The organism is Anoxybacteroides tepidamans (assembly GCF_014201465.1).
Taxonomy (GTDB): domain Bacteria; phylum Bacillota; class Bacilli; order Bacillales; family Anoxybacillaceae; genus Anoxybacteroides; species Anoxybacteroides tepidamans.
In genome coordinates this window covers 57426-115096 of sequence record NZ_JACHEP010000002.1, presented here as the reverse complement: position 1 = coordinate 115096, position 57671 = coordinate 57426, and the positions used below count along the sequence as shown (strand labels likewise).

Sequence of the window (57671 nt, the reverse complement as noted above, 5' to 3'; positions counted from 1 at the left end):
TTGGCAATATATTAAGAAAATCGGGGCAGATATGATCATTATCGATTTTCCAGAATAACGAAGTGAAGGGAGCTGATATCCGGTCAGCTCCCTTTCATATATTCACCTAATTTTTCTTTCTTACATAAGATATGAAAGGAACACGGCCAACATGAGTTTTTAATAAAGAAGGTGAGATGTATGATGCTGACGGGGATGCACGTTGCCATTATTGGTGGGGATGCGAGACAGCTAGAAGTCATTCGCAAATTAACAGAGCTTGATGCAAAGTTGTCCCTCATCGGCTTCGATCAATTAGCCCACAGTTTTACGGGTGCAACGAAAATGTATATTGATGAAATCGATCTTTCTGATTTAGATGCGATCGTTTTGCCAGTGCACGGCACAAATTTAGAAGGAAAAGTAAATGCTGTTTTTTCAAACGAACAAATTTTTATTACGGAAGAAATGCTCTTGAAAACACCGAAACGTTGCACGGTGTATTCCGGCATTAGCAATAGTTATTTAGACGAATTAATGAAGAAAGTGAACCGAAAATATGTACAGTTATTTGAACGTGACGATGTCGCGATTTATAACTCCATTCCAACCGCTGAGGGAACGATTATGATGGTCATTCAACATACCGATTTTACGATTCACGGTTCACGCGTTGCGGTGCTAGGGTTGGGCCGCGTTGGCATGACCGTTGCCCGCACGTTTGCAGCGCTAGGTGCCAAAGTGAAAGTGGGGGCGCGCCGCACCGAACATCTTGCACGAATTACGGAAATGGGGCTCGATCCGTTTCATCTTCAAGATCTTGAAAAAGAAGTAAAAAATATCGATGTATGCATTAATACGGTTCCAACGATGATCGTGACCGCCAGTGTGATTTCCAAAATGCCAGCCCACACGTTAATTATTGATTTGGCTTCAAAGCCAGGGGGAACAGACTTCCGTTATGCAGAAAAACGTGGAATTAAAGCGTTATTAGCACCGGGACTTCCTGGAGTTGTTGCCCCGAAAACAGCCGGACAAATTATTGCTAACGTTCTTTCACAATTGTTATTTGATGATTTAAAGAAACGAAAGGAGAAAGCGTAAATGAGCTTAAAAGGAAAGCGCATCGGTTTTGGATTGACGGGGTCGCATTGCACGTATGATGCGGTGATGCCGGAAATCGAAAAGCTCATAAAAGAAGGGGCGGAAGTATTGCCGATTATCACCTATTCGGTCAAAACAACGAGCACACGATTTGGAGAAGGAGAAGAGTGGGTACGAAAACTTGAAGAAATGACAGGGAATTCTGTTATCGATACGATTGTAAAAGCGGAACCGCTCGGACCGAAAATTCCCCTTGATTGCATGGTGATTGCTCCATTAACAGGAAATTCCATGAGTAAACTTGCAAATGCTATGACCGACTCACCCGTGCTCATGGCTGCGAAAGCGACGATGCGCAATCATCGTCCTGTCGTTGTCGGAATTTCAACGAACGACGCGCTAGGGTTAAACGGTGTGAATTTAATGCGGCTAATGGCGGCCAAAAACATTTATTTCATCCCGTTTGGCCAAGATGCACCGCATACAAAGCCAAACTCGATGGTGGCTAAAATGTCCCTTTTGCGCGATACGGTCATTGCTGCGCTTGAAGGAAAACAACTGCAACCCGTTATTATCGAAAAATTTCGTGATACAGATAACTAAAAAACAGAGAATCATATGGCTGAACACAAGCTTTTCTGCCACTTCTCTCGAATAAGAACGCCGGCAGGCAAATGCCATTTGCCCGCAAAGCGTTCATTGTTCGAGGAGGGCAAATACTCCCAGTCGGCAAGCTGAGCTTAGCCGACTCCGGCAGAAAAGATAGGAATAGAGCGATGTCAACTGGCTTTTAATGGTTAATCAACACGCCTGCTAAAAAAGAAATTTTATGCATGTAAATAAAAAATTTCTCTCCTTATAAAGGCGAATGTGTTAAAATAAAAACTATCGAAAATCGATACAGTTAGTGATCAATTGGAAGGAGAATGAATGATGGAACGAAAAGGATTGCATGTAGCAGTTGTCGGAGCTACCGGTGCAGTTGGTCAACAAATGATTCAAACGCTAGAAAATAGAAATTTTCCGGTTGAAACGTTAACGTTGTTATCGTCAGAACGTTCAGCAGGGAAAAAAGAGATGTTTAAAGGTGAAGAAATCAAAGTGCAAGTCGCAAAGCCAGAAAGCTTTGAAGGAGTGGACATTGCACTTTTTAGCGCGGGAGGCGCTGTATCGAAAGTGCTCGCTCCGGAAGCGGTCAAACGCGGAGCGATCGTCGTTGACAATACAAGCGCATTCCGTATGGATGAGAATGTGCCGCTTGTCGTTCCTGAAGTGAACGAAGACGATTTAAAATGGCATAACGGCATTATCGCCAATCCGAACTGCTCAACGATTCAAATGGTCGTGGCACTTGAGCCGATTCGTCAAGCGTTCGGTTTGAAAAAAGTGATCGTATCGACATATCAAGCTGTTTCCGGGGCAGGAGCACAAGCGATTGAAGAGCTAAAAGCACAAGCAAAAGCGATTTTGGAAGGGGAACCATTTACCCCGGAAATTTTGCCGGTGAAATCCGATCGCAAGCATTATCAAATTGCGTTTAATGCGATTCCACAAATTGATAAATTCCAAGACAATGGTTTTACGTTCGAAGAAATGAAAATGATCAATGAAACGAAAAAAATTATGCATATGCCTGAACTCGAAATTGCCGCAACGTGCGTGCGCATTCCAGTGATGACAGGGCATTCTGAATCGGTATATATCGAAGTTGAAAAAGAAGGCATCAGTGCAGAAGATATCAAAAATGTATTAAAAGATGCTCCTGGTGTCGTTTTACAAGACGATCCATCCGAACAACTTTATCCAATGCCTGCTGATTGCGTAGGCAAAAATGAAGTATTTGTCGGGCGCATCCGCAAAGATTTAGATCGCGATAATGCCTTCCATCTATGGATTGTATCGGACAATTTATTAAAAGGAGCGGCGTGGAATTCGGTGCAAATTGCCGAAAGTCTGTTAAAGCTTGGGCTTGTGAAATAAAGAGCGATTGAACACCGGGGTGTTAACATGAAGATCATTGTCCAAAAATTTGGCGGCACATCAGTTCGTGACGAATATGGACGCGATTTGGCACGCAAACATATTGCTAGAGCGCTCGATGAAGGGTATAAAGTCGTTGTCGTCGTCTCAGCGATGGGCCGAAAAGGGGAACCTTACGCGACCGATACGCTGCTGCAATTGATCGGCGGAAGCAGCACCTATGTCAATAAGCGCGAACAAGATTTATTGATGGCTTGCGGAGAAATGATTTCAAGCGTTGTCTTTACGAATTTGCTAAACAAACACGGAATGAAAGCAACGGCGTTTACAGGCGCACAAGCAGGGCTATGCACAAATGATGATCATACAAATGCGAAAATTGTCGAAATGCGTTGCGACCGTTTGTTGAAAACGTTAGAAGAATATGATGTCGTTGTTGTCGCTGGATTTCAAGGGGCAACAAAAGATGGCGACATCACGACGCTTGGCCGCGGCGGCAGCGATACGTCAGCTGCTGCTCTAGGTGCGGCTCTTAATGCGGAGTGTATCGATATTTTTACTGATGTTGAAGGAGTAATGACGGCTGACCCGCGCATTGTAGAGAGCGCTCGTCCGCTTGATGTCGTCACCTATACAGAAATTTGCAACATGGCATATCAAGGGGCGAAAGTGATTCATCCGCGAGCGGTCGAAATTGCGATGCAAGCAAAAGTTCCATTGCGCGTGCGCTCGACTTATTCTGATTCGCTTGGAACGCTTGTGACATCCAGCGTCAAACCGGATAAAGGAAGCGATGTTAAAGAACGTCTTGTCACCGGAATCGCTCATGTTTCGAACGTGACGCAAATTAAAGTGCAAGCGAAAGAAGGGCATTATGAGTTGCAGTCCGACGTGTTTAAAGCGATGGCTAATGAAGGAATTAGCGTCGATTTTATTAACATTTCACCGAACGGAGTGGTGTATACGGTTGCGGGTGAAATGACGGATCGAGCCATTGCGGCGCTAAAAGCTATCGGATATGAGCCGATCGTGACGCGAGGGTGCGCAAAAGTATCGACAGTCGGCGCCGGCATTGCTGGTGTCCCAGGCGTTACAGCGAAAATTGTGACTGCTCTTTCTGAACAAGGAATTCAAATTTTACAATCGGCTGATAGCCATACGACCATTTGGGTATTAGTAAAAGAAGAGGATTTAAAGAAAGCCGTCAACGCGCTGCATGACGCATTTCATCTCTCCGAAGAACTGCCGGTGAAATATGATTCTGATGAGGAGTGAAAGCATTGATTTCATTTGGTAAGATCGTAACCGCGATGGTCACGCCATTTGACAATAAGGGGAATATAGATTTTGACAAAACGACTCAACTTGTGAACTATTTGCTTGAGAATGGAACTGATTCTCTTGTTATCGCAGGGACGACGGGAGAATCCCCGACGTTAACGACAGAAGAAAAAATCGCGCTATTTCGCCACGTCGTTTCCGTTGTAAACGGTCGAGTTCCTGTCATCGCCGGAACAGGGAGCAACAATACACGCGCATCGATTGAGCTAACAAAAAAAGCAGAAGAAATTGGCGTCAATGCGATCATGATTGTCGCTCCATACTACAATAAACCAAACCAAGAAGGAATTTATCAGCATTTTAAAGCGATTGCTGAAAGTACAAAGCTTCCGGTGATGGTTTATAACATTCCCGGGCGTTCTGTCGTGAATATAGCTGTTGACACGCTTGTTCGTTTAGCGGAAATTCCGAATATCGTTGCTTTAAAGGATGCAAGCGGCAACCTCGATGCGATGACAGAAGTGATCGCCCGTACGGATGAGGAGTTTTTAGTGTATAGCGGCGATGATGGATTGACGCTTCCAGTTATGGCGATCGGTGGTGCGGGTGTTGTATCGGTTGCTTCCCATGTTATCGGAAATGAAATGCAACAAATGATCGCAGCGTTTGAGGCCGGGGATCGAACAAAAGCCGCAAAACTTCATCAAAAACTGCTTCCGATTATGAAAGGATTATTCGCTGCACCAAGCCCGGCGCCTGTCAAAACGGCGTTGCAAATAAAAGGATTAGATGTCGGTTCGGTTCGCTTGCCGCTCGTTCCGTTAACGGAAAATGAACGTACCCGGCTAATGAACTTGCTTCAAACGCTATAAATGTAAGAGAACGGTCAATTCACGAATATGTGAATTGGCCGTTTTCTTCCTCAACGGCACAGGACAAATTATCTTGTATTTAAAATCTTCCATCAGTTATAATAAAATCAAGTGACTTTGAGCGGGTTAGTTTGATATTAGGAGGACGTACCATTGAGGGTAAAACAAGCAGAGAAAATACGTGTATTTTCCCTCGGAGGAGTAGGGGAAATCGGAAAAAATATGTACATTATTGAGCTTGATGAAGATATTTTTGTGATTGATGCGGGTTTAATGTTTCCGGAAGATGAAATGCTTGGAATTGATAAGGTGATACCAGATATTTCTTATCTTGTCGAACGGCAAGAGCGCATCAAAGGGATTTTTTTAACGCATGGGCATGAGGAACATATTGGTGCGATCGTCTATGTATTAAAGAAAATCACCGTTCCTGTCTATGGAACAAAATTAACGCTCGGATTAGTGGAAGAAAAGCTAAAAGAGCATGAAGTGAGCACAACTGCCCCTTTTATCGAAATTCATTCCGATTGTGAAGTGACGTTTGAAAAAGCGACCGTGACGTTTTTTCGAACGATTCATAGCATTCCAGACTCCGTAGGGATTAGTTTTCATACTTCGCAAGGCGCGGTCGTTTATACCGGCGATTTTAAATTCGACCAAACGCCGTACGGCATGAATCGCGCTGATTTAGGGAAAATGGCGCAAATCGGTGAGCAAGGGGTTTTATGTTTATTATCAGACAGCACAAATGCTGAAAAACCAGGATACACAGGCTCGGATACGACCGTTGCGCAAGAAATTTCCGATGTCGTTTACAATGCAAAAGGAAGAGTTATCGTTGCCTGCTATGCGTCAAACATTACAAGAATTCAGCAAGTGTTGCATGCGGCGAATGCTCACGGTCGAAAAGTAGCGATCGTCGGAAAAAGCATGCATAAAGTGATGGATGTCGCTGTTCGGCTCGGTTATTTACATCTTCCAGAAAAAACGGTCATTTCCATTCATGATGTCGATCAATACAAAGACCACGAGTTGGTGATTTTGACGACAGGTGGCGATGGTGAGCCGATGGGAGCGCTTGCACGTATGGCGAAGCAAGTGCATAAACAAGTCAACATTAAAGAAGGAGACATGGTCATCGTTGCGGCTTCACCGATGCCGGGACACGAGTTGTTGTTTTTGAAAACGATCGACGCCTTGTACCGTGCAGGAGCGAATGTCGTTTACAAAAAAGTGCACGTGTCTGGCCACGGTTGCCAAGAAGAATTAAAATTAATGCTCAATTTAATGAAACCGAAATATTTTATCCCTGTTCACGGGGAATATCGCATGCAAAAAGCGCATGCGAATTTGGCGAAAGCGGTTGGCATTTCGGAAGAGCGAACGTTTTTAATCGACAAAGGAGACGTGATCGAATTTCGCAACGGACAAGCGCGCTTTGGCGGCAAAGTTCCATATGGCAATGTTTTAATTGATGGATTAGGAATCGGCGATGTCGGCAACATCGTCTTGCGCGACCGCCGTTTACTTTCTCAAGACGGCATTTTAATTGTTGTCGTGACATTAAGCAAAGAAGCGAAAAAAATTGTCGCTGGGCCTGAAATTATTTCACGTGGATTTGTTTATGTCAGGGAATCGGAAACATTGCTCGATGAAGCGACAAAAATGGTGACTAATATCGTGAATAAATGCATGCAAGATTATGTCATTGAATGGTCGTCATTAAAATTGAACATTCGTGAAGCATTGAACCAATATTTATTTGAAAAAACGAAACGAAAACCGATGATTTTACCAATTATTATGGAAATTTAATACAATCATGCTCAAAGTCGAACGGAAATGCCGATGGAAGAAGCAACATTCCATCGGCATTTTTATTGTGTATGTAGAACATACTAACGATATGCAGGCAAGAAAGGAGCATGAACATGGAGAAAAAGCAATACATACCGTTCGAATCAGAAGAACATCAAGAAGAAAAAGAAGAGCAAGTCACTTCTAACATTCAACAGCTCGGACAAACGAACGTTCCGCAAATGGCGCCAGATACGAATATTCATTGTTTAACGATCATCGGGCAAATTGAAGGACATATTCAGCTTCCTCCGCAAAATAAGGCGACGAAATATGAACACGTCATTCCGCAAATTGTGGCGATTGAACAAAATCCAAGCATTGAAGGGTTGCTTGTCATTTTAAATACGGTCGGAGGGGATGTAGAAGCGGGTTTAGCGATTGCCGAAATGCTGGCGTCTTTGTCGAAACCGACCGTTTCAATCGTTTTAGGAGGAGGGCATTCGATTGGGGTTCCGATTGCGGTTTCGTGCGATTATTCATTCATTACCGAAACCGCGACAATGACAATTCATCCAGTTCGATTAACAGGGCTTGTTATCGGTGTACCGCAAACGTTTGAGTATTTAGATAAAATGCAAGAACGAGTTATTCGTTTTGTGACGAAACACTCGAAAATTACGGAAGAAAAATTTAAAGAACTCATGTTTTCAAAAGGGAACTTAACGCGCGATATCGGTACAAACGTCGTCGGGCCTGACGCGGTAAAGTACGGATTAATCGATGAAGTCGGAGGTGTCGCTCAAGCGATGCGAAAATTGCGGGAGTTGATCGATTGGAAAAAAACAGGAGGAGATATGCTACAATGATTTTATATACCGTGATGCCAGAGCATCTGATTTTTCAAGCCGATAACCGTGAATATACGAAACAAAAAATCGTTTATTATGAGGGTATTCCATTTCTTGTGCAAAAAACAGAAACGAAAGAATGGGAAATCGTACGCAATTTAAGCACAAACCCAGCACACTTTTTAGAACAAAAATATGCACCAGGCGCGCGTTTTCCGTCATCGTTAGAAACATCTTAATGAATTCCTTGTCCGTGCGTGGTATAATGAAAACAAACGAAAAAAAGCAGCCAACGTTGGCTGCTTTTTTTCGACATTTCCATTTTTGTATCGGAGTGGAGAACTATGGCTAAACGCAAACGTCACCATCAAAAACAAAGAAAAAAACACGAATGGAAAACGACCTTTCGTTTCGAATTAATGGGTCTTGCGATGCTCGGTCTTTCCGTCATTGCAATGGCTCGTCTTGGTTTAGTTGGAAAAACGCTCGTCTTGTTTGCGCGCTTTTTTCTCGGAGAATGGTATATGCTTTTATTAATCGGTCTGCTTTGCTTAGCCATTTATCTGATTTGGAAACGAGCATGGCCCTCTTTTGTTCATCGTTGGCTGATTGGCATTTATACGATCGTTATTGCCCTTTTATTATTGAGCCATCTAACGTTATTCCAATTATTATCTCGTCAAGGAGAGTTTCGTGACCCGAGCATTATCCGCACAACGTGGGAGCTTTTTTGGATGGAAGTGAAAGGAGCATCTACTTATCCCGATTTAGGTGGCGGGATGATCGGTGCTGTTTTATTTGCCGCAAGCTATCAATTGTTTGATGAGCTTGGTACGAAATGGGTTTGCTTCTTTTTGTTTGTGATCGGGTTAATCCTCATCACCGGAAAATCGCTGAACGAAACAGCCGGAAAGGCGATCGCTTGGCTTGTTTCATTTATTCGCCAACAATGGCAAGAATTTGTTATGGACGTAAAAAGCTTTTTACATCAAAAACGGACGCCGCGCAGTACAAAACAGCAGATAAAACCGAACGAACATGAAGCGGCATTAGAACAAGTTCAGGAAGAAGAGGTATCGACACCGCCGATTATTTCTGATTTTAGTGCGGTTCGGGCTGCTGAGCAAACGACTGAACAGACGGTGCAAGCTGAGGAAGAAGAAGCAAACGAACCGATCACTTTTTCGGAAATGGAAAATACCGACTATCAATTGCCGCCAATTGAGTTGTTACGTCTACCAAAACCGACCAAGCAAGCAAAAGACCATGCTAATATTTATGCGAATGCGCGAAAACTTGAAAAAACGTTTCAAAGTTTTGGAGTAAAAGCAAAAGTGACGCAAGTTCATCTTGGGCCGGCTGTTACAAAGTATGAAGTGTATCCAGATGCAGGGGTAAAAGTGAGCAAAATTGTGAGTTTAAGTGATGATTTAGCATTGGCGCTTGCAGCGAAAGACATTCGCATTGAAGCGCCGATTCCAGGAAAATCAGCGATTGGCATTGAAGTGCCAAATGAAGAAATAGCAACTGTTTCGCTGCGGGAAGTATTAGAGGCGACGGAGCATTACAAACCAGAAGCGAAGCTTGTTATTGGATTAGGAAGGGATATATCGGGAGAAGCGGTTGTCGCAGAGCTCAATAAAATGCCGCACCTTTTAGTGGCAGGGGCAACAGGAAGCGGAAAAAGCGTCTGTATTAATGGCGTTATTACGAGTTTATTAATGCGGGCAAAGCCGCATGAAGTGAAAATGATGATGATTGACCCGAAAATGGTAGAATTAAGCGTATATAACGGCATACCCCATTTATTGGCTCCGGTTGTCACTGATCCGAAAAAAGCATCGCAAGCGTTGAAAAAAGTTGTCAGCGAAATGGAGCGGCGCTATGAATTGTTTTCGCATACTGGAACAAGGAATATTGAAGGTTATAACGAATATATTCAACGACATAACCAGCAATCGAACGTCAAACAACCGCTATTGCCTTATATTGTCGTCATTGTCGATGAGTTGGCTGATTTAATGATGGTCGCTTCTTCGGATGTAGAAGATTCAATTACTCGGCTTGCGCAAATGGCACGGGCGGCTGGCATCCACCTCATTATTGCAACACAACGCCCTTCCGTCGATGTGATCACGGGAGTCATTAAAGCGAACATCCCTTCCCGCATTGCATTTAGCGTTTCCTCTCAAACCGATTCGCGAACGATTTTAGATATGGGAGGCGCTGAAAAATTGCTTGGACGCGGTGATATGCTGTTTTTGCCAATGGGAGCGCCAAAGCCAATTCGCGTGCAAGGAGCGTTCGTATCCGATGAAGAAGTGGAAGCGATCGTACAATTTGTCATCTCCCAGCAAAAAGCACAATATCAGGAAGAAATGATTCCAAGCGATACAGTGGAGGAAGAGGCAGATTTTGATGACGAACTGTATGAGGAAGCTGTCCAGTTGGTTGTTGAGATGCAGAGCGCCTCTGTTTCGATGCTGCAGCGCCGCTTTCGTATCGGTTATAATCGTGCTGCTCGCCTCATTGATGAGATGGAAGCGCGCGGAGTCGTTGGACCTTATGAAGGAAGCAAACCGCGTGCCGTACTCGTTCCGAAAGAAAATGCAAAAACCTCATAAAAGTTGTGAACGATGATTTCAAGCAGATCAAAGAAAATCTGCTTGAAATCAGAATATCACATTGAAATCGCTTACATTCATTCTTTTTTACTTTTTTCGACAAATTTTTTATTCCCTATTTATTTATGAATCAAAAAGTGTTATAGTAATGTCGGCTAGGTTAAATTGTCTAACGTCAGAGGTCTGATATCTGTAAACTATCAAATTGGAGGCTTTTTCGGATGTCTATTAAGTCAGACAATCGTCACCTATACTTACAAGTGATCGATCGAATTAAACATGATATTGAAACAGGCGTTTACAAGGAGAAACAAAAGCTCCCATCCGAATTTGAACTGTCGAAGCAACTAGGAGTAAGCCGAGCGACGTTACGCGAAGCTCTTCGCGTGCTAGAAGAAGAAAATGTTATCATTCGCCGGCATGGTGTCGGTACGTTTGTGAACGCCAAACCGCTGTTTACTTCCGGCATCGAGCAGTTAAGCAGCGTAACGGATATGATTAAGCAAGCCGGACGAAAACCCGGGACGATCTTTCTTTCTTCTTCTGTTCAAGGACCAACCGAAGAGGATATACGCCGGTTTCAATGTTCACCTGATGAAGACATTCTTTTTGTGGAACGGGTACGGACAGCTGACGGTGAGCCGGTTGTGTATTGCGTAGATAAAATCCCTTGTAAATATTTGCCTAAAGGTATTTCTTACGAACATGAATCGTTATTTGAGAATTTGCACAATCAAACGAATCACGATATTGCATACGCCATAGCTCATATTGAACCGCTCGGCTACCATGAGAAAGTGTCACCAACGCTACAGTGCGATCCGGAAACAGCGTTGCTCGTTTTAAAGCAAATGCACTTTGATAAAAATGATGAACCGATTTTATATTCCATTAACTATTTCAAATCAGATAAATTTAGCTTTCATGTGTTGCGGAAACGCGTCCATTTTTAAAGGGGGGTGACATTTTGGTACATAGAAAAGCGGCGTGTATTCAATAATAAAAAAGTATATTTATTCACTATTTTTTGCTAGGGGGTAGAAGCGATGAAGAAAAAACGCGTTGGTCTAGCTCTTTCGCTTGTGTTAGCTGCTGGCACGTTGCTTGGTGGCTGCGGACAGGCGCAAAAAGCAGGAGAAAAGAAAGACAATTTTACAGTAGCAATGGTTACAGACGTCGGCGGTATTGACGACAAGTCGTTCAACCAGTCAGCATGGGAAGGATTGCAAAAATTCGGCGAAGATAACGGCATGAAAAAAGGCAAAGACGGCTATGACTATTTGCAATCGCAAAGCGATGCGGATTATGCAACGAACTTAAACAAACTAGTAAGAAGCAACTTTGATTTAATTTACGGAATTGGATTTTTAATGACAGATGCGATTACCAAAATTGCGGAACAAAAACCGAAGCAAAAATTTGCCATTGTTGACAGCGTTGTTAACAAACCAAACGTAGCAAGCATTACGTTCAAAGAACATGAAGGTTCGTTCCTTGTTGGGGTTGTGGCAGGACTTACAACAAAAACAAACAAAATCGGTTTCGTCGGCGGTATGGAAATTCCGTTAATTGAGAAGTTTGAAAGCGGATTCCGTGCAGGGGTTAAAGCCGTTAATCCAAAAGCAACGGTAGAAGTTCAATATGCAGGTGCGTTTGACCAAGCGGATAAAGGAAAAGCGATTGCATCAAGCATGTATGCTTCTGGTATTGATATTGTTTACCATGCGGCGGGTGCGACTGGTAACGGTGTGTTTTCTGAAGCAAAAGACTTAAAAACGAAAGATCCAAACCGTGAAATTTGGGTCATCGGTGTTGATAAAGACCAAGCTCCAGAAGGTGTTGTAAAAATTGGCGGCAAAACATACAACGTCACATTAACATCAATGGTGAAACGTGTAGACGTTGCGGTATATGACGTTGCGAAGAAAACAAAAGAAGGCGAGTTCCCAGGCGGAAAAGTGCTTGAGTACGGTCTTCCTGAAAACGGTGTAGGAATTGCACCAACTCAAGACAACATCAAACCAGAAGTATTACAAGCAGTTGATGAATGGAAACAAAAAATCATTAAAGGCGAAGTAAAAGTACCAACAACACGCGATGAATACAAACAATTTGAAGCTAGCTTGAAATAAGCTAGGAACTGAATCAAAAGGCTAGTTTGCGCTAGCCTTTTGATTCGCCAAAAATCATTAAATGAAAAGTTACAAGATTATTTGTAACTTTTCATTTAATGATTTTAACATGCTCATTTAAGAGGAGTGAATCTGTTTGGAATATGTAATTGAAATGCTCAATATCCGAAAAGTATTCGGCAATTTCGTTGCTAACGACAACATCACTCTCCAAGTCAAAAAAGGGGAAATTCATGCCCTTCTTGGAGAAAACGGCGCTGGGAAATCGACGCTTATGAACGTGTTGTTCGGGCTTTATCAGCCGGACGGTGGGGAAATTCGCGTCAAAGGGCAGCCTGTGAAAATCTCGAACCCAAACGTCGCGAACGATCTCGGCATCGGCATGGTACATCAACATTTTATGTTAGTAGATACATTTACGGTTACGGAAAACATTATTTTAGGAAGTGAACCGACTAAAGGGGGGAAAATTGATATTAAGCGCGCGGAGCAAGAAGTGCGTGAACTATCAGAACGTTACGGGTTAGCAGTCGATCCAACGGCGAAAATTGCGAATATTTCCGTGGGAATGCAACAACGTGTAGAAATTTTAAAGACGCTCTATCGCGGTGCAGAGATTTTGATTTTTGACGAACCGACAGCTGTTCTCACGCCGCAGGAAATTCAAGAGTTGATTCAAATTATGAGAGCGCTCGTTCGCGAAGGAAAATCGATCATTTTAATTACGCATAAGCTAAAAGAAATTATGGAAGTGTGCGACCGCGTAACGGTCATTCGCCGCGGAAAGGGGATTGGAACGCTGAATGTGGCAGATACGAACCCAAATGAACTTGCAGCGCTTATGGTGGGGCGCGAAGTTCATTTCAAGACGGATAAAAGACCGGCACAGCCTGGAAAAGAAGTGCTAGAAATTAAAGATTTAGTCGTCAAAGACGCGCGTGGAGTCACGGTTGTTGATCATTTGAATTTGACGGTTCGTGCGGGAGAAATCGTTGGGATTGCCGGAGTCGATGGAAACGGACAGACAGAGTTGGTGGAGGCGATTACTGGGCTCATTAAAGCCGAGTCTGGTTCTATTAAATTAAACGGACAAGACATTTTTAACCTTCCGCCGCGCAAAATTACGGAAGCAGGAATGGGGCATATTCCACAAGACCGCCATAAACATGGATTAGTGCTTGATTTTCCAATCGGAGAAAACATGGTGTTACAAACGTATTATAAAGAACCATACTCGAAAAAGGGCATCTTGAATTTTAAAGCGATTTATGAAAAAGCACGTCAATTAATTGCCGAGTTTGATGTACGTACACCGGATGAATACACGCAAGCTCGTGCTCTTTCCGGCGGTAATCAGCAAAAAGCAATTATCGGCCGTGAAGTCGATCGTAATCCAGATTTACTGATCGCTGCACAGCCAACGCGCGGTCTTGACGTTGGAGCAATTGAGTTTATTCATAAGCGCCTCATCGAGCAGCGCGATCAAGGAAAAGCGGTCCTTCTTGTTTCGTTCGAATTGGATGAAGTCATGAATGTAAGTGACCGAATTGCTGTCATTTATGAAGGGAAAATTGTTGCGATTGTGGATCCGAAAGAAACAACGGAACAAGAACTCGGTTTATTAATGGCAGGAAGTAAACGGAAGGAAGCAGGTGTTTCTTCATGAATTCAACTCGTTTCACAAACTTTTTCGTTCCTGTGTTTGCGGTTTTGCTTGGCGTTATTGCCGGCTCGATTGTAATGATTGTCAGCGGATATAACCCAATTGCAGGATATTCTGCGCTTTTATACGGAGCGTTTGGTGATAGCTATTATATCGGGGAAACGATCCGCCAAACGACCCCTTATATTCTTGCTGGATTAGCGGTTGCGTTTGCGTTTCGTACCGGTCTTTTCAACATCGGGGTCGAAGGACAATTAATTGTTGGCTGGCTTGCTTCGGTATGGGTCGGCGTTTCGTTTGATCTGCCAAAAGTGATTCATTTGCCACTTGCGGTTTTAGCGGCAGCGGCAGCAGGTGCGTTATGGGCGTTTATTCCGGGCTTTTTAAAAGCGCGTTTTAAAGTGCATGAAGTCATCATTACCATTATGATGAACTATATCGCTTTACATGTAACGAACGCCATCATTCGTTCTGTGCTATCAGATAAAGGGTTTAAATCAGCAAAAATTCATGAATCAGCATCATTACAATCTGAGTTTCTACAGTCTATTACGGACTATTCAACGTTACATTATGGAATTATTATTGCGCTTATCGGTGCTGTCGTGATGTGGTTTTTACTTGAAAAAACGACAAAAGGATATGAACTGCGTGCGGTTGGTTTTAACCAACATGCTTCCCGTTATGCCGGAATGAACGTGCCGCGCAACATCATTTTAGCGATGGTCATTTCCGGCGCGTTTGCTGGAGTTGCTGGGGCGATGGAAGGTCTCGGCACGTTCGGGAACATTTCTGTCAAAGCAGGATTTACAGGTGTCGGTTTTGATGGCATCGCCGTTGCTTTAATCGGAAGCAACAACGCATTCGGTATCATTTTATCAGCGCTTCTGTTCGGAGCTTTAAAAGTGGGAGCACTTGAAATGCCGTCAAGTGCAGACGTGCCAACCGAGCTCGTCGATATTGTCATCGCATTAATTATTTTCTTTGTCGCATCTAGCTATTTAATTCGTTTACTATTATCTCGTTTCAAAAAGGAGGGAAAATAAGTGGGCGTTTATGAAATTTTACAAATCATTGTTCCTTCGGCGATTTTCTTTGCTGCTCCACTTATTTTCACGGCGCTTGGCGGTGTATTTAGCGAGCGTTCCGGTGTTGTCAACATCGGATTAGAAGGGTTAATGGTCATCGGAGCGTTTACGAGTGTTGTGTTCAACTTAACGTTTGCGGACCGTTTCGGCGAGTTTACTCCTTGGCTAGCTCTTGTCATGGCAATGATTGTTGGGGCGGTTTTTTCGCTTTTTCATGCTGTTGCATCGATTACGTTCCGTGCAGACCAAGTCGTCAGCGGCGTAGCGATTAACTTTTTAGCGATCGGTTTATCGCTCTTTTTAGTGAAAAAAATGTACGGAAAAGGGCAAACGGATCAAATTCAAGTTGGTTTTGATAAAATCGATATTTTTGGACTTAGTCATATTCCGGTGCTCGGTCCGTTATTTTTCTCAAATGGCTACATTCCCTCTTACATTGCGATCGCACTCGCGTTTGTTGTCTGGTATATTTTGTTTAAAACACCGTTCGGCCTTCGCTTGCGTGCGGTCGGGGAACATCCAATGGCGGCGGATACGATGGGGATTAACGTCACAAAAATGCGCTATATTGCGGTTATGATTAGCGGTGCGTTAGGCGGCATCGGCGGCGGAGTATATGCGACGATCATTTCCCGCGACTTTAGCCATGCGACGATTTCCGGACATGGTTTTATGGCGCTTGCGGCGATGATTTTCGGCAAATGGCATCCGCTTGGGGCGATGGGAGCCGCACTATTTTTTGGTCTCGCTCAAAGTTTAAGTATTGTTGGTCAAACGATTCCATTTTTAAAAAATGTGCCGACCGTTTATTTATTAATTGCTCCGTACGTTTTAACGATTCTTGCACTTGCGGGGTTCATTGGACGTGCCGATGCACCAAAAGCGTTAGGAACGCCGTATGTAAAAGGAAAACGATAATGAGAACGAAGAACTCGACATGGATCGTCGGGTTCTTTTTTATTTGTTATTTGCATTTTCTTTTGGTGAAACTGTATATTGATGATAAGGCTAAAATGATTAGGGAATATTAGGATAAAATGAAGAGGAGGAGTCGTTTTGATTCGTGAGAACATCACAACGATGCAAGGATTTCGCACGCATTTGCTTCAAACAGATAAATATAAAACAAATACGCTTGTCTTAAAAATGAAAGCCCCTTTATCAAAAGAAACAGTTACGTTGCGTGCGCTTTTGCCGTATGTATGGCAAAGCGGCACAAGTAACTATCCAAGCATGAAAGCGCTCAGAACGTATTTAGATGAGTTATATGGAGCAACGTTAAATGTCGATTTAGCAAAAAAAGGGGAATATCATATTATTACGATTCGGCTTGATATCGCGAATGAAAAATTTTTAAAAGAACAGCCGGCTCTTCTCGATAAAGCGATTGAGCTTTTAAGCGAAATCGTGTTTCATCCAGCGCTTGAAAACGGTCGGTTTGTTAACCAAATCGTCGAACAAGAAAAACGGACGTTAAAACAGCGCATTCAATCGGTATATGACGATAAAATGCGCTATGCTAATTTGCGGCTCATCGAAGAAATGTGCAAAAATGAGCCATATGCGCTCCATGTAAATGGGCAGCTAGAAGATGTAGAGCGTATCACACCGGATCGTTTGTTTGCTTATTATGAAAAAGCGTTACAAGAAGATGAGATTGATCTGTATATCATCGGTGATATCGATGAAACGAGCACGCTAGAGATTGTCGAGTCGTATTTCCAGATGCCAAAACGTTCGGCTCGCGCGCAAAAGAAACGACATGTTCAACAAAAGGTGATGACAAACGTTCGCGAAGTCGTAGAAAAACAAGATGTAAAACAAGGGAAACTGAACATCGGCTATCGCACGCATATTACGTATGATGATGATAATTATTATGCATTGCAAGTGTTTAATGGTATCTTCGGCGGTTTTTCGCATTCCAAACTGTTCATCAATGTTCGGGAAAAAGCAAGCCTCGCTTATTATGCCGCTTCTCGGCTAGAAAGCCATAAAGGGCTGTTAATGGTGATGTCTGGAATTGAACCAGCGAACTATAAAAAGGCGGTTCAAATTATTCACGACCAAATGAAAGCGATGAAACAAGGCGATTTTACCGATGAGGAAATGGTGCAAACGAAAGCAGTCATTCGAAACCAATTGCTTGAAACGCTTGATACGCCGAGAGGCCTTGTTGAAGTGTTATACCACAACATTGTTTCGGAGCGGAAACGCCCGATTGATGAATGGCTTGCACGAACGGATGAAGTGTCACGTGAAGATGTTGTCCGCGTCGCCAACCAAATTGAGCTCGACACGATTTATTTCCTTACCGGAATGGAGGAAGCCAAGTAATGGAGAAAATTGTTTACGAACAGTTGCAGGAACAATTGTATTATGAAAAAATGCCGAACAGCTTGGATGTGTACATTTTACCGAAAAAAGCATTCAACAAAACGTATGCGACCTTTACGACGAAGTATGGATCGGTTGATAATCAATTCGTTCCCCGTGGAAAGACGGAGATGAAGCGCGTACCGGACGGAATCGCCCATTTTCTCGAGCATAAGCTGTTTGAAAAAGAAGACGGGGATGTGTTCCAACAATTCAGCAAGCAAGGGGCTTCCGCTAACGCTTTTACGTCATTTACGCGAACGGCATATTTATTTTCAAGTACGGCCAATGTTGAAAAAAACTTAGAAACGTTAATCGATTTTGTCCAAACTCCATATTTTTCTGATCAAACGGTCGAAAAAGAAAAAGGCATTATCGGTCAAGAAATCCGCATGTACGACGACAACCCGGATTGGCGCTTATATTTTGGTCTAATTGAAAGCATGTATCACAATCATCCCGTAAAAATTGATATTGCCGGAACGGTTGAATCGATTGCCGACATTACAAAAGAACTGTTATATGAATGTTACGAAACGTTTTACCATCCGAGCAATATGTTGCTGTTCATTGTCGGCCCAGTCGATGAAAGAGCCATTATGGAGCAAATTCGCAACAATCAGATAAAAAAAACATTTCCAGAAGCTTCTGCTATTCAACGTTTTGTTTATAATGAGCCGGAGGAAGTAGCAAAGAAAAAACACATTATTCCGATGCACGTTCAAACGAGTAAATGTCTCATCGGCGTCAAAGCGCAAAACGTCCGACAAAAAGGAAAAGAAAAATTAAAGCATGAACTGGTGATGAATGTATTGCTCGACTATTTATTCGGGAAAAGTTCCCCGCATTACGAGCGGTTATACCAGCTTGGGCTCATTGACGAAACGTTTGCGTATGATTATACGGAAGAAGAACAGTTCGGCTTTGCGCTTGTCGGCGGCGATACGAGCGATCCGGAACGGCTGGCAGAAGAAATGAAACAGATCATCTTATCGTTTGATGATTCCGTGTTGACAAATGAAGACTTAGAGAGGGTGAAAAAGAAAAAAATTGGCGCGTTTTTGCGCTCCCTCAACTCGCCGGAGTATATTGCGAACCAATTTACACGCTATGCCTTTCATGAAATGAGCCTGTTTGATGTCGTTCCGATGTTGGAATCCATAACGGCTGATGATATAGCCGAAGTAGCGAACGAGTGTTTTAACGAGCGGCAACTTGCAGTTTGTCAAGTCGTTCCAAAAGAAGAAAGAAAATGAGCATCCTTTAATCCAAAGGATGCTTTTTTAGGGGGATCAATATGAAGTATGCGTTAATTACCGGAGCGAGTGGAGGAATTGGCGCAAGCATTGCCCAGCAGCTCGCTCGCGACGGTTATGGGCTTTTTTTGCATTATAACAAAAATAAAGAGCGGATCGAGACGTTGAAAACAGAACTTGTGAACGTTTGTGTAACAGCTGTTCAAGCTGATCTATCGGAAGTAGATGGAGTGGATAGTCTTCTTGCGCAAATCGACCGTCCGATCGATGTCCTTATTCATAATTGTGGCAATAGCTATTATGGCTTAATCACTGACATGAGCGATGAATGTGTCAAAAGAATGGTACAGCTTCACGTAACAAGTCCTGTGCTGTTAACAAAAAAATTGCTTCCGGCAATGATCCGAAAAAAAAGCGGAAACATTGTCGTCATTTCATCCATTTGGGGATTAACCGGCGCGTCGTGCGAAGTCGTTTATTCGATGGTTAAAGGCGGACAAAATGCATTTGTTAAAGCGCTCGCCAAAGAACTGGCACCAAGCGGCATTCGTGTCAATGCGGTTGCTCCAGGCGCGATTCGTACAGAGATGTTGCAATTATTTAGCGATGAGGAACTGCAAAGTATCGCGCAAGACATTCCGCTAGGACGGATCGGTGAACCAAATGAAGTGGCGAAAACGGTATCGTTTTTGCTTTCGGAAGCTGCTTCTTATATTACTGGTCAAATCATCAGTGTAAATGGCGGCTGGTATTGCTAATCATCGTAAGTATATTTTTCGAATCAGTTAGGTAAACTATTGGTGAAACCGAATAGGAGGAGGGAACAGCCATGTCTGTATTAGACAACTTTGAACAATGGAAAGGCTTTTTAGGCGATCGCCTTGAGCAGGCAAAACAGCAAGGGCTTAACCAACAAGTCATTTCCGATGTCGCTTACCAAATCGGCGACTATTTAGCGAAACAAGTCGATCCGAAAAACCCTGAAGAACGTCTTCTTTCCGATCTATGGAGCGTGGCGGATGAGCAAGAGCAACACGCTATTGCCAACATGATGGTGAAATTAGTGCAGAAGAAATGAGAGGCTGACTCGAAATGTTCAACAGAATAACGGGTTTTGTATTGTTGTTCTGTAAGTATATACGGTAGCGCAGAAGGGTGTCGCTTTTAGACACCCTATTTTTTCATGGGAAATAAACGTTCGTTCCCTTTTCTGTTGCGTTTCTTATTGATATTATAGTAGTATGAACTTATCACGTGATACGTGTCTCCTTAAGCGCAAGGGAGGGAATGGGTTGGGGAAACAAGAGTGGTATTTGGAATACGAAATTCACATTAATCGTCCGGGTTTGTTAGGAGATATTTCTTCACTTTTAGGGATGTTGTCGATCAACATCGTTACGATTAACGGCGTTCATGACTCACGCCGAGGCATGCTACTTCGCTGCGACAATAGCGAACAAATTGAGCGGCTTGCATCGATTTTGCGAACGATGGATAACATAACCATTACAAAGTTAAGACAACCGAAATTGCTTGACCGTTTGGCGGTGCGACACGGACGCTACATTCAGCGCGATGCCGACGACAAAAAAACGTTTCGTTTTGTTCGTGATGAATTAGGATTGCTTGTCGACTTTATGGCGGAAATTTTTAAGCAAGAAGGGCATAAGGTGATCGGTATTCGCGGCATGCCCCGCGTCGGCAAAACAGAATCGATTGTTGCGGCAAGTGTTTGTGCTAACAAACGTTGGTTGTTTGTTTCTTCCACGCTAATTAAGCAAACCGTTCGCAGTCAGCTTATTGAAGATGAATATAGCGAAAACAATATTTTTATTATTGACGGAATTGTATCGACGCGCCGTGCGAATGAGAAACATTGGCAGCTCATTCGCGAACTTATGCATCTCGAAGCAACAAAAGTAGTGGAACATCCGGATATTTTCGTGCGCCATACAGAATACACGCTTGACGACTTTGACTATATTATCGAGTTACGTAATGATCCGTCTGAAGAAATTACATACGACGTCGTGGATCAATCATCGTTGTTTTCGCACGACGGATTTTCCGAATTTGATTTTTAACAAAAACGTGGAAGGTGTTATCGTTGACGGAACTAGGTAAACGATTAAAAGAGGCGAGAGAATCCAAAAAGCTGAGTTTAGACGAAGTGCAGCATATAACGAAAATTCAAAAGCGTTATTTGATTGGCATTGAAGAAGGCAACTATTCGATTATGCCAGGAAACTTTTATGTGCGAGCATTTATTAAACAATATGCGGAAGCAGTAGGGCTCGATCCAGAAGAAATTTTTCATGAGTACGGGCACGAAATTCCTCCATCACATCATGATGATTTGCCAGAGCAGCTTTCCCGCGTGAAGAGCAGGCAACAAATTTCCACGAAACATGATAAATGGTTCGCTTTGCTTCCGAAGTTGCTCATGGCAGCAGCAATCATTGGCGCAGCAGTGATTCTTTGGATGTTTTTGCAAAACCGCAGTCCAAATGTACAATCGCAACAACAACCGATCAATCAGACGACAGAAGTGGAGCGTTCGAAAAACTCACCGCTAGAAAAAGCGGAGGAAAAGGAAAAGCAAAAGCAGGAAGAAAAAAACAGCAACAGCTCGAACAAACCGGCTTCAGCGCCGATTTTCACCGTTACAGAAACGAACGGAAATACCTCAACGATTGAAATTACCGCTGATCAATTGGTGCTTGAAGTCACGTCTAAAGGAGCGTCTTGGGTAGAAGTATTTAACGGAAAGGGCCACTCATTTTTTAAAGACACGCTAAAAAATGGACAAACATTGACATTTGATTTAACGTTGGAATCGGAAGTGTTTGTAAAAATTGGACGAACATTGGATGTAGAAATGAAAGTGAACGGGCAGCCGTTTACGTATCCAATTGATCCGAAAAAAGAAGTATACCAAAAAATGAAAATCATATTAAAAAAACCGTAAGTCATCTATTCGCTAGATGGCTTTTACATGTTTAACAGCGGAGGTATTGAGGGTGAATTTACCGAATAAAATTACAGTAGCACGCATTATGCTAATTCCTCTTTTTTTAATCGTGATGTTAGTCCCTTTTCGTTGGGGCAACATTGAAATGGGAGCGGAGTCGATGCCTGTTTCCCACCTCATTGGTGCGATCATTTTCATTATTGCGTCCGTAACGGATTGGATTGACGGGTATTATGCGCGTAAATATCAATTAGTTACAAATTTAGGGAAGTTTTTAGATCCGCTCGCGGATAAACTGCTTGTGTCAGCGGCTCTCATCGTTCTTGTTGATTTGCAATACGCTCCTTCATGGATGGTCATTGTGATCATCAGCCGCGAGTTTGCGGTGACGGGGCTTCGGCTTGTGTTAGCCGGAGAAGGAGAAGTCGTGGCGGCAAATATGCTTGGGAAAATTAAAACGTGGACGCAAATTGTGGCGATCTCAGCCCTTTTGCTTCACAACTGGCCGTTTGCTTTTCTCTCCTTCCCATTTGCGGATTTGGCGCTTTGGGTAGCCGTCGTTTTTACTATCTGGTCTGGTTGGGACTATTTTGCAAATAACAAACATGCCTTTTTGCGTTCAAAATAAGGGGAGAAAAAGGAGGAGCTTTGCTTGAATGCGGAAATTATTGCGGTCGGCTCAGAGTTATTGCTCGGACAAATTGCCAATACAAATGCGCAATTTTTATCACAGCAATTAGCGGAATTAGGAATTAACGTCTATTTTCATACTGTTGTCGGCGACAACGTACAGCGTTTAGAACAGACGGTGAAAATAGCGCAAACCCGGGCGGATTTGATTATTTTTACCGGCGGGCTCGGACCAACGAAAGATGACGTAACGAAAGAAACGATCGCACGCTTATTGCAGAGGGAGCTTGTGATGGACGAGGAGGCACTTCGCTCGATTGAAGCGTATTACGCTCGCACAAAGCGAACGATGACCGAAAACAATAAAAAACAAGCGCTCGTTTTAACAGGAGCAGAAGTGTTGAAAAACGAATACGGGATGGCTCCGGGCATGGCTTTAACAGTCAACGATGTGACATATATGCTCCTCCCTGGTCCACCAAAAGAAATGATGCCGATGTTTATCCGTTATGGCCGCCCGTTTTTGCTTGGAAAATTACAGCGGCACGAGCGCATTGAATCACGGGTGCTGCGCTTTTTTGGCATCGGGGAATCGCAGCTGGAAACAGAAATTGAAGATTTGATTGACCGGCAGTCGAATCCGACTATTGCGCCGCTGGCAGGAGATGGGGAAGTCACATTAAGAATCACTGCGAAACATGCATCTGCCGTGGAAGCGAAAAAATTGTTGGATGAAGCCGAGCAGGCGATCGTCCGGCGTGTCGGCCAGTATTTATACGGATATAACGATGATACGTTATTTTCGAAAGTAATAGAGCGGCTAAAAAAGTACGGCAAAACGATTGCCGCTGCGGAAAGTTTGACAGGCGGCCGCTTCGCCGCTGAACTGACGGCGATTCCGGGCGCTTCACAAACGGTGAAGGGCGGTGTTGTTTGCTATACGAATGAGGTAAAAGAGCGCGTTCTTTCGATCCCCGCTTCGGTGCTCAAGACGGACGGTGCGGTCAGCGGACAGTGCGCGAAGCTGTTGGCTGAACATGTGCGCACGTTATGCCAGGCGGATATCGGCGTCAGTTTTACCGGAGTAGCAGGACCGGACCCGTTGGAAGGAAAACCGGCTGGAACGGTGTATATCGGCGTAGCGGTGGCTGGCCATGAAACGGAAGTGCACTCCTTAACATTAGTCGGCGACCGCGAAACAATTCGGACGCGGACAATAAAATATGGCTGTTTTGCCGTTTTAAAACGATTGACAGCTGTCTTGTAAGGCAGCTGTTTTTTCTTGATTTATGATTTCTAGTTTTTCCAGAAAAACCAAATAAAAACGAATAAACGTTCGATTTTTTTCTTGGCAAAGCTATGAAAAAACGATATAGTAGTAGATAGTAACGGATAAGGAGGAATGATCAATGAATCAAGATCGTCATGCGGCCTTGGAACAGGCGCTGAAGCAGATTGAAAAGCAGTTTGGCAAAGGATCGATTATGAAATTAGGGGAGCAAACAGACCGGCAAATTTCTACCGTTTCTAGCGGCTCTCTCGCGCTTGATATTGCATTGGGCGTGGGGGGATATCCGCGCGGACGAATCGTTGAAATTTACGGGCCAGAATCTTCTGGTAAAACGACCGTTGCTCTTCATGCCATCGCAGAAGTGCAAAAACAAGGTGGCCAAGCAGCGTTTATCGATGCAGAGCACGCACTCGATCCAATTTATGCCAAAAATTTAGGTGTCAATATTGATGAGTTGCTACTTTCCCAGCCGGACACGGGTGAGCAGGCACTCGAGATTGCAGAAGCGCTTGTAAGAAGCGGCGCGGTCGATATTATTGTCATTGACTCGGTGGCGGCGCTTGTTCCGAAAGCGGAAATCGAAGGGGATATGGGCGACTCCCATGTCGGTTTGCAGGCGCGTTTAATGTCGCAGGCGTTGCGCAAACTATCCGGCGCGATCAACAAATCAAAAACAATCGCTATCTTTATAAATCAAATAAGGGAAAAAGTAGGGGTTATGTTTGGAAACCCCGAAACAACTCCCGGGGGAAGAGCGCTCAAATTTTATGCCTCAGTTCGTTTAGAAGTGCGCCGTGCCGAGCAGATTAAGCAAGGCAACGATATGGTTGGAAATAAAACAAAAATTAAAGTCGTCAAAAACAAAGTGGCTCCTCCATTCAAAACAGCGGACGTCGATATTATGTATGGGGAAGGAATTTCGCGTGAAGGCGAAATTATTGATATGGCTTCAGAGCTCGACATCGTTCAAAAGAGCGGTTCGTGGTATTCATACAAAGACGAGCGCCTTGGCCAAGGCCGCGAAAATGCGAAGCAGTTTTTAAAAGAAAACCCGCATATTGCGGATGAAATTGCTCAAGAAATTCGCAAACATTATGGGGTGGATGCTGTTGCGCGAGCAGTAAGCGCAAATAACGATCAACAAGAAGAAATCGACTTTTTCGAAGAAGAATAATGAAACAAGAAGAGACCGCAACATGCCGGTCTCTTCTTGTTTTTAAAACATTCCGTCATATTGTAATGCTTATTATCTTGACAATAAATGTTACCACCTTTAAAATGAACATGTATATTTTACAAAAAAGTGAAGGTCCGGGTTTCATCCTTAAATTTACGATGAAACAGTTTGAATCGGACGTACTGAGCGTGAGCGCTTTGTTAAATTTCCGTTGATGAACGTCTTGCTACGTGTACACGGCACTCATCAACAAGAACAAAAGCCTTTGCGCTATATGTGGAAATTGTAACAATGTACATGCCGACATTCATGAAGCAACAAACAAGTTTATAGCAAGAGGAGGTGAAATGGATGGGTGTCAATATAGTCATCTCCGCTTTGCTTAGTCTAGTCGTCGGTGCAGTTGTTGGCTTTTTTGTTCGTAAGTCTATTGCAGAGGCAAAAATGGGTGGCGCTCAAATGGCGGCCAACCAAATTCTTGAAGAAGCAAAACGTGAAGCGGATGCACTAAAAAAAGAAGCGCTTCTTGAAGCAAAAGATGAGATTCATAAACTTCGCACAGAGGCAGAGCGCGACATTCGCGACCGCCGTCTTGAACTACAAAAACAAGAAAACCGTTTATTGCAAAAAGAAGAGAATCTCGATCGCAAAGATGAAGCATTGAATAAACGCGAGGCGCTTTTAGAGAAAAAGGAAGAGTCTCTTAACAAAAAACAACAGCATATTGAAGAGATGGAAAGCAAAGTGGAAGAACTCGTTCAAAAAGAGCAAGCGGAACTAGAGCGTATTTCTAGCTTAACGCGCGAAGAAGCGCGTCAAATTATTTTAGAGCGTGTTGAAAAAGAATTGTCACACGAAATTGCCGTCATGATTAAAGAGGCGGAAACGCGTGCGAAAGAAGAAGCTGATAAGAAAGCAAAAGAAATTTTATCGCTTGCTATTCAACGTTGTGCGGCTGACCATGTAGCAGAAACGACCGTATCGGTTGTGAACTTGCCGAATGATGAAATGAAAGGCCGGATTATAGGCCGCGAAGGACGTAACATTCGCACACTTGAAACGTTAACGGGTATCGATCTCATTATCGATGATACGCCGGAAGCGGTCATTTTATCTGGATTTGACCCGATTCGCCGCGAAACTGCTAGACTTGCTTTAGATAAACTTGTTCAAGATGGGCGTATTCATCCGGCACGAATTGAAGAAATGGTTGAAAAAGCAAGACGAGAAGTGGATGAACATATTCGCGAAGTCGGAGAGCAAACAACGTTTGAAGTAGGTGTTCACGGACTGCACCCGGATTTAATAAAAATTTTAGGGCGTCTAAAATTCCGGACAAGCTACGGTCAAAACGTGTTGAAGCACTCGATGGAAGTCGCCTTTTTGGCGGGGCTGATGGCCGCTGAACTAGGCGAAGACGAAATGCTCGCAAGACGGGCGGGGCTTCTTCATGACATCGGAAAAGCGATTGACCATGAGGTGGAAGGAAGCCACGTGGAAATTGGTGTGGAGTTGGCAACGAAGTATAGAGAACATCCAGTTGTTATCAACAGCATTGCTTCCCACCACGGCGACACGGAACCAACCTCGATTATCGCTGTGCTCGTCGCAGCAGCTGATGCCCTGTCTGCGGCAAGACCAGGAGCGCGGAGCGAAACGTTAGAAAATTATATTCGCCGTCTTGAGAAGCTTGAAGAAATTGCGGAATCGTATGAAGGGGTCGAAAAATCTTATGCGATTCAAGCAGGACGGGAAGTGAGAATCATGGTAAAACCGGATGCGATTGATGATCTCGAAGCTCATCGACTAGCGCGCGATATTCGCAAGCGCATCGAGGAGGAGCTTGATTATCCGGGACACATTAAAATTACGGTGATTCGTGAAACGAGAGCGGTCGAATACGCAAAATAAAGTGGCAGCATTGCCACTTTATTTTTTTTTCATTTTGTGACAAACTTGAACTAGCAAAACTCCAAGCTTAGAAAGGGTTATATGATGAAATTGTTGTTTATTGGAGATGTTGTCGGATCACCAGGGCGAAAAATGGTCGAACAATACCTTCCGAAGTTAAAAGCAAAACATAAGCCAAACATCATCATTATCAACGGCGAAAACGCTGCAGGAGGAAAAGGAATTACAAATAAAATATACCGAAACTTCCTTGATCAAGGAGTTCATGCGGTGACGCTCGGGAACCATACGTGGGACAACCGTGACATTTTTGAATTTATCGATGAAGCGAAATCGTTAGTCCGTCCAGCTAATTTTCCAGAGGGGACACCCGGAAAAGGAATCATATACGTGCAAACGGACCAACTCGAAGTCGCAATTATTAACTTGCAAGGAAGGACATTTTTACCGGCGATTGATTGTCCGTTTAAAAAAGCCGATGAGCTGATTGCCGAAGCATCCGAGCGCACACCTATTATTTTTGTCGATTTTCATGCAGAAGCGACAAGTGAGAAACAAGCAATGGGATGGTATTTAGATGGGCGTGTTTCCGCCGTGATCGGCACGCATACGCACGTACAAACAGCGGATGCTCGCATTTTACCGAAAGGAACCGCCTACATGACAGACGTCGGCATGACTGGCCCATATGACGGCATTTTAGGTGTCGATCGGGAAGCAGTATTGAGAAAATTTTTGACATCTCTTCCGATTCGCTTTGAAGTGACGGAAGGAAGGAGTCAGCTGAATGCGGTGTTAATTGAGATTGATCAAAAAAGCGGGAAAGCGAAAACGATTGAACGCATTATCATCAACGATGATTATCCTTATTTTGAATAATCAACTTTTTACGAATTTTTAAAAAATATTTTTTGTTTTAGCAGGAATACTTGTCAAAACAGTGAATATAGTAACAATGAGTTGATAATGAATCCATCATTGCGGAAATTAAGGAGGAACTAGGAATGGAAATATTAAAAGTTTCAGCAAAATCGAACCCTAACTCTGTAGCTGGTGCACTTGCTGGAGTATTGCGCGAACGTGGAGCTGCCGAAATTCAGGCGATCGGCGCAGGTGCATTAAACCAAGCCGTTAAGGCCGTAGCGATCGCACGAGGATTTGTGGCACCGAGCGGAGTAGACCTTATTTGTATTCCTGCATTCACAGATATTATCATTGATGGCGAGGAGCGTACAGCGATTAAATTGATCGTTGAGCCTCGCTAATCGGTCCAATGATAGCATAACCTGTTTGCTTTCAAACAGGTTATTTTATTTTGTTGACGGGGGGAGTCGCATATGATTTTTGATGCTCATTGTGATGCGTTAATGAAACTATGGAGAAATCGCTCGCTGTCATTTGAAGATAGTCAAGAGCTTCATGTTACGTTTCAATCGCTTGCAAAAGCAAAAAGCAAAGTGCAATGTTTTGCGATTTATATTCCAGAAAACGTTCCGGAAGAATCGCGTTTTATCGTTGCGTTAGAAATGGTTGATTTGTTTTTTGAACAAATCTCCCGTTTTCCCGATATGAAATTCGTTCGGACGAAAGCCGATATCGCTTCCTTAGCTGAACACGAAATCGGAGCGATGTTAACGCTTGAAGGATGCGAAGCGATCGGAACGAATCTCGTCAAACTAAAAACATTGCTGCGCCTTGGAGTTATTTCAGTAGGTCTTACATGGAACTGGGCGAATGCCGTTGCCGACGGAGCATGGGAAGAGCGCGGAGCTGGTTTAACGAAATTTGGCAAGCAAGTGATTGTTCAACTCAATGAAGCGAAACGGTGGACGGACGTTTCACATTTGTCCGAAAAAGCGTTTTGGGATGCGATTGAAATTGCCCAGTTTCCAATCGCTTCGCATTCGAATGCGCACGTTCTCTGCCCACATCCTCGTAATTTGCGTAACGAACAAATAGAAGCATTAATTCAAAAAAATGGAGTAATGGGGATCACATTTGTTCCGTATTTTGTAACAAAGAAAACAGAACATGCGACCATTTCAGATGTTCTTCGTCATTTAGAGCACGTTTGTTCATTGGGAGGAGCTCGTCATGTCGGGTTTGGCTCTGATTTTGATGGAATTGAAGAAACAGTGGCAGGTTTAGAAAATGTTCGCTGCTACGAAAACTTAATCAATGAGTTGCAAAAACGCTATTCAGAAGCCGATGTAGAACATTTTCTCTTCCGCAACTTTTATGAACATTTACCACAATAAAGGAAAATGATAATTTTTCACTTAAAGGGTTGCATTTTTTTTCCGATAGGTCTAGAATGAAATCGTTTAGTATATTCCCATATGCTAAAATTTCTGAAAAAATCACAGGTTGAAATTCTAGTGATTTTATCGGAAAAGTGCTACACTTATAATCGAAAACATACGCTATAATCGATGGAATTTAAAGGGGTGTAAGAGATGATTAGTCAACTTTCATGGAAAGTTGGAGGACAACAAGGGGAAGGTATCGAAAGTACCGGTGAAATATTCTCCATTGCTTTAAACCGCTTAGGTTATTATTTGTACGGTTATCGTCATTTTTCTTCCCGCATTAAAGGCGGGCATACGAACAACAAAATTCGTGTAAGTACAACACAAGTTCGTTCGATTGCCGACGATCTTGATATATTAGTAGCTTTTGACCAAGAGACGATTGATTTCAACTTTCATGAGCTACACGATGGAGGCATTGTCATTGCGGATGCGAAATTTAATCCGACGATTCCGGACGGTTCGAATGTAACTTTGTATGCGGTTCCATTCACAGATATCGCCACGAATTTAGGAACATCGCTCATGAAAAACATGGTCGCGGTCGGTGCTTCCAGTGCGGTACTTGGTCTTGACATCGACGTGTATCAAGAGGTAGTGGAGGAAATTTTCGGTCGCAAGGGGCAGCAAGTGGTAGAAAAAAATATGGAAGCGCTTCGAGCAGGCGCTCAGTTTATGAAAGAGCAACTTGGTGATAGTATCCAAACGATGAAGTTGGAGAAAGCGGACGGTAAAAAGCGCATGTACATGATCGGCAACGACGCAATTGCACTAGGAGCGCTTGCCGGCGGTGCCCGCTTTATGGCTGCTTACCCGATTACCCCAGCATCCGAAATTATGGAATACTTAATTAAAAAACTCCCATCGTTAGGCGGTGCCGTCATTCAAACAGAAGATGAAATCGCTGCTTGTACGATGGCGATCGGTGCGAACTATGCAGGGGTGCGCACATTAACTGCATCAGCAGGTCCAGGTCTTTCATTAATGATGGAGGCGATCGGTCTTGCCGGAATGACGGAAACGCCAGTCGTCATTGTTGATACGCAGCGCGGCGGTCCAAGTACGGGGTTGCCAACAAAACAAGAACAATCAGACTTAATGGCGATCATTTACGGAACGCACGGGGAGATTCCAAAAATCGTCATAGCGCCAAGCACAGTGCAAGAAGCGTTTTATGATATGGTAGAAGCGTTTAACTTGGCAGAAGAATATCAATGTCCGGTCATCGTTTTATCCGACTTACAACTTTCGCTCGGAAAACAAACGGTTGAGCCACTTGAGTATGATAAAATCGAAATTCGCCGAGGTAAGTTGTTGACAGGAGAGCTGCCAACTCTTCCAGATAAAGAGTATTTCAAACGATATGAAGTGACAGAAGATGGCATTTCTCCACGCGTGCTCCCTGGAACGCCAAACGGCATCCATCATGTCACAGGCGTCGAGCATGCGGAAACAGGAAAACCATCAGAAGTTGCGGCGAATCGTAAAGCGCAAATGGACAAACGTTTACGGAAGTTGCAACATCTTAAATTTAACATGCCGGTTTACAAACAAGTCAAACACGAAGAAGCAGATGTATTGATCGTCGGTTTTAACTCGACGCGCGGGGCGATTGAAGAAGCGATGGAACGTCTTGAATTGGAAGGCTTCAAAGTGAACCATGCACACATCCGTCTCGTTCATCCGTTCCCGACAGACGAAGTATTACCGCTTGTACAAGCAGCGAAAAAAGTCATCGTCGTGGAACATAACGCAACAGGTCAATTGGCCAACCTTTTAAAAATGAACGTTGGACATGCCGAAAAAATTTCGAGCATCTTAAAATATGACGGCAACCCATTCTTACCGAACGAAGTTTATACAAAATGCAAGGAGTTGTTATAATCATGGCGACGTTTAAGGATTTTCGTAATGACGTGAAACCGAACTGGTGTCCAGGCTGTGGCGATTTCTCTGTTCAAGCAGCGATTCAGCGTGCGGCGGCTAACGTCGGCTTAGAGCCGCATCAATTAGCGGTTATTTCTGGAATCGGCTGTTCCGGACGTATTTCCGGTTACATTCATTCTTACGGTTTTCACGGCATTCACGGCCGTGCATTGCCGATTGCGCAAGGCGTGAAAATGGCGAACCGCGACTTAACCGTCATTGCGGCAGGAGGAGACGGAGACGGATTTGCGATCGGGATGGGGCATACGATTCATGCGATCCGCCGCAACATCGACATTACGTATATCGTCATGGATAACCAAATTTACGGATTAACGAAAGGCCAAACATCACCGCGAAGCGATGTCGGCTTTAAAACGAAAAGCACACCGCAAGGATCAGTAGAGCCAGCCCTTTCCATTATGGAAATGGCACTAAGCGCAGGTGCAACGTTTGTCGCACAAAGCTTCTCAAGCGATTTAAAAGAATTGACTCAGCTCATTGAAGAAGGTATTAAACATAAAGGCTTTTCTTTAATTAACGTATTCAGCCCTTGCGTCACATATAACAAAGTGAACACATATGACTGGTTCAAAGAACACTTAGTCAGCTTGAGCACGATCGAAGGCTATGATCCATCCAATCGTGACATGGCGATGCAAACATTAATGAAACATAAAGGACTTGTGACAGGGCTTATTTATCAAAATAAAGAACAAAAATCGTACCAAGACCTTATCCACGGCTACAGCGAAACACCGCTTGCTCATGCGGACCTTCAATTAAGCAAAGAAAAATTTGATCAGCTAGTTGCTGAATTTATGTAATGGAAACAAAAAACTCCTAGACGGGTATTGCCTGTTTAGGAGTTTTTTGTTACTATAAGCTGTTCGGGGATAACCTTGAATAACAATTTTATGAACGCTATTGTTTCACGCGCGCACAAATTATATACTATGATAGTGTGCCAATTCGTTTGAAAAGATAGAAAGGAGATGGTTATATGAACGAAAAACAACGATTAGAACAAACAGGGAACATTCAAACAGCTGATCATCCAACGGACAAAAAATCCGCTTTGGATGTATTAAAGCAAAAAACGAGCAAAGATTATGAGAAATATTTCTCGACGGTTTTTATTCCACCGAGCTTAAAAGAAGCAAAAAAACGCGGCAAAGAAGAAGTCAAATATCATAAAGACTTTACGATTCCGGAAGAATTTCGCGGCATGGGGAATGGACGCAAATTTTACATCCGCACATATGGCTGCCAAATGAACGAACATGACACGGAAGTTATGGCTGGCATCTTTATGGCGCTTGGGTACGAGCCGACGGACCGTCCGGAAGACGCGAATGTCATTTTGCTGAACACGTGTGCCATCCGTGAAAATGCGGAAAATAAAGTGTTTGGCGAAATCGGGCACTTAAAACCGCTTAAACAAAATAATCCGGATTTGCTTCTTGGCGTGTGCGGCTGTATGTCCCAAGAAGAATCCGTTGTAAACAAAATTTTAAAACAATATCAATATGTCGACATGATTTTTGGCACACACAACATTCACCGTTTGCCGTATATTTTAAAAGAAGCGTATATGTCGAAGGAAATGGTCGTCGAAGTATGGTCGAAAGAAGGCGACGTGATCGAAAACCTTCCGAAAGTACGCAAAGGCAACATTAAAGCATGGGTCAACATTATGTACGGCTGTGACAAATTCTGTACGTACTGTATCGTCCCTTATACGCGCGGGAAAGAGCGCAGCCGCCGTCCGGAAGACATCATTCAAGAAGTGCGCCATCTTGCCGCCCAAGGATATAAAGAAATTACGCTTCTCGGCCAAAACGTGAACGCTTACGGCAAAGATTTTACCGATATGAAATACGGCCTCGGCGATTTAATGGACGAACTCCGCAAAATTGATATTGCGCGCATTCGCTTTACAACGAGCCATCCGCGCGATTTTGATGACCGCTTAATTGAAGTGCTCGCAAAAGGCGGCAACTTAGTTGAACACATTCATTTGCCTGTTCAATCTGGAAGCACAGAAGTGTTGAAGATGATGGCGCGCAAATATACGCGTGAACAATATTTAGAGCTTGTCCGCAAAATTAAAGCGGCGATTCCGGATGTTTCGTTAACAACCGACATTATCGTCGGCTTCCCGAACGAAACGGAAGAACAATTTGAAGAAACGTTATCGCTTTACCGTGAAGTCGAATTTGATTCGGCGTATACGTTCATTTACTCGCCGCGCGAAGGAACGCCAGCAGCCAAAATGGAAGATAACGTGCCGATGGAAGTGAAAAAAGAACGCCTGCAACGTTTAAATGCGCTCGTCAATGAAATTTCTGCGAAAAAATTGAAGGAATATGAAGGCAAGATTGTCGAAGTATTAGTAGAAGGCGAAAGCAAAAACAATCCGGATGTCCTTGCGGGTTATACGCGCAAAAACAAGCTCGTCAACTTCACAGGCCCGAAATCGTCCATCGGCAAGCTTGTGAAAGTGCGCATTACAGAAGCGAAAACATGGACATTGAACGGAGAAATGGTAGAAGAAGCGATCGAGGTGAAATAAGATGGCAAAATACACAAGAGATGATATTTTAGCGCAGGCGAAAGAATTGGCGAAAATGATCGCCGAAACGGAAGAAGTGGATTTTTTCAAACGCGCGGAAGAAAAAATTAATCAAAACGAAAAAGTGCGTGCAATGATCCAGCAAATTAAGTCGCTGCAAAAACAAGCCGTCAACTTGCAACATTACGGCAAACACGAAGCGCTGAAAAAAGTAGAAGCGGAAATCGATGCGATTTACGAACAGCTTTCGCAAATTCCGATTGTCGATGAATTCCAGCAGTCGCAAATGGAAGTGAACGATCTTTTGCAACTAGTCGCTTCTACGATTTCAAAAACCGTCACCGATGAAATCATTACTTCTACTGGCGGTGACTTGTTGCGCGGCGAAACAGGCGCACAAATCAAAAACCATGGTTGCGGTTGTCACCATTAATCAGCAGAGACGCCTTTTCAAGGGCGTCTTTTCATTTTCCAGTCGCCTTCGCTTTTCGTGTCTAGCTGCGAACTAGCATCCTCGGTCGCGTGTGCTTTCTCCGTCGACGTCCGGGGCACGTCTCGTCGAAAGCGTGCGCGACTGTCGGATGCTTCCTTGGCTTTGCCAAGGACCGTTCTCCGCTTTTCTTGTCTAGCTGCGGCTCCTAGCCCCTCGGGACGTTTCGGCCCTGCTGTGGCGGCAACAGCCTCCTCGCAGGTCCTCCAGCGCCTATCGGGGCTAATCAGTCGCCTTCGCTTTTCTAAAAAATAGGCACATATTCGGGCAAACCCGCATACAATGAACTATACGGATTTATTTGTAAACTTATGTGCACATTAGGCGCAGTGATGCATAGGATGAAGTGAAGATTCATTTGAGGAGGGTTTGCTCGTATGTCTGAATACAGAGAAATTATTACAAAAGCGGTTGTGGCAAAAGGGCGCAAGTTTTCACAATCGACACACACGATTAACGCACCGAATCGTCCATCAAGCATTTTAGGATGCTGGATTATTAACCATCGCTATGATGCGAAAAAACGCGGCCGTACGATCGAAATTCACGGGCACTATGACATTAACGTATGGTATTCGTACCACAACAATACGAAAACGGAAGTGGTCACCGAAACGGTTTCGTATACAGATGTCGTTAAGTTAAGATATCGTGATGACGATGCGGTCATTAGCGATGACAGTGATATTATCGTTCGTGTCATCCAGCAGCCAAACTGTTTAGAATGCACGATTTCTTCAAACGGCAGCAAAATTGTCGTACAAGTCGAAAAAGAATTTGTGGCAGAAGTGATTGGGGAAACGAAAGTATGCGTGGCGATTCATCCAGACGGCTGCGATGAAGAAGACGATTTTGATTACGATGTCGATGAAGAATTAGAAAATTTAACTCCAGACTTGCTTCTTGGAGATGAAGAATGAACTAGGAAATCTCTTTCCTAGTTTTTTCTTTTGTCCCTTGCTATAATAGCATAAGAAGCGAAAAGGAAGGTAAGGGTTGGAGGAGAAACATGGCTACATATACGCCAATGATTCAGCAATATTTAGACATTAAGGCACAATATCCAGATGCCTTTTTATTTTTTCGTCTCGGCGATTTTTACGAAATGTTTTTTGATGATGCGATTAAAGCGGCTCAAGAGCTGGAAATTACGCTGACAAGCCGCGATGGTGGAACAGAGGAGCGCGTTCCGATGTGTGGCGTTCCGTATCATTCGGCGCAAGGATATATTGAACAGCTGATTGAAAAAGGGTACAAAGTCGCGATTTGTGAGCAAGTGGAAGATCCGAAAACAGCGAAAGGAGTCGTGCGCCGCGAAGTCGTTCAGCTGATCACGCCGGGAACGGTCATGGAAGGAAAGCGGCTACTTGATAAAGAAAACAATTATTTAGCGACGATGACGGCGTTTGATGACGGAACGTACGGGTTTGCTTATACCGATTTATCGACCGGGGAAAACCGCATGACAATGCTTGCTTCGTTAGAAGAAGTGATAAATGAAATGTATTCGATTGGCGCGCGCGAAATTGTCGTGTCTTCCGCTTTTTCCGATGACATGTACGAAAAGTTAAAAGAGCGTTATGATGTGACGGTTTCATATGAAGAGGACGTCACGATTCCCGACATGTTTTACGCTGCGGTTCATTCATTAGGTCAGGAAAAACTGCAAATCACGTTCGCCCGTTTATTGAACTATTTATTAAAAACGCAAAAGCGGAGCCTCGATCATTTGCAGCCTGTGCAAGTGTACCAAGTCGATCAATATATGAAGATTGACGTATATTCGAAACGCAATCTTGAGTTGACGGAAACGATTCGCACAAAAGGGAGAAAAGGTTCGCTTTTATGGCTTCTTGACGAAACGATGACAGCTATGGGCGGCCGCTTATTAAAGCAGTGGATCGACCGGCCGCTGTTAAACCACGAGAAAATTGAACGCCGTTTGAACATGGTCGAAACGTTGATAAACCATTATTTTGAGCGGCAAGAGCTTCGTGAGCTGCTTCGCAACGTCTATGATTTAGAACGGTTGGCCGGTCGTGTTGCATTCGGCAACGTCAACGCCCGCGACTTAATCCAGTTGAAAAAATCGCTCAAGCAAGTGCCGGACATTCAGGCGGTCGTCGAAAAGCTTGACAACGAAGACGCGAAACAATTGGCTCGCACCATTGATCCGTGCAGTGAGCTGGTTGATTTGTTAGAAAGAGCGATTCACGACAATCCGCCGCTTTCAGTAAAAGAAGGCGGCATCATTAAAGACGGCTATCATGAAATGCTCGACCGCTTTCGTGATGCAAGCCGCAACGGAAAATCGTGGATTGCCCAGCTGGAAAATCAAGAGCGGGAATTGACGGGAATTAAATCGTTGAAAATCGGCTATAACCGCGTATTTGGTTATTATATCGAAGTGACGAAAGCGAACCTTCATTTATTGCCGGAAGGGCGCTACGAACGAAAGCAGACGCTCGCCAATGCGGAGCGGTTTATTACGCAAGAATTAAAAGAAAAAGAAGCGCTTATTTTAGAAGCGGAAGAAAAAAGCATCGAACTGGAATATCAGCTGTTTGTCGATATTCGGGAACAGGTAAAGCAATTTATTCCTCGATTGCAAAAATTAGCTAAACTCATTAGCCATCTCGACGTATTGCAATGTTTTGCGACGGTGAGCGAAGAAAACCGCTACACAAAACCGCGCTTTTCTGAAAATCGGGAAATGGTGCTGAAAAACGGGCGGCATCCGGTCGTGGAAAAAGTGTTGGGAGCTCAAGTATATGTGCCCAATGACTGTTTCATGAACGGAGAGCGAGAAATATTGTTAATTACCGGACCAAATATGTCCGGAAAAAGTACGTATATGCGGCAAATTGCGCTTACCGCTATTATGGCGCAAATCGGCTGCTTTGTTCCGGCGGACGAGGCGATATTGCCGATTTTTGATCAAGTGTTTACCCGCATTGGTGCAGCAGACGATTTAGTATCCGGTCAAAGCACGTTTATGGTGGAAATGTTAGAAGCGCGCAATGCGATTGTGCATGCGACGCAAAACAGTTTGATTTTATTTGATGAAATTGGGCGCGGCACATCGACTTATGACGGAATGGCGTTAGCGCAAGCGATGATTGAATACATTCATGATAAAATCGGCGCCAAAACGTTATTCAGCACGCATTACCATGAATTAACGGTGCTGGAGCAGTCGCTTTGGAAGCTGAAAAATGTCCATGTTAGCGCCGTTGAAGAAAACGGAAAAGTGGTGTTCCTACATAAAATTGAAGACGGGCCTGCCGACCAAAGCTATGGCATTCATGTGGCGGAATTGGCCGAGTTGCCGCGTGAACTAATTCAACGGGCGCAAGCGATTTTAGCCGAGTTGGAACAGCAGCCGAACGAAGCTCAACATAATGTGAAATCGGAACCGTTTGAGCAGTTAAGCATGTTCATCGAAGAGCCGAAACCGAAAGCTCCGCCGCTTTCTAAAAAGGAAAAGCGGGCGCTTCAAGCGCTTCAGTCATTAAATTTATTAGAGATGACGCCGCTAGAAGCGCTAAACCAATTATATGAAATTCAAAAATTACTCAAGTAAAGGGGGGCGGACTTGTGGGGAAAATTCGTAAACTCGATGATCATCTTTCTAATAAAATTGCCGCAGGGGAAGTGGTTGAGCGCCCCGCCTCCGTTGTAAAGGAGCTTGTCGAAAATGCGATTGACGCTAACAGCACGGTCATTGAAATGGAACTCGAAGAAGCAGGTCTTGCGAAAATCCGCATCATCGATAATGGCGATGGAATGGAAGAGGAAGATTGCCTTCTAGCATTTGAGCGCCATGCGACAAGCAAAATTAAAGACGAACATGATTTATTCCGGATTCGCACGCTCGGGTTTCGCGGCGAGGCGCTTCCGAGCATCGCTTCCGTATCGGAAGTCGAAATGAAAACGGGCACAGGCAACGGTCCGGGGACGCATGTTTTGTTAAAAGGCGGGCAGTTTGTCAAACATGAACGCACGAACAGCCGAAAAGGAACGGACATTACGGTGTCGAATCTTTTTTTCAATACGCCGGCACGCTTAAAATATATGAAAACCGTCCATACCGAACTTGGCCATGTTACGGATGTCGTCAATCGTTTGGCGCTTGCTCATCCGCATATTTCGTTCCGCTTGCGCCATCATGGAAAGCAACTTCTTTATACGAGTGGAAACGGCGATGTGCGCCATGTGCTGGCTGCTATTTATGGGGTGGATGTGGCGAAAAAAATGATTCCGATCGCGGCGGAGTCGCTTGATTTTCTTGTAAAAGGCTATATTTCGCTTCCAGAGGTAACGCGCGCTTCGCGAAATTATATGTCGACGATCGTCAACGGCCGTTATGTGCGGAATATATCGTTAATGAAAGCGGTCGAATCAGGGTATCATACCCTTTTGCCGATCGGCCGCTATCCGATCGTACTGCTTTCGGTGGAGATGGATCCGATTTTAGTGGACGTTAACGTTCATCCGGCAAAACTAGAAGTGCGTTTCAGCAAAGAAGCGGAATTGAACGAATTGGTTGAAACCGCGATTCGTCAGGCGTTCCAATCAAGAACGCTCATTCCAGAAATGACGGTCAAGCGGCCGGAAAAGCCGAAAACAGAGCAACGAGTGTTTTCGTTTGAGCATGTTGTCAAAGAACCGGCGGCAGCCCCAGTTGTGCAACAGATGGCGATCGCTGAAAAGGAAAAGCCATTGAATCCATCGTTTTTGAAGGAAGAAATCGATGTCCGAACAGAGGAATCGTTGGACAATGAAGACGAGCAACAGGAACCGATTTTTAAAATAGAAAGCGAAGAAGTGGACGATCGCCAAAAAGAACGAATTCCGCCGCTTTATCCGATTGGACAAATGCACGGCACGTACATTTTGGCGCAAAACGAGAACGGATTGTATATCATCGATCAACATGCCGCCCAAGAGCGGATTAAATATGAATATTTCCGCGAAAAACTCGGTAAAGTGACGAATGAAGTGCAACAATTGCTTGTGCCGCTTACGTTTCAATATGCAACAAGCGAGCATATGCTCATTGAAGCTCATCGTGAAGAGTTAGCAAAATGCGGTGTCTTTTTGGAGCCGTTTGGTCATAACACGTTTATTGTTCGTTCGCATCCTTCATGGTTTCCAAAAGGAGAGGAGGCCATGATTATTGAAGAAATGATCGAGCAAGTATTAGAAATGAAAAAGATCGATCTCAAGCAACTGCGTGAAAAAGCGGCGATTATCATGAGCTGCAAGCAGTCGATTAAAGCAAACCATCATTTGCGCCATGACGAAATGTTCGCCTTGCTCGAATCGCTCCGGGAAACGGCGGATCCGTTTACTTGCCCGCACGGCCGGCCGATCATCATCCATTTTTCAACATATGAACTGGAGAAAATGTTCAAAAGAGTGATGTGAATGTCTTGAAAAACGGCGAGCCCACAGTCCTTTCTTTTTGAGCAAAGAAAGGGCTTTTGCTTTATGGATGAAAGCATTTCTTTTGTAGAAAAACAACCTTATCATGTAAAATAAATTATTCAAGTGGACAATAAGGGAGGGTATAAAATGGGAAGTAGAATATCGGTAATGGTGAGCATCGTGCTGGCGATGCTTATTGCCTCAATGGACACAACGATTATGAATACGACAATGCCGATTATTGCTAAAGAACTGGGAGGTTTTTCGCTTTATGCGTGGTCGTTTGCTTCTTATATGATTACAACAACCGTTCTGTCGCCGATAGCTGGAAGGCTGTCAGATCTTTTCGGCCGAAAGAAAGTGTTTAGTTTCGGAATTGCGCTTTTTCTCATTGGTTCGTTGTTGTGCGGAATGTCGCAAAACATGGTTCAGCTCGTTATTTTCCGTGCTGTCCAAGGGATTGGCGCAGGATTTATGATGCCGTTTCCCGCTATTATTGCGGGGGATTTGTTTCCGATTGAAAAACGCGGGAAAATTCAAGCCTTTTTTACCGCGATGTGGGGAATTGCTGCAGTCCTTGCGCCGCTGTTAGGATCATTGTTCGTTGAATATTTGTCTTGGCGTTGGATTTTTTATGTCAATATTCCAATTTGTCTTCTTTCTTTATTAACGCTAATGCCATATAAGGAAGTATACGAGCCGAAAAGAGCAGTTGTTGACTACATAGGAGCGATTTTGTTTGCGCTGGCGATCAGCCTGCTTTTGCTTGTGACAGTGGTGGAAAGTCATCAATTCGTATATGCGGTAATCGGTGCCTTGCTTTTAGTTGTGTTTTACATATATGAAAAAAAGCAAACTTCACCGCTCGTTCCGTTATCATTAGTGCAGCACCCGACGTTAAAATGGATGAATTTAAATGGGTTTATCAGCTCTATGGCTTTATTTGGAACAGCAAGCTACATTCCTCTTTTTTTACAACAGATCGCCCATGAATCGGTGCTAATGAGCGGCATTGTGCTTCTTGGAATGTCAATGGGCTGGATGATCATGGCCGTGCCGGCAGGAAAATGGATTTTGCGATACGGATACCGTCAATTGTTAATCATCGGCAACGTTCTTCTTGTTCTATGCGGCGTACTGCTTGCGTTTTTAAATGAACAGAGCGGCTTTTTTTACGTATTTTTGGCGATGTTCATTCAAGGGTTATCATTCGGCCTTACTTCGACAGTCGGAATCATTGGTTCACAACAGCTAGCTGATGCGCATGAAAAAGGAATTGCGACATCGTTTTTCATGTTTTGTCGTAATATTGGTACAGCGATCGGGGTCACGATCATGGGAGCATTTTTAACGAAAGCGGCTAGTTTGATGACCGGAATTCACCAATTGTTTTTATTCGGTTTTATTGGCAGCATCGTGGCGCTATTGACTTCCTTTTTTATTCGAGAGAGCAAGATGATGAAGGAAAACAGAATTTAATCGAATGTTATAAATACTGTACTCGTTTAATCCGATAAAAAAAGAGAAGAGAGAAATGATGATGATTGTTTTCGTGCTTGCTTGATTTCTTTAGTTATTGAGAAAAAATATATGAATTGAATGGAGGCGCTTTTTGTGAAGATGACAGTGCGTAAAAAATTATTTGCCGGCTTTTCAGCTGTGTTAGTCATTTTAGCAGCCATTGTTGCCATCGCTTATTATGAAATGACATCTATTAACAATCATATGCAATTAATGAATAATAAAGTCCAAGCATTAATTGCGGTAAAAGAACTAGAAGTGATCGTTCGGCGTGAACAAGGGAGCATGCGCGGGTATTTGCTCATTGGTGATGATACGTCATTAACGAGCTTTAATCAGGCGCACGATGATTATAAAAAATTGAGCAAAGAATTAGCACAAAAACTTGATCATCCAGAAGCAAAATCGGTTCTTCAACAGTTAGATAAGCTAGAGCAGCAATTTTATCAATTTGGACAAGAAGCTTTTCAATTAAAACAGCAAAATAAAGTAAATGAGTATACGCAATTAGTGGCAACGAAAGGAAGAGAGATTACAAAACAGTTTGAAACAGCAGCTGAACAACTAGCACAGATAGAACAAACGGAGGTAAATCAAACGAATACTGCGACATCAGCAAGTGTTGCAGCAGCAAAAATATGGATGCTTACATTCGGTCTTATCGCTTTGCTCGTCGGAATAGTTGTCGCCTATTATATTAGCCGAATCATTTCCCGTCCTGTTGTCGCTGTTTCAGAAGCAGCGAAGCGCATTGCAGCAGGCGATCTTACAGGCGAAGCGATTACGGTGAAAAACAGCGATGAAATTGGTGAACTAGCAACCGCTTTTAATCAAATGTCTCAACACTTGCGTGAAGTCATTCAACAAGTGGCGACAAACGCTGAACAAGTAGCGGCTTCATCGGAAGAGTTGACTGCAAGCGCAGAACAAACAAGCAAAGCGACGGAGCAAATTACCGTTACTATGCAAGATGTCGCTTTAGGGATGGAAAAGCAGGTAGAAAGCGTAGAGGAAACATCCCGGACAGTTGAGCAAATGTCCGCTGGGGTACAGCATATTGCTGAACGTTCACAAAATGCAGCAATCATTGCAGGAGGTGCCTCCGAAAGAGCGTTGCAAGGCAGTCAAACCATCCAAACGGCCGTGGAACAAATGAACTCGATCAATCAAACCGTAACAGGATTAGCGAACGTCGTCAAAGGATTAGGTGAACGTTCGCAGCAAATCGGACAAATTATTGAAGTGATTACGGGAATTGCCGAACAAACGAATTTACTAGCATTAAACGCAGCGATTGAAGCAGCAAGAGCAGGAGAAAACGGACGGGGATTTGCCGTTGTAGCGGACGAAGTGCGAAAGCTAGCCGAACAGTCTGCACAATCGGCACAGCAAATTTCAATGCTTATTACTGCCATTCAACAAGAAACGAATGAAGCTGTTCAATCAATGGAGATGGCAACAAAAGAAGCATCAAACGGAATTGTTGTGATTCATACAGCGGGCGAATCATTTGTTGAAATTAAAAACGCGATTGAAGAAGTGGCGGTACAAATTCAAGAAGTTTCCGCCTCTGTCCAACAAATGTCTGCAGGTGCCGAGCAAATTGTGCAATCGATGCAATTGGTTAGTAAAATTGCCGAATCAGCAGCTTCAGGAACGCAAGAAGTTTCGGCAGCAACGGAAGAGCAGCTGGCGTCGATGCAAGAAATTTCTGCTTCTGCGGTCTCTTTATCTAAAATGGCTGAAGAACTGCAACAACTCATTCAAAAATTTAAAATATCATAGTCGGATCGCAAGAAAAAAGAGATTGAGAACTTTTTTTCTTGCCGAAAATCGTGATAAAATCCCCTTTATTTGGGTATAATAAATCAGTGTGACACGATGCAGAAAGTAGTGATTCCTATGGGAGAGAAACTTGTCGTTTTAATCGGACCGACCGCTGTGGGGAAAACGAAAATGAGCATTGAACTGGCGAAACGGCTCAATGCAGAAATTATTAGCGGCGATTCGATGCAAGTTTATAAAGGAATGGATATCGGCACAGCCAAAATTACGCGCGAAGAAATGGAAGAGATTCCGCATCATTTAATTGACATGAAAGATCCAGACGAATCATTTTCCGTCGCTGAATTTCAACAGCTCGCCCGTGCGCTAATTCGCGAGATTACGAGGCGTGGCAAACTGCCGATGATCGTTGGCGGAACCGGACTTTATATTCAATCGGTCATTTACGACTATCGTTTTTCCGATGCTCCTTCCGATGAAACATACCGTCAGCATTTGTACCGCATCGCGGAAGAAAAAGGGGAAATGACCCTTTATGAAATACTAAAAGACATTGATCCGGAAAGCGCTGAACGCATCCATCACCGCAATGTACGACGCGTCATTCGAGCGCTCGAAATTTACCATTGCACCGGAAAAACGATGACCGAATGGCAACAAACACAGACGCCTGAACTTCTATATGATGTAGCGATTATCGGACTGACAATGGAGCGAGAACAGCTATACCGCCGCATTAACGAACGGGTCGATCAAATGATGGCTGCCGGATTGCTTGAAGAAGTAAAATCATTATACAACCGTGGCATTCGCGACTGCCAGTCCATTCAAGCGATCGGTTATAAAGAAATTTACGCTTATCTAGACGGGCAACTTTCGTTCGAAGAAGCGATCGAACAACTCAAACAAAATTCGAGACGCTATGCGAAGCGGCAGCTGACATGGTTTCGCAATAAAATGCCCGTTCGCTGGTTTGATGTGACCGATCCGGCTAAATTTACGGAAAAACGGGATGAAATTTTACAATACATAGAAGGAAAGCTTCAACTAAAGACGAATATATAAAAATAGGTAGAGAGAAAAGAGGAGGCCAGTTCATGAAAACGTCCATTAACATTCAAGACCAATTTTTAAACCAATTGCGCAAAGATGGCACGCAAGTAACGGTATTTTTACTTAACGGATTTCAGCTTCGGGGTTTGGTGAAAGGCTTTGACAATTTTACCGTGCTTTTAGAAGTTCAGGGAAAACAGCAGCTCATTTATAAACATGCGATTTCTACGTTTGCACCGGAAAAAAACGTCCAACTTGAAATTCAATAAACACATAATGTCGTCCGCTCCACGCTAGAGCGGGCGATTTTGTTTTCGTAAACGGTAAAAAAGGCGAATACAATATTAAAGAAACAGGCGTGTTGATTAACCAATAAAAACAAGTTGACATCGCTCTATTCCTAGCTTTTCTGCCGTTGTCGGCAAACGGTTCGTTTGCCGACTGGGCATGCGCACAGCATGCCCTCCTCGAACAAAGAACGCTTTGCGGGCAAATGACATTTGCCCGCCGGCGTTCTTGTTCGAGGAAAAGGCAGAAAAGCTTATGGTCAGCCATATGATTCTATGTTTTTTAGTAAAATAATGGATAATCAACACTAGTGTTAAAGAAACGTTCTTAAAAAAGCGCGCGATGTTGGGAAACACCGATAGGCATTTGTCACAAAGATGGATGAACAGACGTATACTGAAAAAAGTAAAGCACCATAAAAGCGAGGTGACAATCGTTGTCAGAAGTAACGATGAATAAAGCAAAAGGCCAAATTAACATTGTTTTAAACTCGAAACATATGAACCATTTAGCAAAAGAGGAGCGCAGCGAAGGAATCGACTACGAACAGCATGCTATATTAAAAAATATTCAAAAAGAATTCGATCAGCTGATTGGGCTCGAAAACGTCAAAAAAATTGTGAAAGAAGTTTATGCGTGGCTATATATCAATAAAATGAGAAAAGAAAACGGATTAAAATCGAATAAGCAAGCCCTTCATATGATTTTTAAAGGAAATCCAGGAACAGGAAAAACAACGGTAGCCCGCTTATTAGGAAAACTATTTTTTGAAATGAACGTATTATCCAAAGGGCATTTTATCGAAGCGGAGCGGGCCGACTTAGTCGGCGAGTACATCGGCCATACAGCCAACAAAACGCGCGACTTGATTAAAAAAGCGCGCGGCGGCATTTTATTTATTGATGAAGCCTATTCATTAGCGCGCGGCGGCGAGAAAGATTTTGGGAAAGAGGCGATTGATACATTAGTAAAAGGAATGGAAGATCATTGTGAAGATTTAGTTGTCATTTTAGCGGGCTATCCGGCGGAAATGGACTATTTTCTTTCGCTAAATCCAGGGTTGCCGTCCCGCTTTCCATTAATCATTGAATTTCCTGATTATACAGTTGACGAACTAATCAAAATCGCCAAACAAATGTTGCGGGAGCGTGAATACGAGTTTACATTGGAGGCGGAGCGAAAGTTATACTATCACATTGAAGAGTTGCTTGAAACAAAAAAAGAAAAAAAATTCAGCAACGGACGCTATATTCGCAACTTAATTGAAAAAGCGATTCGCAAGCAGGCGGTCCGTCTGCTTTATGAAGGACGTTATGATAAAAAAGAATTGACGCTCATCCGCGACCGCGATTTAATCATCGGACTGTAAAGGAAGGTGTTCCCTTCCTTATTTTTTCTTTTATTTGAAGAAGGGTTTTTACGAAACGATGTAGAATGTAATGAAAAAGAACAGAATATACATTATTTTTAGAATTATTTGAATAAAATATTAAAGGAGGGCTTGCTTTGTATATGACGATTGGCGAAGTGTTTGCACAAACGGTAAGAAAATTTCCGAAAAAAGAAGCGCTTGTCGATATCCGGACAGGGCTTCGGTACACGTATGAACAGTGGGAGCAGGAAGTGAACGTTCTTGCAAACGCTTTTATTAAGATGGGGGTAAGAAAAGGTGATCGAGTTTCAACCGTGTTGTTTAATACGGCCGAATTAGCCACGGCCTTTTTTGCCTGTGCGAAAATTGGCGCGGTATTCAACCCGATTAATTTTCGCTTGAAATCGCAAGAAATCGCTTACATTTTAACGGATGCATCCCCGAAAATCGTTTTATTTGAAAAAGCGGTCGAACCACAAATAGCGAATATTCACCATAAATTTCCTCACATTTCATTTTGGTATATTGATGCAGATCCGCCAGCTTATGCAGTGCATTACTATGAACGCATCCAAGCAGCTTCAGCCGAACTTCCACACATTGATGTATCAGAAAATGATTTATATGCGATTATGTACACAAGCGGGACAACCGGACGGCCAAAAGGGGTGATGCATCGGCACCGCGACATGATCGAACAAAGTTTGATTTGCAACTCGGTCATGCGCATTCGTGATACGGAACGAGGGCTTGTCACTGCGCCAATGTTTCATTGTGCTGAATTGCATTGTTGTTTCCTTCCGCGCGTTCACGCTGGCGCAACAAATGTTATTGTTCATCATTTCGACCCGAAACAAGTATTAAACGTCATCGAACAAGAGCGAATTACCGTATTATTCGCCGCGCCGACGATGTGGAATATGCTCTTGCAAGAAAAGCTGTCGGATTATGATTTATCGTCGCTTCGTATCGGTCTATATGGGGCGGCTCCGATGGCGCCAGTGCTTGTGAAAGAATGCAAAGAGCGGTTAGGCATTGACTTAATCCAAGCGTATGGCATGACGGAAATGGGGCCAGCTGTGACTTTCTTATACGAAGACGAGCAATTAACAAAAGCCGGATCGGCTGGGCGCGCTTGCTTAAACCATGAAATTCGCATCGTAAAACCGCGGGAAGACGGTCCGTCCGATCCAGACGACATCCTGCCACCGGGGCAAGTCGGCGAAATTATCGTCAAAGGTCCGTGCATGATGATCGGCTATTACAACCGCGAAGAAGCGACAGAAAAAGCGTTGTACAAAGGATGGTACCACTCCGGCGATTTAGGCTATATGGATGAAGACGGCTATTTATACGTCGCTGACCGCGTCGATGACATGATTATTAGCGGCGGTGAAAACGTGTACCCGCGTGAAGTGGAAGATGTGTTATATGAACATAAAGGAGTGCTTGATGTGGCTGTTCTTGGAGAGCCAGATGAAATGTGGGGCGAAAAAGTTGTGGCGTTTGTCGTCAAAAAAGATTCGAACGTCACCGCCGAAGAACTTGATCAGTTTTGCAAAAACAGCGACCGGCTTGCCCCGTACAAACGGCCACGTGCGTATTATTTTGTCGACGCATTGCCGCGGAATGCAAGCGGAAAAATTCAGAAATTTCTGCTTCGCGAACAAATGAAAAAAGCAACGCAGTCGTAAGAGGGTGAGAAGATGGCAGCAACTTATTTACGCGAAGAGCATCACATGTTCCGTGATGCTTTCCGCAAATTTTTAGAAAAAGAAGCTTACCCGTATTATGCAGAGTGGGAAAAGCAAGGAATCATTCCGCGTGAATTTTGGCGGAAAATGGGGAAGAACGGGTTCCTTTGCCCATGGGTTGATGAAGTGTACGGTGGGTTTGGCGCTGATTTCGGCTATTCGGTTGTGATGAATGAAGAGTTGGAAAAAGTCGGGGCAAGCCTTGTCGGCATCGGCTTGCATAACGACATCGTCGTCCCGTACATCGCCTCTTACGGAACAGAAGAACAAAAGAAAAAATGGTTGCCGAAATGTGTATCCGGAGAAATTATTAGCGCCATTGCGATGACGGAACCGGGGGCAGGCTCTGATTTGGCGGGCATCAAAACAACGGCGGTGAAACATGGCGACTACTACATCGTCAACGGGCAAAAAACGTTTATTACAAACGGCATTCATGCCGATTTAGTCATTGTCGTCTGCAAAACGAACCCGAGTGCGAATCCGCCGCATAAAGGGATCAGCCTGCTTGTCGTCGAAAGAGGGACGCTTGGATTTACGCGCGGCCGGAAACTCGAAAAAGTCGGGCTCCACGCCCAAGATACGGCCGAACTGTTTTTTGCCGATGCGAAAGTTCCGGCGGAAAACTTGCTCGGTGAAGAAGGAAAAGGGTTTTACTATTTAATGGAAAAATTGCAGCAAGAGCGGCTTATTGTCGCGATTGCCGCGCAAACGGCTGCAGAAGTGATGTTTGATCTCACGAAAAAATATGTAAAAAGCCGGTCGGCATTTGGAAAAACAATTAGCCAATTTCAAACCGTCCAATTCCGGCTTGCAGAGATGGCTACGGAAATCGCATTAGGCCGAACGTTTCTCGATGATGTTATTCAACAACATATGGACGGGAAGGATGTCGTGACAAACGTATCGATGGCGAAATGGTGGATTACAGAAATGGCCAAACGTATAGCGGCAGAGGGAATGCAACTTCATGGCGGCTATGGCTATATGGAAGAATACGAGATTGCAAGACGCTACCGCGACATCCCAGTTAGCGCGATTTATGCCGGAACGAATGAGATTATGAAAACGATCATTGCAAAAAGCCTTGATCTCATATAGAAAGGGGATGGCCGTTTGTTAGAAGGAGTAAAAGTCATCGATTTTTCCCATTATCTCCCTGGTCCATTTGCCAGCCTCCGTTTAGCCGATTTAGGCGCCGAAGTCGTGAAAATTGAGCCGAAAACAGGGGATATGATGCGGAAGCTTGCCGACGATTGCATTTTTGAAGCGAACAACAAAAATAAGCGAAGCATTGCTTTAGATTTAAAAAACGCGCAAGACTTCCAAGCGGTTCAGCAGCTCATCTGCCAAGCGGACGTCGTGATCGAAAGCTTCCGTCCGGGGGTGATGAAGCGGCTCGGGTTAAGCTACGAAGATGTGTATGCCCTCAACCCGTCGATCGTTTACTGTTCGATCAGCGGCTACGGTCAGCATAGCCGGTATGCATCGTTAGGAAGCCACGATTTAAATTATATGGCGATAACAGGTGTGCTAGCGCAACTAAAAGATCAAAGCGGCCGCCCCGTTCATCCGGCGATTACGCTTGCTGATTTAATCGGTAGCATCCATGCCGTTGAACAAATTGTCGCTGCGCTATACGCTCGCGAGCGAACGGGTAAAGGGAGATACATTGACCTTTCGCTCGTCGATGGCTTGCTTTCGATAATGACGAACCATATTGTGCTCGAGCATCATACCGGACAAAAAAACGGCATTTCTGTATTAGCTGGCACGATCGTTTCGTATCATCTGTATGAAACAAAAGACGGGCGGTACGTTTCGCTAGCTGCGCTTGAGCCGCACTTTTGGCGAAACTTTTGTCTCGCAGCCGGCAAGCCGGAGTGGCTCGATGGGCATATGTCTGCTGCTCGCGAAGACAACCCTGTATTTCAAGAGCTTACCCATTGGTTTCGCTCGAAAACGCTGCAACAGTGGATTGAATTTAGTGAACGAGTCGATTGTTGTTTAGCGCCGGTGTTAGAAACGGATGAAGCGAAAACATGGTTTGCAAGCGATATGTACCGAAAAATGATTCATATCGACAACGACCGAATCGAAGTAGCGACCCGCTACGACGAACATTTTTTTACCAGACGTACACGAGCACCAAAGCTAAACGAACATGGAGGAGTGAGTGCAAATGATGAACGTTCCATTAAATATTGCGACAATGCTTGAACGGGCCGAAATGTTTTTTCCGAAAAAACAAGTCATTTCGCGGATGAAGAAAGGGCTTGTCCGCCATACGTATAAAGAAATCGGCGAGCGCACACGAAAGCTCGCTGGCGCCTTGCAAAAACTTGGCGTAAACATCGGGGACCGGGTCGGTACGTTTGCGTGGAATCACCACCGTCATTTAGAAGCGTATTTTGCCATTCCGGGAATCGGGGCGGTGTTGCATACGATCAACATTCGCCTGTCACCGCAACATATCGCTTACATTATTAACCACGCAAACGATCGCGTGCTATTGATTGACGACGACTTATTGCCACTTATTGAACGGGTGAAAGACGAGATAAACGTCGAAGCGTTTATCATTATGACCGATGAACCGACGCTTCCAGAGACGACGCTGGCACCGGTTTATCATTATGAGGAATTGTTACAACAAGCGGAGCCGATTTCGTTTGTCAAAGACATCGATGAACATAGCCCTGCTGGCATGTGCTATACGTCTGCGACAACCGGAAATCCTAAGGGTGTTTTATATTCCCATCGAGGAATTGTCCTCCACAGCATGGCGCTAGGGCTTGCCGATAGCGCAGCATTGTCGGAATCCGATGTGGCCATGTCGGTCGTGCCGATGTTTCATGCGAATGCGTGGGGCTTGCCGTTTGCCGCCGTTTGGTTTGGCACGACGTTAGTGATGCCGGGAGCGGCGTTTACGCCGAAAATCTTGGCGGAAATGATGGAGTCGGAAAAGGTGACGCTTGCGGCCGGTGTGCCGACCGTTTGGCTCGGCTTGTTGAATGAATTGGAGAAAGGATCGTACGATTTAAGCAGTGTGACGCGCATTTTATGCGGCGGTTCGGCAGCGCCAAAAGGAATGATTCGTGCCTTTGAAGAGAAATACGGCATCCCGTTTATACACGCTTACGGCATGACGGAAACGAGCCCGTTAGTCGTCCTTTCGCGCCTAAAAAGCTACCAGCAGCACGTGTCGAACGAAGAAAAGTTGGATATTCGCGCGAAACAAGGCTTTCTTGTCCCAGGGGTAGAAATGAAAGTGATCGGCAAAGACGGCGAAGTAGCGTGGAATGGAACGGAGATGGGCGAACTATGCTTGCGCGGCCCGTGGATTGCCGACGAATATTATAACGACGAACGAAGCAAAGAGGCGTTCCGCGACGGCTGGTTATATACAGGCGATGTCGTAACGGTTGATGAGGAAGGATTTATTAAAATCGTCGACCGTACAAAAGACGTCATTAAAAGTGGCGGGGAGTGGATTTCATCTGTCGATTTAGAAAATGCGCTTATGGCGCATGAAGCGGTATTTGAAGCGGCTGTTGTTGCCGTACCGCACCCGCAGTGGCAAGAGCGCCCGGTCGCTTGCGTTGTAGTGAAAGAAGGAAAAAGTGTGACAAAAGAGGAACTATACGACTTTTTACGTCCGCAATTTGCGAAATGGTGGCTGCCAGATGAAATCGTCTTTATGAACGAAATTCCGAAAACAAGTGTCGGAAAATTTTTGAAAATGAAATTGCGTGAACAATTGCGTGATTATTTTGCGAATGTTCAATAGGGGGAGTAGCGATGCAAACAATTGCCGTTATCGGTGCTGGCTTAATGGGAAGCGGCATCGCCCAGTCGCTAGCGATGGGCGGTAAAACCGTTTATTTATACGACATTTCTGAAGCGGCGTTAGAAAAAGGAATGCGGTCGATTCAAAAAAGCCTTGCCCGTTTTGTCAAAGCAGGCAAATTATCGGAACAAGAAGCAACGAATGTCCTTTCCCGCATACAAACCGAAACAAATTTACAAGAAACGGTGAAAGATGCCGATATTGTCATTGAAGCAGTTCCAGAACATTTGCCGCTCAAAAAACAAGTGTTTGAACAGCTCGATCACTATACGAAACAAGAGACGATTTTAGCAACGAATACGTCGGAATTAAGCGTCACGGCGATTGCCGCAGCGACCAAACGTCCGAGCCAAGTCGTCGGCATGCATTGGTTTAACCCGGCGCCAGTCATGAAGCTCATTGAGATCGTCAAAGGAGTGGCGACGTCCGAGCAGACGATTGAAGCGATTCAACAACTGTCCGAAGAAATTGGCAAAGAAACGGTCGTCGTGAAAGATATGCAAGGGTTTGTGACAACAAGGGCGCTCGCGGCTCATATGATTGAATGTATCCGCATGTACGAAGAAGGGGTGGCTTCTGCCGAACATATTGACAAAGCGATTCGCCTCGGGCTTAATTACCCGATGGGACCGTTTGAACTTGCCGATTTAGTCGGGTTAGATACGATGCTATTTGTCAGTGAAAACATGACAGAAGCATATGGCGACCGGTTCCGCCCACCACAAACGCTTCGTAAACTTGTCGAGGCGGGACATCTTGGACGAAAAACAGGCAAAGGATTCTACACATATCAATGAAAGAAGGGGAAGAAATGCGAGAAGTCGTTATTGTCGAAGCAGTGCGCACTCCTGTCGGCAAGCGAAACGGGGTGTTTCGCGATAAACATCCTGTTCACTTAGCAGCTGTGGCGCTCGATGAAGTCGTCAGACGAGCGGGGATTGAAAAACAGCTGGTCGAAGATATTGTGATGGGATGCGTGACGCCGATTGGCGAGCAAGGCTATAATATTGGCCGGTTAGCGGCATTAGAAGCAGGCTTTCCGGTGGAGGTACCGGCGGTGCAAATCAACCGGATGTGCGGCTCCGGCCAGCAAGCGATTCATTTCGCTGCGCAAGAAATTAAATCAGGTGATATGAACATTACGATTGCGGCTGGTGTAGAAAGCATGACGAAAGTGCCGATTTTAAGTGACGGGAACGAGCGAACGATTCCACCGTCGCTTCATGAAAAGTACGAATTCGTTCACCAAGGCGTTTCTGCCGAACTGATTGCTGAAAAATATGGATTGACAAGAGAACAGTTAGACGAATATGCGTATGAAAGCCATCAACGGGCGCTTCGGGCGCAAGCAGAGGGTCGCTTCGAGCGAGAAATCGTGCCGGTAAAAGGGCTAGACCAAGACGGAAACGAAATCATCGTGACAGCGGATGAAGGGCCGCGCCAAGATACATCGCTTGAAGCGTTGGCGACATTGAAGCCGGTCTTTAAACAAAACGGAAAAATTACGGCTGGAAACGCAAGTCAAATGAGCGACGGTGCTGCGGCGGCGCTACTGATGGAGCGCGAAACAGCGCTTCGCCTCGGCTTGAAGCCGAAAGCAAAAATTGTCGCGCAAACGGTCATCGGCTCAGACCCGACATATATGCTTGACGGCGTCATTCCAGCGACGAAAAAAGTATTGCAAAAAGCGAACCTCACGATTGACGATATCGACCTTGTCGAAATTAACGAAGCGTTCGCTCCTGTCGTCCTTGCCTGGCAAAAAGAAATCGGTGCACCGCTTTCGAAAGTGAACGTCAACGGTGGGGCGATCGCCTTAGGCCACCCGCTCGGCGCAACCGGCGTGAAACTCATGACATCGCTCGTTCACGAACTCGAACGACGAAAGGGGCGCTACGGCTTATTAACGATTTGCATCGGGCACGGCATGGCAACCGCGACCATTGTTGAGCGATGGAAAGAATAAGAAAAACGGATAAGCCTTGCTAGGAGTAGCTGCCGAAAGAAAGAGCGGAGCACGTCCAAAATGAAGTAGGGCTAGTGTAAAAAAGCAGGATGCCTTCAGCTCCTGCTTTAATTTTTTATTTTCAATGATTTATTCGGCAATTTCCAGTTGTACGTATATGATAAAATGCGCAATGCCGCAACGATGACAAACAATCCATACAATCCAACAGGCGAGTCGGCGATGCCGGTTCCGACGGCGATGCCGGCTAAAATCGCCCAAGCGGCGTAAATTTCCTCGCGCAACACGAGCGGTTTTCTTCCCGCTAACACGTCGCGAATAATGCCGCCACCGCTTCCGGTCAAAACGGCTGCTACAATCGCCGCACTGAGCGGATGGTTCATATGGACGGCATATAACGCCCCTTGAATGGCGAAGGCGGAAAGCCCAAGCGCATCAAAAAAATTTCCCCATCGCTGCCAATGCGGCAGCATTTTTTGCGGAAACAAATAAACGAGTGTCATCGCCAGCAGTGCGACGTGAAATAACATTCCTTGTCCCCATAGCGCTGAAACAGGGACACCAATCAATAAATTGCGCACCGCTCCCCCGCCAAACGCCGTAACAATCCCTAAAATATAAACGCCAAGAATATCGTATTCTTCTTCCATCGCTACAATCGCACCGCTAATCGCAAACGCAATCGTACCGATAATGCTTAATACTTCCCAAGTCATATCGCAAGTCCTTTCTTTCTTTGTCATACGGTAACCATTTTAGGAGGAATAGCCGGGAAAATCAATTATTTTTGAAAGATAGCGATTAGAAGAAAGATTTGGTATGATGAAGGAAGGTGTATCTTGCGAAAACGAAAGAAGGTGTGCATTTGGAAAAGGTCATCACCGTCGGCTGCCAATTGCCGCATGTCGACGATGAACGGTTTTCGTATTCGATGGAAGAGCTTGCCTCGCTCGTTCATACGGCAAACGGTGAAGTCGTCATCCATCTTACACAAAAGCGAGAGACGATTCATCCGGCTACGTATATTGGAAAAGGAAAAGTGGAAGAACTAGTGCATCTTGTCGAACAATTTGCCCCAGATGTCGTCATTTTTAATGACGAGCTGTCGCCAAGCCAAAACCGCAACTTAACGAAGCTGTTAAATATACGTGTCATTGACCGGACGCAGCTTATTTTAGACATTTTTGCAAGCCGGGCGCGATCAAAAGAAGGAAAATTGCAAGTCGAGCTTGCCCAACTGCAATACATCTTGCCGCGTTTAAGTGGACAAGGAGCGGAATTATCTCGTCTTGGCGGCGGAATCGGAACGAGAGGGCCGGGGGAAGCGAAGTTAGAAACAGACCGTCGCCATATTCGCCGTCGCATCGACGAAATTAAAGCGCAGCTAAAAGTCATTGTCGAACATCGCGAACGGTATCGCGAGCGGCGCAAAAAAAACGCTGTTTTTCAAATCGCGCTAGTCGGCTATACGAACGCTGGTAAATCAACGCTTTTTAACCGCCTAACGAACGCCGATTCATTCGAGGAAAACTTATTGTTCGCGACACTTGATCCGCTTACGCGAAAGCTTGTGCTGCCAAGCGGCTATACCGTGCTTTTGACCGACACCGTCGGCTTTATTCAAGACTTGCCGACAACGCTCGTCGCGGCGTTTCGCTCGACGCTAGAAGAAGTGAAAGAAGCCGATTTTATTTTACATATTGTCGATTCGTCCAATCCCGATTATATTCAACATGAACAGACCGTTTATAGCTTGCTGGAGGAACTGGGCGTTACAACGATTCCGATGGCGACCGTTTATAATAAACGCGATATCGTCCATCCAAACTTTGTTCCAAGTCCGAAAACGGATTCAATTTTGATTAGCGCGCTTAACGAAAATGATGTGCAAAAACTGCGCCAGTTTATTGAAACGGCGATCACGGAAGCGATGGAGCCTTACGATGTTGCGATTCCGGCTTTTGAAGGAAAACTGCTTGCTCAGCTAAAAACGGAAACGATTTTGCAAATATTTCATTACAACGAACAAAATGGGACATATGAATGTAAAGGCTATATATTGCGAGCACATCCGCTTTATGAGCAGCTACGAACATATCAAAAATAGAAAGGGTTGTTCTATGTTTCAGCATTTAAAACACGGAGAAAAAATTTCCGCACTCGTCAAAGAAGTCGAAGCACAAATTGCGCACATCCATCGGGAGATCGACGAACGAATTGATTACAATCAATACCGCGTCTTGCAAAGTTTTCGCCGTCATCAAGTGAGCGATGCGCACTTTATCCCATCGACCGGGTACGGCTATGACGACATCGGGCGCGATACGCTTGAAAAAGTGTATGCCGACGTATTCGCTGGGGAAGCAGCGCTCGTTCGCCCGCAAATTATTTCTGGTACACACGCCATTACCATTGCCTTATTCGGCGTGTTACGTCCAGGAGATGAGTTATTATATATTACTGGCAAACCGTACGATACGCTTGAAGAAATTGTTGGCATTCGCGGCAAAGGAGTTGGCTCGTTAAAAGAGTTTCATATCGGCTATCAGAGCGTTCCGCTCACCACTGAAGGGAAAGTCGATTTTGCAGCGGTCAAACAAGCGATTAACGAACGGACGAAAATGATCGGTATTCAACGTTCAAAAGGATACGATCCCCGCCCGTCGTTTACGATTGCAGAAATTAAAGAAATGATTGAATTTGTGAAGACAATCAAGCCGGATGTCGTCGTGTTTGTTGATAATTGCTACGGCGAATTTGTTGAAGAAAAAGAGCCATGCCATGTCGGTGCCGATTTAATCGCCGGTTCGCTTATTAAAAATCCAGGTGGTGGATTGGCGAAAACGGGAGGATATCTCGTTGGCAAACGCGAATATATAAATATGTGCGCCTATCGGCTGACATCGCCGGGAATCGGCGCGGAAGCGGGAGCCTCGCTTTATAGCTTACACGAAATGTACCAAGGCTTTTTCCTAGCGCCTCACATCGTCGGCCAAGCGTTGAAAGGAGCCGTATTTACCGCGGCGATGCTCGAGCGCATCGGCATGAATACGTATCCAACATGGAACGCTACGCGCACAGATTTAATTCAATCCGTGCAATTTGACGATCCGGAGCAAATGATTGCATTTTGCCAAGCGATTCAATTCGCTTCGCCGGTCAACTCGCATTTTACCCCGTATCCTAACTATATGCCGGGCTATGAAGACGACGTCATTATGGCGGCGGGAACGTTTGTGCAAGGAGCGAGCATCGAATTGACTGCCGACGGACCGATCCGTCCGCCGTATGTGGCGTATGTGCAAGGGGGATTGACGTATTCCCATGTGAAAATTGCAATTTGCACGGCGATCGATCAACTCATGGAAAAACAACTCATTTATTTGTAAGGAAATATAACATTTTATTGACATATTATATTACGCTATAATAAAATGAAAGTACCCGGATATTAAGGAGGTATTTGACATGAGTAGCAACATCCGCCGTTCGATGCCATTGTTTCCGATCGGCATTGTGATGCAATTAACTGAGTTGTCTGCTCGTCAAATCCGCTATTATGAAGAACATGGACTTGTTTCTCCTGCTAGAACGGAGGGAAATCGACGTCTTTTCTCCTTTAACGATGTCGATCGCCTTCTTGAAATTAAAGATTTAATTGATCAAGGAGTAAACTTGGCCGGAATTAAACAAATTTTCGCATCTCGTCAAGCGACGAATCAAGAGCCGACTGAAAAAGTTGAAAAAATCGTCAAGCAACAGCTATCCGACGAAGAGCTGCGGAAATTGTTACGAGCGGAGTTGATACAAGCGGGTCGTTTCAATCGCGCATCGCTTCGTCAAGGCGATATTGCACGCTTTTTCCATTAATAGGTAGTTTATGTTTTTTCACATAAAAATAAATTTTAGATTAACCGGGGAGGGTTTTAAATGGCGAAGTACACAAGAGAAGACATTGTGCGCATTGTCAAGGAGGAGAACGTCAAGTATATCCGTTTGCAATTTACGGATATTCTTGGCACGATTAAAAACGTTGAAATTCCGATCAGCCAGCTAGAAAAAGCGTTAGACAACAAAATTATGTTCGACGGTTCTTCAATTGAAGGATTTGTCCGCATTGAAGAATCAGATATGTACTTATATCCAGACTTAGACACATTTGTTATTTTTCCTTGGACAGCGGAAAAAGGGAAAGTTGCTCGCTTTATTTGCGACATTTACAATCCAGATGGTACGCCATTTGAAGGCTGCCCGCGTTACAATTTAAAACGCATGTTAAAAGAAATGGAGTCTCTAGGATTCAATGCCTTTAACTTAGGCCCGGAGCCAGAGTTTTTCTTGTTCAAACTTGACGAAAAAGGCAATCCGA

Annotated in this window: 51 protein-coding genes (2 of these 51 cut by a window edge); 50 read left to right on the top strand and 1 reads right to left on the bottom strand. The window is 44.3% G+C overall.

From position 1 onward, the window contains the following. From HNQ34_RS03425 to HNQ34_RS03200, 46 genes are all read left to right on the top strand, one after another. On the top strand, positions 1-58 hold the end of the coding sequence (locus HNQ34_RS03425; RefSeq protein ID WP_183251555.1) for a YlmC/YmxH family sporulation protein. Its footprint begins 179 nt before the window's first position; 58 of the gene's 237 nt are visible here — the last part of the coding sequence; its start codon lies beyond the left edge, outside the window; the stop codon is at positions 56-58. Positions 59-180: 122 nt separating this feature from the next. After that, complete coding sequence (gene dpaA / locus HNQ34_RS03420; protein WP_183251552.1) at positions 181-1083, top strand: dipicolinic acid synthetase subunit A; 903 nt, start codon at positions 181-183, stop codon at positions 1081-1083. Then, on the top strand, positions 1084-1686 hold the full coding sequence (locus HNQ34_RS03415) for a dipicolinate synthase subunit B (RefSeq protein ID WP_183251549.1): 603 nt from the start codon (positions 1084-1086) through the stop codon (positions 1684-1686). Positions 1687-2016: 330 nt separating this feature from the next. Beyond that, a complete protein-coding gene (gene asd / locus HNQ34_RS03410) occupies positions 2017-3063 on the top strand; it encodes an aspartate-semialdehyde dehydrogenase (protein WP_183251547.1) in 1047 nt (348 codons plus the stop codon). 27 nt (positions 3064-3090) lie between these two features. Next, on the top strand, positions 3091-4338 hold the full coding sequence (gene dapG, locus HNQ34_RS03405; protein WP_183251545.1) for an aspartate kinase: 1248 nt from the start codon (positions 3091-3093) through the stop codon (positions 4336-4338). 5 nt (positions 4339-4343) lie between these two features. Then, positions 4344-5216: a 4-hydroxy-tetrahydrodipicolinate synthase gene (gene dapA / locus HNQ34_RS03400; RefSeq protein ID WP_183251543.1), complete on the top strand. Its 873-nt coding sequence runs from the start codon at positions 4344-4346 to the stop codon at positions 5214-5216. Positions 5217-5369: 153 nt separating this feature from the next. Then, on the top strand, positions 5370-7031 hold the full coding sequence (locus HNQ34_RS03395; RefSeq protein WP_183251540.1) for a ribonuclease J: 1662 nt from the start codon (positions 5370-5372) through the stop codon (positions 7029-7031). 116 nt (positions 7032-7147) lie between these two features. Continuing rightward, entirely contained in the window at positions 7148-7882 is a 735-nt protein-coding gene (locus tag HNQ34_RS03390; protein ID WP_183251537.1) for a ClpP family protease, read from the top strand. After that, positions 7879-8103, top strand: coding sequence for a YlzJ-like family protein (locus HNQ34_RS03385; RefSeq protein WP_183251535.1), 225 nt, complete (start codon positions 7879-7881; stop codon positions 8101-8103). The genes HNQ34_RS03390 and HNQ34_RS03385 overlap by 4 nt, the downstream gene beginning before the upstream one ends. Positions 8104-8208: 105 nt before the next feature. After that, positions 8209-10488, top strand: a complete 2280-nt coding sequence (locus HNQ34_RS03380; RefSeq protein WP_183251532.1) for a DNA translocase FtsK — start codon at positions 8209-8211, stop codon at positions 10486-10488. A gap of 221 nt (positions 10489-10709) precedes the next feature. Continuing rightward, positions 10710-11441, top strand: a complete 732-nt coding sequence (locus HNQ34_RS03375; RefSeq protein WP_183251530.1) for a GntR family transcriptional regulator — start codon at positions 10710-10712, stop codon at positions 11439-11441. 93 nt (positions 11442-11534) lie between these two features. Next, positions 11535-12620: a BMP family lipoprotein gene (locus HNQ34_RS03370; protein ID WP_183251528.1), complete on the top strand. Its 1086-nt coding sequence runs from the start codon at positions 11535-11537 to the stop codon at positions 12618-12620. Positions 12621-12756: 136 nt separating this feature from the next. Next, positions 12757-14286: an ABC transporter ATP-binding protein gene (locus HNQ34_RS03365; protein WP_183251526.1), complete on the top strand. Its 1530-nt coding sequence runs from the start codon at positions 12757-12759 to the stop codon at positions 14284-14286. Continuing rightward, positions 14283-15329 carry an ABC transporter permease gene (locus tag HNQ34_RS03360; RefSeq protein WP_183251525.1) on the top strand — a complete coding sequence of 349 codons (1047 nt, stop codon included), beginning with the start codon at positions 14283-14285 and terminating at the stop codon, positions 15327-15329. The genes HNQ34_RS03365 and HNQ34_RS03360 overlap by 4 nt, the downstream gene beginning before the upstream one ends. Further along, positions 15330-16289: an ABC transporter permease gene (locus HNQ34_RS03355; RefSeq protein WP_183251521.1), complete on the top strand. Its 960-nt coding sequence runs from the start codon at positions 15330-15332 to the stop codon at positions 16287-16289. A gap of 162 nt (positions 16290-16451) precedes the next feature. Further along, complete coding sequence (gene yfmF, locus HNQ34_RS03350) at positions 16452-17708, top strand: EF-P 5-aminopentanol modification-associated protein YfmF (RefSeq protein ID WP_183252206.1); 1257 nt, start codon at positions 16452-16454, stop codon at positions 17706-17708. After that, a complete protein-coding gene (yfmH, locus tag HNQ34_RS03345; RefSeq protein WP_183251518.1) occupies positions 17708-19003 on the top strand; it encodes an EF-P 5-aminopentanol modification-associated protein YfmH in 1296 nt (431 codons plus the stop codon). The genes yfmF and yfmH overlap by 1 nt, the downstream gene beginning before the upstream one ends. 41 nt (positions 19004-19044) lie before the next feature. Beyond that, a complete protein-coding gene (gene ymfI, locus HNQ34_RS03340; protein WP_183251516.1) occupies positions 19045-19761 on the top strand; it encodes an elongation factor P 5-aminopentanone reductase in 717 nt (238 codons plus the stop codon). 71 nt (positions 19762-19832) lie between these two features. After that, positions 19833-20081: a DUF3243 domain-containing protein gene (locus HNQ34_RS03335; protein WP_183251514.1), complete on the top strand. Its 249-nt coding sequence runs from the start codon at positions 19833-19835 to the stop codon at positions 20079-20081. Between the two features lie 214 nt (positions 20082-20295). Continuing rightward, positions 20296-21087 carry a DUF3388 domain-containing protein gene (locus HNQ34_RS03330; protein WP_183251512.1) on the top strand — a complete coding sequence of 264 codons (792 nt, stop codon included), beginning with the start codon at positions 20296-20298 and terminating at the stop codon, positions 21085-21087. A gap of 23 nt (positions 21088-21110) precedes the next feature. Next, the gene (locus HNQ34_RS03325) at positions 21111-21971 is read left to right on the top strand and encodes a helix-turn-helix domain-containing protein (RefSeq protein WP_183251510.1); all 861 of its coding nucleotides are present in this window, start codon (positions 21111-21113) and stop codon (positions 21969-21971) included. A 52-nt stretch (positions 21972-22023) separates the two neighbouring features. Next, entirely contained in the window at positions 22024-22602 is a 579-nt protein-coding gene (gene pgsA / locus HNQ34_RS03320) for a CDP-diacylglycerol--glycerol-3-phosphate 3-phosphatidyltransferase (RefSeq protein ID WP_183251507.1), read from the top strand. 24 nt (positions 22603-22626) lie between these two features. Further along, the gene (locus tag HNQ34_RS03315) at positions 22627-23871 is read left to right on the top strand and encodes a competence/damage-inducible protein A (RefSeq protein WP_183251505.1); all 1245 of its coding nucleotides are present in this window, start codon (positions 22627-22629) and stop codon (positions 23869-23871) included. A 142-nt stretch (positions 23872-24013) separates the two neighbouring features. Next, entirely contained in the window at positions 24014-25069 is a 1056-nt protein-coding gene (gene recA, locus HNQ34_RS03310; RefSeq protein ID WP_183251503.1) for a recombinase RecA, read from the top strand. Between the two features lie 354 nt (positions 25070-25423). After that, positions 25424-26983: a ribonuclease Y gene (gene rny / locus HNQ34_RS03305; protein WP_183251501.1), complete on the top strand. Its 1560-nt coding sequence runs from the start codon at positions 25424-25426 to the stop codon at positions 26981-26983. A gap of 84 nt (positions 26984-27067) precedes the next feature. Beyond that, a complete protein-coding gene (locus HNQ34_RS03300; RefSeq protein ID WP_183251499.1) occupies positions 27068-27862 on the top strand; it encodes a TIGR00282 family metallophosphoesterase in 795 nt (264 codons plus the stop codon). Positions 27863-27987: 125 nt separating this feature from the next. Beyond that, entirely contained in the window at positions 27988-28248 is a 261-nt protein-coding gene (gene spoVS, locus HNQ34_RS03295) for a stage V sporulation protein SpoVS (RefSeq protein WP_027408762.1), read from the top strand. A gap of 72 nt (positions 28249-28320) precedes the next feature. After that, complete coding sequence (locus tag HNQ34_RS03290) at positions 28321-29241, top strand: dipeptidase (protein ID WP_183251497.1); 921 nt, start codon at positions 28321-28323, stop codon at positions 29239-29241. Between the two features lie 198 nt (positions 29242-29439). Then, positions 29440-31176 (top strand): 2-oxoacid:acceptor oxidoreductase subunit alpha, encoded by a 1737-nt coding sequence (locus HNQ34_RS03285; protein ID WP_183251495.1) that lies wholly within the window; start codon positions 29440-29442, stop codon positions 31174-31176. Positions 31177-31178: 2 nt separating this feature from the next. Further along, positions 31179-32045, top strand: a complete 867-nt coding sequence (locus HNQ34_RS03280; protein ID WP_183251493.1) for a 2-oxoacid:ferredoxin oxidoreductase subunit beta — start codon at positions 31179-31181, stop codon at positions 32043-32045. A gap of 176 nt (positions 32046-32221) precedes the next feature. Then, positions 32222-33793, top strand: coding sequence for a tRNA (N6-isopentenyl adenosine(37)-C2)-methylthiotransferase MiaB (gene miaB, locus HNQ34_RS03275; protein WP_183251491.1), 1572 nt, complete (start codon positions 32222-32224; stop codon positions 33791-33793). A 1-nt stretch (position 33794) separates the two neighbouring features. Continuing rightward, positions 33795-34226: a RicAFT regulatory complex protein RicA family protein gene (locus HNQ34_RS03270; RefSeq protein WP_183251489.1), complete on the top strand. Its 432-nt coding sequence runs from the start codon at positions 33795-33797 to the stop codon at positions 34224-34226. 434 nt (positions 34227-34660) lie between these two features. Then, the gene (locus HNQ34_RS03265) at positions 34661-35203 is read left to right on the top strand and encodes an outer spore coat protein CotE (protein WP_183251487.1); all 543 of its coding nucleotides are present in this window, start codon (positions 34661-34663) and stop codon (positions 35201-35203) included. An 89-nt stretch (positions 35204-35292) separates the two neighbouring features. Then, a complete protein-coding gene (mutS, locus tag HNQ34_RS03260; protein ID WP_183251486.1) occupies positions 35293-37866 on the top strand; it encodes a DNA mismatch repair protein MutS in 2574 nt (857 codons plus the stop codon). A gap of 14 nt (positions 37867-37880) precedes the next feature. Next, positions 37881-39713: a DNA mismatch repair endonuclease MutL gene (gene mutL, locus HNQ34_RS03255; RefSeq protein WP_183251484.1), complete on the top strand. Its 1833-nt coding sequence runs from the start codon at positions 37881-37883 to the stop codon at positions 39711-39713. Positions 39714-39860: 147 nt separating this feature from the next. After that, entirely contained in the window at positions 39861-41192 is a 1332-nt protein-coding gene (locus HNQ34_RS03250) for an MDR family MFS transporter (RefSeq protein WP_183251482.1), read from the top strand. A gap of 141 nt (positions 41193-41333) precedes the next feature. Further along, a complete protein-coding gene (locus tag HNQ34_RS03245) occupies positions 41334-43019 on the top strand; it encodes a methyl-accepting chemotaxis protein (RefSeq protein ID WP_246363793.1) in 1686 nt (561 codons plus the stop codon). A 117-nt stretch (positions 43020-43136) separates the two neighbouring features. Then, entirely contained in the window at positions 43137-44084 is a 948-nt protein-coding gene (miaA, locus tag HNQ34_RS03240; protein ID WP_183252204.1) for a tRNA (adenosine(37)-N6)-dimethylallyltransferase MiaA, read from the top strand. A 32-nt stretch (positions 44085-44116) separates the two neighbouring features. Then, complete coding sequence (hfq, locus tag HNQ34_RS03235) at positions 44117-44341, top strand: RNA chaperone Hfq (protein WP_183251478.1); 225 nt, start codon at positions 44117-44119, stop codon at positions 44339-44341. 455 nt (positions 44342-44796) lie between these two features. Further along, positions 44797-45729 carry a stage V sporulation protein K gene (gene spoVK, locus HNQ34_RS03230; RefSeq protein ID WP_183251476.1) on the top strand — a complete coding sequence of 311 codons (933 nt, stop codon included), beginning with the start codon at positions 44797-44799 and terminating at the stop codon, positions 45727-45729. Between the two features lie 137 nt (positions 45730-45866). Continuing rightward, complete coding sequence (locus HNQ34_RS03225) at positions 45867-47426, top strand: fatty acid--CoA ligase (RefSeq protein ID WP_183251474.1); 1560 nt, start codon at positions 45867-45869, stop codon at positions 47424-47426. Positions 47427-47438: 12 nt separating this feature from the next. Next, on the top strand, positions 47439-48587 hold the full coding sequence (locus HNQ34_RS03220; RefSeq protein WP_183251472.1) for an acyl-CoA dehydrogenase family protein: 1149 nt from the start codon (positions 47439-47441) through the stop codon (positions 48585-48587). Positions 48588-48602: 15 nt separating this feature from the next. Then, entirely contained in the window at positions 48603-49706 is a 1104-nt protein-coding gene (locus HNQ34_RS03215; protein ID WP_183251470.1) for a CaiB/BaiF CoA transferase family protein, read from the top strand. Next, positions 49669-51276, top strand: coding sequence for a long-chain fatty acid--CoA ligase (locus tag HNQ34_RS03210; RefSeq protein WP_183251468.1), 1608 nt, complete (start codon positions 49669-49671; stop codon positions 51274-51276). Before HNQ34_RS03215 ends, HNQ34_RS03210 begins: the two co-directional genes overlap by 38 nt. Before the next feature lie 11 nt (positions 51277-51287). Beyond that, on the top strand, positions 51288-52133 hold the full coding sequence (locus HNQ34_RS03205; RefSeq protein ID WP_183251466.1) for a 3-hydroxyacyl-CoA dehydrogenase family protein: 846 nt from the start codon (positions 51288-51290) through the stop codon (positions 52131-52133). Positions 52134-52147: 14 nt separating this feature from the next. After that, positions 52148-53302, top strand: coding sequence for a thiolase family protein (locus tag HNQ34_RS03200; protein ID WP_183251464.1), 1155 nt, complete (start codon positions 52148-52150; stop codon positions 53300-53302). A 107-nt stretch (positions 53303-53409) separates the two neighbouring features. On the opposite strand, the gene HNQ34_RS03195 is transcribed toward HNQ34_RS03200, so the two are convergent. Beyond that, positions 53410-54018, bottom strand: coding sequence for a trimeric intracellular cation channel family protein (locus tag HNQ34_RS03195; RefSeq protein ID WP_183251462.1), 609 nt, complete (start codon positions 54016-54018; stop codon positions 53410-53412). Positions 54019-54161: 143 nt separating this feature from the next. Between HNQ34_RS03195 and hflX the strand changes: the two genes are divergently transcribed. The 4 genes from hflX to glnA all read left to right on the top strand — a co-directional run. Next, positions 54162-55409: a GTPase HflX gene (gene hflX, locus HNQ34_RS03190; protein WP_183252202.1), complete on the top strand. Its 1248-nt coding sequence runs from the start codon at positions 54162-54164 to the stop codon at positions 55407-55409. 13 nt (positions 55410-55422) lie between these two features. Then, positions 55423-56691: a methionine gamma-lyase family protein gene (locus HNQ34_RS03185; protein WP_183251460.1), complete on the top strand. Its 1269-nt coding sequence runs from the start codon at positions 55423-55425 to the stop codon at positions 56689-56691. Between the two features lie 79 nt (positions 56692-56770). Beyond that, positions 56771-57172, top strand: coding sequence for a MerR family transcriptional regulator (locus HNQ34_RS03180; RefSeq protein WP_183251458.1), 402 nt, complete (start codon positions 56771-56773; stop codon positions 57170-57172). A gap of 60 nt (positions 57173-57232) precedes the next feature. Further along, on the top strand, positions 57233-57671 hold the beginning of the coding sequence (glnA, locus tag HNQ34_RS03175) for a type I glutamate--ammonia ligase (protein WP_183251456.1). The gene runs 896 nt beyond the window's last position; only the first 439 of its 1335 coding nucleotides appear in the window; it begins with the start codon at positions 57233-57235; its stop codon lies beyond the right edge, outside the window.

Bases quoted from the DNA above. Each gene is read 5' to 3' on its own strand.
- HNQ34_RS03185 (WP_183251460.1), top strand. From the start codon at position 55,423: ATGTTTCAGCATTTAAAACACGGAGAAAAAATTTCCGCACTCGTCAAA.
- HNQ34_RS03390 (WP_183251537.1), top strand. From the start codon at position 7,148: ATGGAGAAAAAGCAATACATACCGTTCGAATCAGAAGAACATCAAGAA.
- HNQ34_RS03205 (WP_183251466.1), top strand. From the start codon at position 51,288: ATGCAAACAATTGCCGTTATCGGTGCTGGCTTAATGGGAAGCGGCATC.
- spoVS (WP_027408762.1), top strand. From the start codon at position 27,988: ATGGAAATATTAAAAGTTTCAGCAAAATCGAACCCTAACTCTGTAGCT.
- miaB (WP_183251491.1), top strand. From the start codon at position 32,222: ATGAACGAAAAACAACGATTAGAACAAACAGGGAACATTCAAACAGCT.
- asd (WP_183251547.1), top strand. From the start codon at position 2,017: ATGGAACGAAAAGGATTGCATGTAGCAGTTGTCGGAGCTACCGGTGCA.
- hfq (WP_183251478.1), top strand. From the start codon at position 44,117: ATGAAAACGTCCATTAACATTCAAGACCAATTTTTAAACCAATTGCGC.
- HNQ34_RS03270 (WP_183251489.1), top strand. From the start codon at position 33,795: ATGGCAAAATACACAAGAGATGATATTTTAGCGCAGGCGAAAGAATTG.
- HNQ34_RS03360 (WP_183251525.1), top strand. From the start codon at position 14,283: ATGAATTCAACTCGTTTCACAAACTTTTTCGTTCCTGTGTTTGCGGTT.
- HNQ34_RS03370 (WP_183251528.1), top strand. From the start codon at position 11,535: ATGAAGAAAAAACGCGTTGGTCTAGCTCTTTCGCTTGTGTTAGCTGCT.
- mutS (WP_183251486.1), top strand. From the start codon at position 35,293: ATGGCTACATATACGCCAATGATTCAGCAATATTTAGACATTAAGGCA.
- HNQ34_RS03290 (WP_183251497.1), top strand. From the start codon at position 28,321: ATGATTTTTGATGCTCATTGTGATGCGTTAATGAAACTATGGAGAAAT.
- HNQ34_RS03335 (WP_183251514.1), top strand. From the start codon at position 19,833: ATGTCTGTATTAGACAACTTTGAACAATGGAAAGGCTTTTTAGGCGAT.
- HNQ34_RS03265 (WP_183251487.1), top strand. From the start codon at position 34,661: ATGTCTGAATACAGAGAAATTATTACAAAAGCGGTTGTGGCAAAAGGG.
- HNQ34_RS03280 (WP_183251493.1), top strand. From the start codon at position 31,179: ATGGCGACGTTTAAGGATTTTCGTAATGACGTGAAACCGAACTGGTGT.
- HNQ34_RS03415 (WP_183251549.1), top strand. From the start codon at position 1,084: ATGAGCTTAAAAGGAAAGCGCATCGGTTTTGGATTGACGGGGTCGCAT.
- recA (WP_183251503.1), top strand. From the start codon at position 24,014: ATGAATCAAGATCGTCATGCGGCCTTGGAACAGGCGCTGAAGCAGATT.
- HNQ34_RS03285 (WP_183251495.1), top strand. From the start codon at position 29,440: ATGATTAGTCAACTTTCATGGAAAGTTGGAGGACAACAAGGGGAAGGT.
- HNQ34_RS03180 (WP_183251458.1), top strand. From the start codon at position 56,771: ATGAGTAGCAACATCCGCCGTTCGATGCCATTGTTTCCGATCGGCATT.
- dpaA (WP_183251552.1), top strand. From the start codon at position 181: ATGATGCTGACGGGGATGCACGTTGCCATTATTGGTGGGGATGCGAGA.
- HNQ34_RS03200 (WP_183251464.1), top strand. From the start codon at position 52,148: ATGCGAGAAGTCGTTATTGTCGAAGCAGTGCGCACTCCTGTCGGCAAG.
- HNQ34_RS03250 (WP_183251482.1), top strand. From the start codon at position 39,861: ATGGGAAGTAGAATATCGGTAATGGTGAGCATCGTGCTGGCGATGCTT.
- HNQ34_RS03375 (WP_183251530.1), top strand. From the start codon at position 10,710: ATGTCTATTAAGTCAGACAATCGTCACCTATACTTACAAGTGATCGAT.
- miaA (WP_183252204.1), top strand. From the start codon at position 43,137: ATGGGAGAGAAACTTGTCGTTTTAATCGGACCGACCGCTGTGGGGAAA.
- yfmH (WP_183251518.1), top strand. From the start codon at position 17,708: ATGGAGAAAATTGTTTACGAACAGTTGCAGGAACAATTGTATTATGAA.
- HNQ34_RS03300 (WP_183251499.1), top strand. From the start codon at position 27,068: ATGAAATTGTTGTTTATTGGAGATGTTGTCGGATCACCAGGGCGAAAA.
- yfmF (WP_183252206.1), top strand. From the start codon at position 16,452: ATGCAAGGATTTCGCACGCATTTGCTTCAAACAGATAAATATAAAACA.
- rny (WP_183251501.1), top strand. From the start codon at position 25,424: ATGGGTGTCAATATAGTCATCTCCGCTTTGCTTAGTCTAGTCGTCGGT.
- HNQ34_RS03385 (WP_183251535.1), top strand. From the start codon at position 7,879: ATGATTTTATATACCGTGATGCCAGAGCATCTGATTTTTCAAGCCGAT.
- HNQ34_RS03195 (WP_183251462.1), bottom strand. From the start codon at position 54,018: ATGACTTGGGAAGTATTAAGCATTATCGGTACGATTGCGTTTGCGATT.
- HNQ34_RS03380 (WP_183251532.1), top strand. From the start codon at position 8,209: ATGGCTAAACGCAAACGTCACCATCAAAAACAAAGAAAAAAACACGAA.
- ymfI (WP_183251516.1), top strand. From the start codon at position 19,045: ATGAAGTATGCGTTAATTACCGGAGCGAGTGGAGGAATTGGCGCAAGC.
- HNQ34_RS03245 (WP_246363793.1), top strand. From the start codon at position 41,334: ATGACAGTGCGTAAAAAATTATTTGCCGGCTTTTCAGCTGTGTTAGTC.
- HNQ34_RS03220 (WP_183251472.1), top strand. From the start codon at position 47,439: ATGGCAGCAACTTATTTACGCGAAGAGCATCACATGTTCCGTGATGCT.
- dapG (WP_183251545.1), top strand. From the start codon at position 3,091: ATGAAGATCATTGTCCAAAAATTTGGCGGCACATCAGTTCGTGACGAA.
- HNQ34_RS03210 (WP_183251468.1), top strand. From the start codon at position 49,669: ATGATGAACGTTCCATTAAATATTGCGACAATGCTTGAACGGGCCGAA.